57 protein-coding genes (2 of these 57 cut by a window edge) are annotated in these 57,671 nt (G+C 43.6%); 49 read left to right on the forward strand and 8 right to left on the reverse strand.

From position 1 onward, the window contains the following. The 12 genes from dnaE to rpoS all read left to right on the forward strand — a co-directional run. Positions 1-1,430: the 3' portion of a DNA polymerase III subunit alpha gene (gene dnaE, locus ABXT42_RS01790; protein WP_443628673.1), read on the forward strand. Its footprint begins 2,095 nt before the window's first position; 1,430 of the gene's 3,525 nt are visible here — the last part of the coding sequence; its start codon lies off the left edge, out of view; the stop codon is at positions 1,428-1,430. Positions 1,431-1,495: 65 nt separating this feature from the next. Continuing rightward, positions 1,496-2,449 (forward strand): acetyl-CoA carboxylase carboxyltransferase subunit alpha, encoded by a 954-nt coding sequence (locus ABXT42_RS01795; RefSeq protein WP_443628674.1) that lies wholly within the window; start codon positions 1,496-1,498, stop codon positions 2,447-2,449. Positions 2,450-2,482: 33 nt separating this feature from the next. After that, a complete protein-coding gene (gene tilS / locus ABXT42_RS01800) occupies positions 2,483-3,841 on the forward strand; it encodes a tRNA lysidine(34) synthetase TilS (RefSeq protein WP_443628675.1) in 1,359 nt (452 codons plus the stop codon). Positions 3,842-4,086: 245 nt separating this feature from the next. Continuing rightward, on the forward strand, positions 4,087-5,712 hold the full coding sequence (locus tag ABXT42_RS01805; protein WP_443628676.1) for a CTP synthase: 1,626 nt from the start codon (positions 4,087-4,089) through the stop codon (positions 5,710-5,712). A gap of 51 nt (positions 5,713-5,763) precedes the next feature. Beyond that, positions 5,764-7,059 (forward strand): phosphopyruvate hydratase, encoded by a 1,296-nt coding sequence (gene eno, locus ABXT42_RS01810; protein WP_443628677.1) that lies wholly within the window; start codon positions 5,764-5,766, stop codon positions 7,057-7,059. 76 nt (positions 7,060-7,135) lie between these two features. Then, positions 7,136-7,408: a cell division protein FtsB gene (gene ftsB, locus ABXT42_RS01815; protein WP_443628678.1), complete on the forward strand. Its 273-nt coding sequence runs from the start codon at positions 7,136-7,138 to the stop codon at positions 7,406-7,408. Beyond that, positions 7,408-8,472, forward strand: coding sequence for a tRNA pseudouridine(13) synthase TruD (gene truD / locus ABXT42_RS01820; protein ID WP_443628679.1), 1,065 nt, complete (start codon positions 7,408-7,410; stop codon positions 8,470-8,472). The genes ftsB and truD overlap by 1 nt, the downstream gene beginning before the upstream one ends. Positions 8,473-8,512: 40 nt before the next feature. Beyond that, on the forward strand, positions 8,513-9,256 hold the full coding sequence (gene surE / locus ABXT42_RS01825; RefSeq protein ID WP_443628680.1) for a 5'/3'-nucleotidase SurE: 744 nt from the start codon (positions 8,513-8,515) through the stop codon (positions 9,254-9,256). Then, the gene (locus ABXT42_RS01830) at positions 9,256-9,942 is read left to right on the forward strand and encodes a protein-L-isoaspartate(D-aspartate) O-methyltransferase (RefSeq protein WP_443628681.1); all 687 of its coding nucleotides are present in this window, start codon (positions 9,256-9,258) and stop codon (positions 9,940-9,942) included. The genes surE and ABXT42_RS01830 overlap by 1 nt, the downstream gene beginning before the upstream one ends. A 2-nt stretch (positions 9,943-9,944) precedes the next feature. Next, entirely contained in the window at positions 9,945-10,898 is a 954-nt protein-coding gene (locus ABXT42_RS01835; RefSeq protein ID WP_443628682.1) for a DUF368 domain-containing protein, read from the forward strand. Between the two features lie 194 nt (positions 10,899-11,092). After that, a complete protein-coding gene (locus tag ABXT42_RS01840; RefSeq protein WP_443628683.1) occupies positions 11,093-11,728 on the forward strand; it encodes a peptidoglycan DD-metalloendopeptidase family protein in 636 nt (211 codons plus the stop codon). A gap of 64 nt (positions 11,729-11,792) precedes the next feature. Further along, entirely contained in the window at positions 11,793-12,734 is a 942-nt protein-coding gene (gene rpoS, locus ABXT42_RS01845; protein WP_443628684.1) for an RNA polymerase sigma factor RpoS, read from the forward strand. Between the two features lie 46 nt (positions 12,735-12,780). Here the strand turns inward: rpoS and mutS are convergent, their stop codons facing one another. After that, positions 12,781-15,354: a DNA mismatch repair protein MutS gene (mutS, locus tag ABXT42_RS01850; RefSeq protein ID WP_443628685.1), complete on the reverse strand. Its 2,574-nt coding sequence runs from the start codon at positions 15,352-15,354 to the stop codon at positions 12,781-12,783. A 179-nt stretch (positions 15,355-15,533) separates the two neighbouring features. On the opposite strand from mutS, the gene ABXT42_RS01855 reads away from it, so the two are divergent. From ABXT42_RS01855 to csrA, 6 genes are all read left to right on the forward strand, one after another. Beyond that, positions 15,534-16,070 (forward strand): CinA family protein, encoded by a 537-nt coding sequence (locus ABXT42_RS01855; RefSeq protein ID WP_443628686.1) that lies wholly within the window; start codon positions 15,534-15,536, stop codon positions 16,068-16,070. A gap of 132 nt (positions 16,071-16,202) precedes the next feature. Continuing rightward, positions 16,203-17,237, forward strand: coding sequence for a recombinase RecA (recA, locus tag ABXT42_RS01860; RefSeq protein WP_443628687.1), 1,035 nt, complete (start codon positions 16,203-16,205; stop codon positions 17,235-17,237). A gap of 24 nt (positions 17,238-17,261) precedes the next feature. Beyond that, on the forward strand, positions 17,262-17,759 hold the full coding sequence (locus ABXT42_RS01865) for a regulatory protein RecX (RefSeq protein ID WP_443628688.1): 498 nt from the start codon (positions 17,262-17,264) through the stop codon (positions 17,757-17,759). A 127-nt stretch (positions 17,760-17,886) separates the two neighbouring features. After that, positions 17,887-20,523: an alanine--tRNA ligase gene (gene alaS, locus ABXT42_RS01870; RefSeq protein ID WP_443628689.1), complete on the forward strand. Its 2,637-nt coding sequence runs from the start codon at positions 17,887-17,889 to the stop codon at positions 20,521-20,523. 63 nt (positions 20,524-20,586) lie between these two features. Further along, a complete protein-coding gene (locus tag ABXT42_RS01875) occupies positions 20,587-21,822 on the forward strand; it encodes an aspartate kinase (protein ID WP_443628690.1) in 1,236 nt (411 codons plus the stop codon). Between the two features lie 148 nt (positions 21,823-21,970). Continuing rightward, positions 21,971-22,183, forward strand: coding sequence for a carbon storage regulator CsrA (gene csrA / locus ABXT42_RS01880; RefSeq protein ID WP_443629424.1), 213 nt, complete (start codon positions 21,971-21,973; stop codon positions 22,181-22,183). 5 nt (positions 22,184-22,188) lie between these two features. Here csrA and ABXT42_RS01885 read toward each other — a convergent pair whose 3' ends face one another. Continuing rightward, positions 22,189-22,389 carry a hypothetical protein gene (locus ABXT42_RS01885; protein ID WP_443628691.1) on the reverse strand — a complete coding sequence of 67 codons (201 nt, stop codon included), beginning with the start codon at positions 22,387-22,389 and terminating at the stop codon, positions 22,189-22,191. A 668-nt stretch (positions 22,390-23,057) separates the two neighbouring features. Here ABXT42_RS01885 and bioB point away from each other — a divergent pair. From bioB to ABXT42_RS01915, 6 genes are all read left to right on the forward strand, one after another. Next, positions 23,058-24,131, forward strand: a complete 1,074-nt coding sequence (gene bioB, locus ABXT42_RS01890; RefSeq protein WP_443629425.1) for a biotin synthase BioB — start codon at positions 23,058-23,060, stop codon at positions 24,129-24,131. Further along, positions 24,131-25,321 (forward strand): 8-amino-7-oxononanoate synthase, encoded by a 1,191-nt coding sequence (gene bioF, locus ABXT42_RS01895; RefSeq protein WP_443628692.1) that lies wholly within the window; start codon positions 24,131-24,133, stop codon positions 25,319-25,321. Before bioB ends, bioF begins: the two co-directional genes overlap by 1 nt. A gap of 17 nt (positions 25,322-25,338) precedes the next feature. Beyond that, positions 25,339-26,094, forward strand: a complete 756-nt coding sequence (locus tag ABXT42_RS01900) for an alpha/beta fold hydrolase (RefSeq protein WP_443628693.1) — start codon at positions 25,339-25,341, stop codon at positions 26,092-26,094. Next, on the forward strand, positions 26,091-26,909 hold the full coding sequence (gene bioC, locus ABXT42_RS01905) for a malonyl-ACP O-methyltransferase BioC (protein ID WP_443628694.1): 819 nt from the start codon (positions 26,091-26,093) through the stop codon (positions 26,907-26,909). The genes ABXT42_RS01900 and bioC overlap by 4 nt, the downstream gene beginning before the upstream one ends. After that, entirely contained in the window at positions 26,906-27,613 is a 708-nt protein-coding gene (gene bioD / locus ABXT42_RS01910) for a dethiobiotin synthase (protein ID WP_443628695.1), read from the forward strand. Before bioC ends, bioD begins: the two co-directional genes overlap by 4 nt. Positions 27,614-27,769: 156 nt before the next feature. After that, positions 27,770-29,569, forward strand: a complete 1,800-nt coding sequence (locus tag ABXT42_RS01915; protein WP_443628696.1) for an acyl-CoA dehydrogenase C-terminal domain-containing protein — start codon at positions 27,770-27,772, stop codon at positions 29,567-29,569. Between the two features lie 56 nt (positions 29,570-29,625). On the opposite strand, the gene ABXT42_RS01920 is transcribed toward ABXT42_RS01915, so the two are convergent. Next, positions 29,626-29,901: a diacylglycerol kinase gene (locus tag ABXT42_RS01920; protein WP_443628697.1), complete on the reverse strand. Its 276-nt coding sequence runs from the start codon at positions 29,899-29,901 to the stop codon at positions 29,626-29,628. 287 nt (positions 29,902-30,188) lie between these two features. Here ABXT42_RS01920 and ABXT42_RS01925 point away from each other — a divergent pair, with 287 nt between their 5' ends. From ABXT42_RS01925 to ABXT42_RS01955, 7 genes are all read left to right on the forward strand, one after another. Beyond that, positions 30,189-31,193: an adenosine deaminase gene (locus ABXT42_RS01925; RefSeq protein WP_443628698.1), complete on the forward strand. Its 1,005-nt coding sequence runs from the start codon at positions 30,189-30,191 to the stop codon at positions 31,191-31,193. 3 nt (positions 31,194-31,196) lie between these two features. Further along, positions 31,197-32,096: a dTDP-4-dehydrorhamnose reductase gene (gene rfbD / locus ABXT42_RS01930; protein WP_443628699.1), complete on the forward strand. Its 900-nt coding sequence runs from the start codon at positions 31,197-31,199 to the stop codon at positions 32,094-32,096. Between the two features lie 138 nt (positions 32,097-32,234). Further along, on the forward strand, positions 32,235-33,227 hold the full coding sequence (gene moaA / locus ABXT42_RS01935; protein ID WP_443628700.1) for a GTP 3',8-cyclase MoaA: 993 nt from the start codon (positions 32,235-32,237) through the stop codon (positions 33,225-33,227). Between the two features lie 15 nt (positions 33,228-33,242). After that, the gene (locus ABXT42_RS01940) at positions 33,243-34,370 is read left to right on the forward strand and encodes a 1-acyl-sn-glycerol-3-phosphate acyltransferase (RefSeq protein ID WP_443628701.1); all 1,128 of its coding nucleotides are present in this window, start codon (positions 33,243-33,245) and stop codon (positions 34,368-34,370) included. Positions 34,371-34,383: 13 nt separating this feature from the next. After that, positions 34,384-34,881 carry a cyclic pyranopterin monophosphate synthase MoaC gene (gene moaC / locus ABXT42_RS01945; protein ID WP_443628702.1) on the forward strand — a complete coding sequence of 166 codons (498 nt, stop codon included), beginning with the start codon at positions 34,384-34,386 and terminating at the stop codon, positions 34,879-34,881. Then, the gene (locus tag ABXT42_RS01950; protein WP_443628703.1) at positions 34,878-35,126 is read left to right on the forward strand and encodes a MoaD/ThiS family protein; all 249 of its coding nucleotides are present in this window, start codon (positions 34,878-34,880) and stop codon (positions 35,124-35,126) included. Before moaC ends, ABXT42_RS01950 begins: the two co-directional genes overlap by 4 nt. A gap of 34 nt (positions 35,127-35,160) precedes the next feature. Next, entirely contained in the window at positions 35,161-35,838 is a 678-nt protein-coding gene (locus ABXT42_RS01955) for a lysophospholipid acyltransferase family protein (protein ID WP_443628704.1), read from the forward strand. Positions 35,839-35,884: 46 nt separating this feature from the next. Here ABXT42_RS01955 and fabB read toward each other — a convergent pair whose 3' ends face one another. The 3 genes from fabB to ABXT42_RS01970 all read right to left on the reverse strand — a co-directional run bounded on the left by fabB (position 35,885) and on the right by ABXT42_RS01970 (position 38,716). After that, entirely contained in the window at positions 35,885-37,102 is a 1,218-nt protein-coding gene (fabB, locus tag ABXT42_RS01960; protein ID WP_443628705.1) for a beta-ketoacyl-ACP synthase I, read from the reverse strand. Positions 37,103-37,167: 65 nt separating this feature from the next. Then, complete coding sequence (fabA, locus tag ABXT42_RS01965) at positions 37,168-37,683, reverse strand: 3-hydroxyacyl-[acyl-carrier-protein] dehydratase FabA (RefSeq protein ID WP_443628706.1); 516 nt, start codon at positions 37,681-37,683, stop codon at positions 37,168-37,170. 64 nt (positions 37,684-37,747) lie between these two features. After that, on the reverse strand, positions 37,748-38,716 hold the full coding sequence (locus ABXT42_RS01970; RefSeq protein WP_443628707.1) for a polyprenyl synthetase family protein: 969 nt from the start codon (positions 38,714-38,716) through the stop codon (positions 37,748-37,750). Positions 38,717-39,041: 325 nt separating this feature from the next. Between ABXT42_RS01970 and rplU the strand changes: the two genes are divergently transcribed. From rplU to proB, 4 genes are all read left to right on the forward strand, one after another. Next, positions 39,042-39,353 (forward strand): 50S ribosomal protein L21, encoded by a 312-nt coding sequence (rplU, locus tag ABXT42_RS01975; RefSeq protein WP_443628708.1) that lies wholly within the window; start codon positions 39,042-39,044, stop codon positions 39,351-39,353. 17 nt (positions 39,354-39,370) lie between these two features. Then, on the forward strand, positions 39,371-39,628 hold the full coding sequence (rpmA, locus tag ABXT42_RS01980; RefSeq protein ID WP_046484350.1) for a 50S ribosomal protein L27: 258 nt from the start codon (positions 39,371-39,373) through the stop codon (positions 39,626-39,628). A gap of 178 nt (positions 39,629-39,806) precedes the next feature. Beyond that, a complete protein-coding gene (gene cgtA, locus ABXT42_RS01985; RefSeq protein ID WP_443628709.1) occupies positions 39,807-41,015 on the forward strand; it encodes an Obg family GTPase CgtA in 1,209 nt (402 codons plus the stop codon). Further along, a complete protein-coding gene (proB, locus tag ABXT42_RS01990; protein ID WP_443628710.1) occupies positions 41,008-42,132 on the forward strand; it encodes a glutamate 5-kinase in 1,125 nt (374 codons plus the stop codon). The genes cgtA and proB overlap by 8 nt, the downstream gene beginning before the upstream one ends. A 67-nt stretch (positions 42,133-42,199) precedes the next feature. On the opposite strand, the gene rpsT is transcribed toward proB, so the two are convergent. Then, on the reverse strand, positions 42,200-42,460 hold the full coding sequence (gene rpsT, locus ABXT42_RS01995; protein WP_443628711.1) for a 30S ribosomal protein S20: 261 nt from the start codon (positions 42,458-42,460) through the stop codon (positions 42,200-42,202). Positions 42,461-42,706: 246 nt separating this feature from the next. Between rpsT and murJ the strand changes: the two genes are divergently transcribed. The 11 genes from murJ to nadE all read left to right on the forward strand — a co-directional run bounded on the left by murJ (position 42,707) and on the right by nadE (position 52,381). Continuing rightward, a complete protein-coding gene (gene murJ / locus ABXT42_RS02000) occupies positions 42,707-44,293 on the forward strand; it encodes a murein biosynthesis integral membrane protein MurJ (RefSeq protein ID WP_443628712.1) in 1,587 nt (528 codons plus the stop codon). A gap of 115 nt (positions 44,294-44,408) precedes the next feature. Next, a complete protein-coding gene (gene ribF, locus ABXT42_RS02005) occupies positions 44,409-45,344 on the forward strand; it encodes a bifunctional riboflavin kinase/FAD synthetase (RefSeq protein ID WP_443628713.1) in 936 nt (311 codons plus the stop codon). A gap of 36 nt (positions 45,345-45,380) precedes the next feature. Then, positions 45,381-48,173: an isoleucine--tRNA ligase gene (gene ileS, locus ABXT42_RS02010; RefSeq protein WP_443628714.1), complete on the forward strand. Its 2,793-nt coding sequence runs from the start codon at positions 45,381-45,383 to the stop codon at positions 48,171-48,173. Further along, entirely contained in the window at positions 48,151-48,687 is a 537-nt protein-coding gene (lspA, locus tag ABXT42_RS02015) for a signal peptidase II (RefSeq protein WP_443628715.1), read from the forward strand. Before ileS ends, lspA begins: the two co-directional genes overlap by 23 nt. Then, positions 48,671-49,102, forward strand: coding sequence for an FKBP-type peptidyl-prolyl cis-trans isomerase (locus tag ABXT42_RS02020; RefSeq protein WP_443628716.1), 432 nt, complete (start codon positions 48,671-48,673; stop codon positions 49,100-49,102). The genes lspA and ABXT42_RS02020 overlap by 17 nt, the downstream gene beginning before the upstream one ends. Before the next feature lie 96 nt (positions 49,103-49,198). Further along, the gene (locus tag ABXT42_RS02025; protein WP_443628717.1) at positions 49,199-49,723 is read left to right on the forward strand and encodes a GspH/FimT family protein; all 525 of its coding nucleotides are present in this window, start codon (positions 49,199-49,201) and stop codon (positions 49,721-49,723) included. Then, positions 49,714-50,220, forward strand: coding sequence for a type IV pilus modification PilV family protein (locus tag ABXT42_RS02030; RefSeq protein ID WP_443628718.1), 507 nt, complete (start codon positions 49,714-49,716; stop codon positions 50,218-50,220). Before ABXT42_RS02025 ends, ABXT42_RS02030 begins: the two co-directional genes overlap by 10 nt. Further along, on the forward strand, positions 50,193-50,822 hold the full coding sequence (locus ABXT42_RS02035) for a PulJ/GspJ family protein (protein ID WP_443628719.1): 630 nt from the start codon (positions 50,193-50,195) through the stop codon (positions 50,820-50,822). The genes ABXT42_RS02030 and ABXT42_RS02035 overlap by 28 nt, the downstream gene beginning before the upstream one ends. A gap of 7 nt (positions 50,823-50,829) precedes the next feature. Next, on the forward strand, positions 50,830-51,066 hold the full coding sequence (locus tag ABXT42_RS02040; RefSeq protein ID WP_443628720.1) for a hypothetical protein: 237 nt from the start codon (positions 50,830-50,832) through the stop codon (positions 51,064-51,066). After that, positions 51,056-51,475 carry a prepilin-type N-terminal cleavage/methylation domain-containing protein gene (locus ABXT42_RS02045; RefSeq protein WP_443628721.1) on the forward strand — a complete coding sequence of 140 codons (420 nt, stop codon included), beginning with the start codon at positions 51,056-51,058 and terminating at the stop codon, positions 51,473-51,475. The genes ABXT42_RS02040 and ABXT42_RS02045 overlap by 11 nt, the downstream gene beginning before the upstream one ends. Positions 51,476-51,535: 60 nt before the next feature. Beyond that, positions 51,536-52,381 carry an ammonia-dependent NAD(+) synthetase gene (gene nadE / locus ABXT42_RS02050; protein WP_443628722.1) on the forward strand — a complete coding sequence of 282 codons (846 nt, stop codon included), beginning with the start codon at positions 51,536-51,538 and terminating at the stop codon, positions 52,379-52,381. A 7-nt stretch (positions 52,382-52,388) separates the two neighbouring features. Here nadE and ABXT42_RS02055 read toward each other — a convergent pair whose 3' ends face one another. Continuing rightward, positions 52,389-53,234, reverse strand: coding sequence for an outer membrane protein assembly factor BamD (locus tag ABXT42_RS02055; protein WP_443628723.1), 846 nt, complete (start codon positions 53,232-53,234; stop codon positions 52,389-52,391). 142 nt (positions 53,235-53,376) lie between these two features. On the opposite strand from ABXT42_RS02055, the gene rluD reads away from it, so the two are divergent. The 3 genes from rluD to clpB form a co-directional block, all read left to right on the forward strand. After that, positions 53,377-54,348, forward strand: coding sequence for a 23S rRNA pseudouridine(1911/1915/1917) synthase RluD (rluD, locus tag ABXT42_RS02060; protein WP_443628724.1), 972 nt, complete (start codon positions 53,377-53,379; stop codon positions 54,346-54,348). Further along, complete coding sequence (pgeF, locus tag ABXT42_RS02065) at positions 54,348-55,106, forward strand: peptidoglycan editing factor PgeF (protein ID WP_443628725.1); 759 nt, start codon at positions 54,348-54,350, stop codon at positions 55,104-55,106. Before rluD ends, pgeF begins: the two co-directional genes overlap by 1 nt. 131 nt (positions 55,107-55,237) lie before the next feature. Continuing rightward, positions 55,238-57,671: the 5' portion of an ATP-dependent chaperone ClpB gene (clpB, locus tag ABXT42_RS02070; RefSeq protein ID WP_443628726.1), read on the forward strand. 152 nt of this gene lie beyond the right edge of the window; the window shows 2,434 of its 2,586 coding nt (coding positions 1-2,434); its start codon is at positions 55,238-55,240; its stop codon lies off the right edge, out of view.

Here is a 57,671-nt window from a genome sequence, read left to right on the forward strand (position 1 = left end):
AGGTGATGGCTGGTTATAGTCTTGGTGAGGCAGACATGCTGCGCCGGGCAATGGGCAAGAAAAAACCAGAAGAAATGGAAAAGCAGCGAGCAGGCTTTTTGGCAGGCAGTGTTGCTAATGGCATTGACGAAGGCTTAGCAGGTAATATTTTTGATCTAGTAGAAAAATTTGCGGGCTATGGCTTCAACAAGTCACACTCTGCGGCTTATGCATTGGTGGCCTACCAGACGGCTTGGCTTAAACACCACTACCCTGCAGAATTTATGGCTGCTGTGTTGTCAGCAGATATGCAAAATATTGATAAAATCGTTATTTTTGTTGAAGAGTGTCGGCGCATGGAACTGCCGATCAATCTACCTGATGTGAATGCTAGCCATTATAAATTTACAGTTAATGCCGAAAACGAAGTGGTGTATGGTCTGGGTGCCGTGAAAGGCGTTGGTGAAGGTCCTGTCGAGGCCATCATAGAGGCTAGACAAAGCGGTGGTGATTTTATAAATCTGTTTGATTTTTGTAAGCGGGTGGGCAGTAAGAAGCTCAATAAGCGCGTGTTAGAGGCTTTAGTTGCTAGTGGCGCCTTGGATAATATAGTGCCTAATAAAGAGCGATCTGTCCTATACAGCGCCATCGGTGACGCTGTTCAATCTGCGGATCAAAGTGAGCGTAATGCGGATGCGGGGATGGCTGATTTATTCGGTGATATAGTGGCCCCAATAAATGAAACAGGCATGGCATTTGTCTATGATCGCCACTTAGATGCTCGGCCTCTTACATTAAAACAACGCTTAAAAGGTGAAAAAGATACCTTAGGGCTCTATGTCACTGGACACCCTATTGATAGTTACGATCATGAACTTGGACGTTTTTTACGATGTCGCTTAGATCAGCTTTTTGCTAAAAAAGAAAAACAATGGATTGCAGGCCTAGTGGTGGCAAGTCGGACCATGAAAACCAAGCGTGGAAAAACGATTGCTTTTTTAACAATTGATGATCGAAGGGCTAGGGTAGATGTAGCCCTGTTTGGCGATAGCTATGACAAGTACCGTGACATGTTACAAAATGATCGCTTGCTGATTATTGAAGGAGAGGTGTCTGAAGATGATTATTCGGGCGGACTTAAAGTCAGTGCCCAGCAAATCCTCACTATGCCTCAAGCCCGAAGTGTATTCTCTAAAGGATTACGACTATCTGTGGCGCCTGACTTTGCGCAAGGCAAGGGATTGCAGCAGCTGCTTAGTATTCTCACACCTCATCAGGTGCGTGGTGATGCACCCGCTGCAAAGCTTGAGCTACAGTATGAAAATAGCATGGGTAGAGGCGTTATACGTTGCGCCACGCCGTGGCGTTTAGAAATAGAAGATGACATGCTTCAAGAACTTTCATACCTGTTAGGTGAAAATGCAGTTAAAATGCGCTATCGCAAATTATAATATGTGCAAAATATAGGTTATAATAAATTTAATATTTGTCAGTTACACTTTTAAAGTTAGGCCCTATGAATCCAAATTATCTCGACTTTGAACAACCTATCGCTGATCTAGAAGCAAAAATTGAAGCCTTGCGCCTAGTGGGCAATGACAACGACCTTAATATCAGTGAGGAAATCGCTAAGCTGTCTGATAAAAGTGTGAGCTTAACTGAGTCCATTTTTTCTAACTTAAGTGCGGCTCAAGTATCTAAGGTGTCTCGTCACCCTCAAAGACCTCATACAATAGATTATATTGCTAGTTTATTTGACGATTTTGATGAGCTGCATGGTGATCGACATTTTGGTGATGATCAAGCGATGGTATGCGGTATTGCTCGCCTTGCAGGTAAAGCTGTTATGGTTATGGGGCAGGAAAAGGGCCGCTCTACAAAGGAAAAAGTAGCGCGTAATTTTGGCATGCCTCGTCCTGAAGGCTATCGTAAAGCCCTGCGTATGATGCAGATGGCTGAGCGTTTTAAAATGCCAATCCTTACCTTTATTGATACCCCAGGTGCTTATCCGGGTATTGATGCTGAAGAGCGCGGGCAAAGTGAAGCTATAGCGTTTAACCTTGCTCAGATGTCTGGCCTTAAAACACCTATTATTGCCACTGTTATTGGCGAAGGTGGCTCTGGTGGTGCTTTGGCTATTGGTGTGTGCGACCAACTTAATATGTTGCAATATTCTACTTACTCAGTTATCTCACCAGAAGGCTGTGCCTCCATTCTTTGGAAAAGCGCTGACTATGCCGCTGATGCTGCTAATGCTATGGGTATTACATCAGGCCGGTTGCATGATTTAGGTTTAGTGGATCATGTCATTCAAGAGCCTTTAGGTGGCGCGCATCGGGATGCTGGATTAATTTCAGCAAATCTTAAGTCTACACTCATTAAGCAGCTAGAAGAGCTTGAATTGTTTGATACTGAGGCGCTACTTGATCGCAGGTATAAGCGCTTAATGTCATACGGCCTAAGTTCTTAGGCCGTTTATTAGGGCCTAATATCCCGCTTCCCCATGGCATTTTCTCATCAGCAGTTACTCACTCACCCAAGTGGTTTGAAAAACCACCTTCAAGCTGCAAGTTGGGTGGTTGCTGTGAGTGGTGGGTTAGACTCTATGTGTTTGTTGCATTCTATCGTGCAGCTTTCACAGCACTGTCCTTGCCCGCCACTGCGCGTGCTGCATGTTAATCATGACTTACATTTAAAAGCTGACCAATGGCAGCAGGAAGTTGAAGCTCAGTGCCTGCGTTATGGAGTGACCTGTATAAGTCAAAAGGTTCATCTTTGCCCTATTATGCAGCGCGAGCAAGGCTTAGAGGCTGCGGCACGGAGCGCTCGATACAGTGTTTTTGAGCAGCAGCTGCAGGCAGGCGATGTATTACTTTTAGGGCAACATGCTGATGACCAAACTGAAACTTTATTTTTACGATTATTGCGTGGGGCTGGAGTCTCAGGATTAAGGGCTATACCTTGGCAAAGAGCCTTAGGGTTGGGTTTGCTTGTAAGGCCACTGCTAAATTTAAGCCAAGCTCATCTCTACGATTATGCTAGCAAGTATCAGCTAACCTGGTGTGAAGACCCTAGTAATCAAAACACGCATTTTGATCGTAATTACTTGCGGCATAAAGTAATGCCATCCCTACGTGGCCGCTGGCCTGCCTTGGATCAACGAGTGGCAACAACAGCTGCTGTGATGGCTGATACGCAAATTTTATTAGATGAAGTGGCGTCGCATGATCTTGCATTCTTAGCAAAGAATGAACAAGTGATTCAGTGCTTGCCATTAAAAAACCTTAAAGCCCTTAGTCGGGCAAGGCGACATAATTTATTGCGCTATTGGTTTGATCAAAATCACGTCCCCACATTAGACTATGCAGCGATGCAAAGGCTTGATAAAGATTTTCTTTACAGTGAAGTAGACGCCCAGCCCTACTTAAAGCTTGGTGATTGGTGTTTGCGCAGGCATCAAGGCCATTTACATCTTATGCCGGCTCCTAAGAAGCAAAGTAGTGTGCTTGAGCCATGGGTTTGTCTGATACAAAGCCAAATGCTTTTAAGTGGATCAATTGCTTTGACAGATGGATTTCTATGCAGCCAAAAAAACCAATCCATAGGTATGCTGTTAGCCCCAGGGGATGTCTTAAAGCAATGCTTTAGAGTCGGTGGTGAGCGCTTTAAGCCTTCTGGACGAAAGCACAGTCAAAGCCTTAAAAAGCTACTACAAGAGGCCAAAGTTCCTGTGTGGGAACGCGATCATCTGCCTTTGTTTTATGTAAATGGGGAGCTTGCGATGGTGGCAGACTTGTGGGTAGTATCAGGCTTTGAAACCGAAGTAGGAACCCCTGCCTGGTGCTGGCAAAAAGCAACTTAATGTGAAGCTTTTCATTGTCCCGATTGAGCTCTTCTGGTATCCTACACTCCCATCTAAGTCGAAAAATAAAACCTGAAAACAGGGCTTATTTTTTGAGTCGAAATATTTATAAACGTTAGACAACCTATCCACTTATTTAATTAGTGGGCATATATTCGCCATATTTTTGGTATTTTTTTGTGTTTGTCTATCGTGTTTTGGTTCACACCGGCGTTTATTTCGCCAAATAAAAAATAGGGCATTTCATGACTCGTTTCATCTTCGTTACTGGCGGTGTTGTATCTTCTTTGGGCAAAGGTATCGCTTCGGCATCTTTAGCTGCCATTCTTGAGGCGCGAGGCCTCAAAGTAACTATGTTGAAATTAGATCCGTATATCAATGTGGATCCAGGCACCATGAGTCCGTTCCAGCACGGAGAAGTGTTTGTAACAGAAGATGGCGCAGAAACAGATTTAGACCTAGGTCATTATGAGCGTTTCATCGATACCAAAATGTCTAAGCGCAATAACTTTACTGCAGGACGCGTATATGAGCACGTGTTACGTAAAGAGCGTCGAGGAGATTACTTAGGGGGTACGGTACAAATCATTCCCCATATTACAGATGAAATTAAGCGCCGTGTATATAAAGGCTCTGAAGGCGCTGAAATAGCTTTGGTTGAAATTGGTGGAACCGTAGGTGATATCGAATCACAACCCTTTCTAGAAGCCATTCGCCAAATGAAATTTGAGCTAGGATCCAATAGGGCGTTGTTTATGCACCTTACTTTGGTGCCTTATATCGCTACAGCTGGTGAAACTAAAACTAAGCCCACACAACATTCAGTAAAAGAGCTGCGCTCTATTGGTATCCAGCCAGACATTTTAGTATGCCGATCTGAAGTGGCTATTGAAGCACCAGAAAGAAGCAAGATTGCTCTTTTCACCAACGTTGAGCAGCGCGCAGTTATTTCATTACCCGATGCAGAAAGTATTTATACAATCCCAAGCTTATTACAATCTCAAGGCTTAGATTCCATTGTGACTGAACGTTTTGGTTTGACGTGTAATGAAGCCGATTTGACCGAGTGGGATGCAGTGGCACAAGCAAAGCTAAATCCTAAGCGCGAAGTGACAATAGCTATGGTTGGCAAGTATATGGAGTTGCTTGATGCATACAAATCTTTGATTGAAGCGATTAGTCATGCTGGTATTAAGTCACATACCAAAGTGAATACACGCTACATCGATGCTGAAGATATTGAGACACAGGGTGTTTCACTATTAGCAGGTGTTGATGCCATACTGGTGCCAGGTGGGTTTGGTGAGCGAGGTACTGAAGGTAAAATAAAAACCGTTCAGTATGCTCGTGAAAATAAAATACCTTACCTAGGTATTTGCCTTGGTATGCAGGTCGCGGTGATTGAGTTTGCCCGCAATGTTGCAGGCTGGAGTGATGCTAACAGTAGCGAGTTTGACGCATCGTCTAAGCACTGTGTAGTGGGCTTGATCACTGAATGGAAAGATGAATCTGGGCAGGTTGAGCAGCGCTCACAAGATTCAGATTTGGGTGGCACAATGCGTTTAGGTGCGCAGCAATGCCAATTAATTCCTGGTTCTTTAGCACATAAATCATACCAAAAAGATGTTATTACAGAACGCCATCGCCATCGCTATGAAGTGAATAACTCGTTCATAGGGACATTGGAGAGCGCTGGCTTAAAGGTCTCTGGACGATCTATGGATGGTAGCTTAGTTGAGATTGTAGAGATAGAAGATCATCCATGGTTTGTAGCTTGTCAATTTCACCCAGAATTCACCTCAACACCTCGTGGCGGTCATGGCCTATTTGAGGGGTTTGTTGGCGCAGCCATTGTTCAGGCTAAAAAGTAAAATTATTAAATTAGTATAATTATCAATTACTTACCATAACAGGAGTATATTTTGGACCAACTGATTGCGGACATCCAGGCCAGAGAAGTATTGGACTCTCGGGGCAACCCTACTATCGAAGCTGACGTGTTATTGGCAGGTGGAGCTTTTGGTACAGCATGCGCTCCTTCAGGTGCTTCTACAGGCTCAAGAGAAGCTTTGGAGCTTAGAGATGGCGATAAGTCTCGTTACTTAGGTAAAGGTGTATTGAATGCAATTGCTGGCATTCATGGCCCTATAGCTCAGCGCTTAAAGGGAATGGATGCAACTGATCAAAAAGGCTTAGATGAAGCCATGATTGAATTAGATGGCACTGAAAACAAGGAAGTGCTGGGTGCTAATGCAATTCTTGCAGTGTCTTTGGCAGCAGCTAAAGCCGCAGCGGTATATAAAGGCGTGCCTCTATATGCCCATATTGCGCAGCTAAATGGTACGGCAGGCCAGTACAGCATGCCTGTACCAATGATGAATATTATTAACGGTGGTGAGCACGCTGATAATAATGTGGATATTCAAGAGTTTATGGTTCAGCCAGTTAACGCGACTAGTTTTGCTGAAGCTTTGCGCTGCGGTGCGGAAATTTTCCATGCGCTTAAGAAAGTATTAAGCCAGCGTGGTTTAAGCACGGCAGTGGGTGATGAAGGTGGCTTTGCACCTAACCTGCCTTCAAATGAAGCTGCACTGGATGTCATTGCTGAGGCAGTAGCTCATGCTGGTTATGAGCTTGGTACAGATGTTACATTGGCGTTAGATTGTGCGGCATCGGAATTCTATGAAAATGGTACATACAATCTAAGTGGTGAAGGTAAGTCTTTTGACGCGGCAGGCTTTGCCGACTACCTTACGGCGCTAACCCACAAACATCCTATTATATCTATAGAAGACGGTATGGATGAAAGCGATTGGGATGGTTGGCAAGACCTTACCCAAAAGTGTGGTGATCGTGTGCAACTTGTAGGTGACGACTTATTTGTGACTAATACGAAAATATTGAGCCGTGGTATTGAGCAAGGTATTGGTAACTCGATATTGATTAAGTTTAATCAAATTGGAACCCTCACAGAAACGTTATCTGCCATTCGAATGGCTCAAAAAGCTGGTTTTAGTGTAGTTATTTCCCATCGTTCAGGTGAAACAGAAGACACCACTATCGCTGACTTGGCTGTAGCCACAGCGGCAGGCCAAATTAAAACAGGTTCACTTTGTCGTTCGGATCGAGTGGCTAAATATAACCGCTTGCTCCGAATTGAGCAGGAACTTGGTGCCGACGCTCCTTATCGTGGACGTCAGGAAATTAAAGGCCAATAAGTATTGTTGACCTTGTCTAGGGAGCTTGCGTTGGCCAAATTAGTCAAAGTTAGCTCCCTTTTTTGTTGGTATAAATATGAAATGGTTAGTTGGGTTAATTTTAGTCGCTGTGATTGCTATGCAATATAGTCTATGGTTTGGACAAGCTGGATTGTTTGAGGTTGCAAGCTTACAGGAGAAGATCACAGCACAAGAGGCGGTGAACGCAAGTTTATTGCAGCGTAATCAGCAACTTCATGCAGAGGTTTTAGACCTGAAGCAGGGTATCGCTGCAATTGAGGAGCGTGCACGTCACGATCTTGGTATGGTTAAGCCTAATGAAACCTTTTACCAATTGGTGGAAGATTGATGAGCACCGCATTATTGCAACCTCTTCAATGGCCAGTTGAGTGGGCCTACGCATCAGGTGTGCCAACGTCAAATGCACATCTCAAAACCTATTGTAGTGATTTTTTAGTCACAGAAGATTTAGGCTATGAGCCTTGTGGCGAAGGCGAGCACGTGTATCTGGACATCACTAAAACTGATACTAATACTGACTTTTTAGCCCGTAATATTGCAAAGTTTGCGGGTGTGCCTGTTAGACAGGTGAATTACTCTGGCCTGAAAGATCGCAGAGGTGTAACTAGGCAATGGTTTGGAGTGCACTTACCAGGAAAATCAGAAGTTGTAGACCCTGATTGGCAATTGCTTCAAAGTTCAGAACTTCATTTGCATCAAGTAGTTAGGCATCAGCGAAAATTAAAGACAGGGGTACATCAAGGTAATTTTTTTGCCATTCGTTTGCGTAATATCACCCAAAGTGAAGCATTAGAAAAAAAGCTTGAGTTGATTTCACGACAAGGTGCGCCAAATTATTTTGGTGACCAACGGTTTGGTCGACAAGGTGGTAATCTAGCCCTTGCTTTGTCGATGATGCAGGGCAAGCGCATCAAGGATCGTTTTAAGCGAGGTATGGCGTTGTCATCAACACGCTCTTACTTATTTAACCAGCTTTTGAGTGAGAGAGTTAGTGATGAGTCGTGGCTCAAAGCGTCAGTGGGAGAGCGTTGCATGTTTAGCGACGGCTTCAGTCAATTTGATGCTGTTGCTTTAAGCGATTTGGAAAGTGTGCAGCAACGTATTAACAGTGGCGACTTAGCTCCCACTGGGGTCATGGCTGGGCGTGCTGGCAACCCTCCTCCCACTCCAGCAAGTATTTATGAAGCAAGCGTCTTAGCACCTTGGCAGCCTTGGATAGACGCTTTGATTGAGCAAGATATGACTGCTCAAAGGCGTAGTTTGCGCTTATGGCCCAAAGACTTCGCCTGGCGTTGGTGTGAAAATAATATATTAGAGCTCAATTTTCATTTAATGCGAGGCAGTTATGCTACGGCATTAATACGAGAATTAGCCCAGGCGCAAACGCCTTAGTAATGATTGAAGATTACACAGACAAACAAGGAATGACACAATGCAATTACTAATATCTAATGATGACGGCGTGCATGCTTTAGGGTTGTCTCATCTGGTAAAGCAACTTGAAAAAGATCACCAAGTCACAGTCGTTGCACCTGATCGAGATTTGAGTGGGGCCAGTAACTCGTTAACTTTATCTCGCCCAGTCAGAGTGACACCGCACGAAAATGGCTTTTTTAGTATCGATGGGACACCTGCAGATTGTGTGCACCTTGGTATCAATGGGGCTCTTGATATCGCCCCAGAGATGGTCGTCTCTGGCATAAATCACGGTGCCAATCTTGGTGATGATGTGCTCTATTCGGGCACTGTCGCGGCAGCAATGGAAGGTCGTTATCTTGCCCACCATTGCGTTGCTGTTTCTTTAGTAGGTAATGTTAATTTTTTAAGCGCTGCAAAAGTAGCTAGGCAGTTAGTGAAAATAATTCATCAGCTAGATTTGCCGCCACGCTGCATCATTAATGTTAATGTACCAGATCTACCTTTTGACCAAATTAAAGGTGTTAAAGTGACCCGATTAGGCAGCCGAGAGCAAGGAGGGTGTGTGATCGATGCCCAAGACCCAAGAGGTCATAAATGCTACTGGATTGGTCCAGCAGGAAAGGTTAAGGATGCAAGTGAAGGAACCGACTTTCATGCAGTACAACATGGATACGTGTCAGTGACACCTTTATCCCCAGACATGGCTTGCCATAAATCTTTTGATACTGTGATTGATTGGTTACAGGGTATGTCTTAATGCGCTACAGTGTTACTGATCCCAAACGCACAGCTGCCAATAAGCAAGGGATTGGTATGACATCTCAGCGTACTCGAGAGCGATTGGTGGATACGCTAAAAAGCCTTGGAGTAGCTGATGCTCGAGTGCTGGAGGTGATGCGATCAACACCTAGGCACTTATTTTTAGATGAAGCTTTAGCCCATCGTGCTTATGAAGATAAATCGTTACCCATTGGCCATAATCAGACACTATCAAGACCTTATACAGTGGCACGTATGAGTGAGCTTTTGCTTGAATCATGCGCGGCTAAGAAAGTATTAGAAATAGGCACAGGCTCCGGTTATCAAACCTGCATATTGGCTCAGCTAGTACCTAAGTTATTTTCTATGGAGCGTATTGAGCCTTTACTGAACCGAGCTAAGCAGCGTTTGGCACTTATGGACATTCACAATGTTGTCTATCAACATGGAGATGGTTATGAAGGATGGCCAGCTCGTGAACCTTTTGACGGTATTATGGTTACAGCCGCACCATCTCAGGTGCCTAAAGCACTTCAATGGCAGCTTGCCGAAGGGGGGTGTATGATCATTCCTGTAGGTGGAAATGAGCAATATTTGTTGAAAATCACGCGCTCAGGTAATCACTTTAGCAAACAAAAAGTAGAAGCGGCTAATTTTGTGCCCTTAATTAATGGATTAATATAGCGATGGTTAAAAACACGTTAATACAATGGAGAACATTCTTCACAGGCCTACTCATGGGCGCAGCAGATCTAGTGCCTGGGATATCTGGAGGTACTGTAGCTTTGTTAGGTGGCATCTATGGGCGCCTGCTGGCTGCAATTAGTCGCTTTGATATGCATTTATTGAAACTTGTGCGGGTGAGAGAAATTCGCAAGGCCTGGAATTATGTAGACGGCTTATTTTTGACAAACTTAGCGATTGGAATAATTTCCTCTATCCTATTGTTGTCCCAGGTGATCGCTTGGTTACTTTATGCCCAGCCTTTGATCATGTGGAGTTTGTTTTTGGGTCTGATTATGGTTGCTAGCGCCTTGCTACTAAGAGAGTTATACGTCCAAAGCCAGTTGCGCAAATACTGGCTTTTTGTAGGGCTCTTAGTAAGCGTATCCTTAGCCAATCTGCCTATATTGCAGAGCGTTGAAGGATTCTCCGGGCTGGGTTACCTATGGTTGATGGCAGCAGGAGCTGTGGCCATAAGCGCTATGATACTACCTGGCATTTCAGGTAGTTTTATCTTATTGATGTTGGGTATCTATCCTTTTTTGATTGCCCGTTTAGCTGCCTTAGATTTCCAAGTGATTGCTGTATTTGCTTTAGGTTGTGGCTTTGGGTTGTTGGTTTTTAGCCGGTTAATCAGCTATTTATTAAAGCGCCATACAGCAGCTGTAATGAGTTTGTTAGCTGGATTAATGATGGGCTCTGCTGTTAAGTTATGGCCATGGAAGTATACACTCTCATATCGTCTTAATAGTGCGGGATTAGAAGTGCCACTCGAGCAAGAAAACTTAATGCCTTGGACCTATAGCCAGATCACCGGTGCTGATAATCAGCTCATGTGGTGTCTTGTAGTTTGCATTCTAGCAGGGCTGGTTGTTGCCAAATTTGGCCGTATTCAGCTGCAAGATTTGGCAGCCTAGATATGTGCTTAGATACAGGTGTTTTATCGTTAATTAAATATTTTATTATAGGTGTGTTTGTTTGGTTACTAGTAGGCTGTAGCACCAGTCAATACGCACCTGTGCAGGAGCTTAGCTACAGCAATGGCCTAATATCTTCGGCTAATCGTGTTCAAAGTGTTCCTAAGTCCTATCAAGTCAAGTCTGGCGATACCATGTTTGCTATTGGATGGCGCTTTGGCTGGGATTATAAAACATTAGCTAAAGTTAATAATATACCTTCTCCGTACACTATTTATGTAGGCCAAATACTCTATTTTAATGATACAGATAATAGTAATTCAATTAGTCATTCGTCTGCAAAGAAGTTGATAAAAAAGCCAGTTGTTAGTGACAATGCTGTGGTCAATAAACCCGCCTCTTCAGCACCCGTAAATAACTCCAATACCGTTACTGAAAAAGCTTATAAAGGCCCATTATCTGTTCAGTGGAATTGGCCATTACAAGGTAGGGTAATCAAGTCTTTTTCAAGCAAGGGTAGTGTTTTTCACGGGATCGACTTATCTTCTTCGCTGGGAAATTCGGTAAAAGCAGCATCTAGCGGAATAATAGTATATGCTGGCAGTGGGATTCAGGGGTACGGAAAACTAGTTGTAATAAAGCACAATAATACCTTTCTTAGTGCCTATGCATATAATAGTAGGATTGTCGTTAAGGAAGGTGACACTGTCAAGGCAGGGCAGGTGATAGCCAAAGTAGGTAAGGGGCCGCAGTTGGACCCGAGGCTACATTTTGAAATCCGTAAAAACGGCAAACCTGTTAACCCATTGAGCTATTTACCAAAACTGTAAATTGTCCCTAACAGAATACCAATGTCTTTTTTAGTAAGGTTGTTGGCTATATTAGGTGAGTTAAATGATGCGAAAATTATCAGTAGATGAAGCTCATAAGCAGCGCAGTAAGATAGAGTATGAAAAGTATAAATCTACTGGCACTTATTCTAATAGAGTAAGCGAAGTTAAAGATGCAACCAGCCTATACTTAAATGAAATTGGTTTTTGCGCTTTGCTAACAGCTGAAGAAGAAAAGTACTTTTCTCGTTTGGCTCTAAAAGGTGATGAGCAAGCTCGTCATCGTATGATTGAAAGCAACTTAAGGTTGGTCGTTAAAATTGCCCGTCGCTATGTATATCGTGGCTTAACACTTCTGGATTTGATCGAAGAAGGGAATCTTGGCTTAATTAGAGCGGTGTCAAAGTTTGACCCTGAAAGAGGGTATCGCTTTTCAACGTATGGGATTTGGTGGATTCGCCAAACGATAGAGCGCGCCATTATGAATCAATCCCGCACTATTCGGTTACCAATACATGTAGCTAAAGAGTTAAATGTGCAGCTTAAAGCTACTAAAGAGCTTACACAAAAATTAGACCATGAACCTACCTTGGAAGAAATTTCCGAATATCTTGGCAAGCCAGTTCAGCGTGTTAGTGCACTTCTTAATCTAAGCCAAAAAGTGGGGTCGATAGACCATTCGTTAAGTACTAATAGTGATGCTACGCTGTTAGAAACGATACCTGATCAGAACAATCAAGGGCCCGAAAAAATTGTATTAGACGCTAACTTGATGAGCAATATGGAGCAGTGGGTAGATCGACTATCTGATATTCAAAAAAAAGTTATATGCCGTCGATTTGGTTTGCGAGGCCATACTGCCGGCACACTAGAGAATGTGGGTCAAGAAGTTGGCTTAACCCGAGAAAATGTACGCCAGGTTCAAGTTGCCGCACTAAGGAGCTTGCGCAATATCATAGAAATTGGGGGTCTTAATGGCTCAGACTTATTGGATTCTGATCTATAATAAAGCGCAGTTCTAATTCAAGCATAAGTCATGCAATGTTGAGCCATTATCGCTCTATCAGTTTTTGCATTTGGTAAATGAGATCAAGTGCTTGTCGAGGAGTGAGTTCATCTGCTTTAGTCTCCTCTAAAAGTAGCTCTACGGGGTGAGACAAACTGCTAAAAAGCTCTGTTTGAAGTGGCGCTTCAGTCACATTTTTGGGTATGTTTTGCTGCTCACTTTGCTCTAAGTGCAGCAGCTTTTGTTTGGCCTCACTAATCACCTGTTGGGGCACCCCAGCCAATTTTGCAACTTGTAGTCCATAACTCTTATTTGCAGGCCCAGGTAATACTTTGTGCATGAAAATGATGTTGTCGTCATGTTCTGTGGCGTCTAAATGAACATTTTTCACTTGTGTTAATTGATGTGATAGCTGTGTCATTTCAAAATAGTGAGTGGCAAAAAGGGTTAAAGCGCCTATGTCTTTAGCCAAGTTTAAGGCGCAGGACCAAGCCAAAGATAAGCCATCAAACGTACTCGTCCCACGTCCCACTTCATCCATCAAAACAAGACTTTTAGCGCTTGCATTATTGAGTATGTTAGCTGTTTCTGTCATCTCAACCATAAAGGTTGAGCGGCCTCCAGAAAGATCGTCACTGCTGCCCATACGTGTAAATACTCTATCAACAATACCGATGGTAGCAGAAGACGCAGGTACGTAAGAGCCTATTTGGGCCATGATGACAATAAGTGCTACCTGTCTCATATAAGTAGATTTACCGCCCATATTTGGGCCTGTGATCATCATCATGCTGGCGTCACTTTTAAGCATAGTGTCATTAGCTACAAACGGGTTTGTGATCAGTTGCTCAACGACTAGATGACGGCCTTGACTAATATCAATTCCAGGTTCAGAAACTAGTTTAGGCTTGCTAAGATCCAAAGTAAGTGCCCGCTCACTTAGGCAACACAGCACGTCAAATTCACTAATGCCATCTGCTGCGCACTGCAGTTTTGTCAGGTGCGTAGCTAGTTTTTCAATGAGGGCTTCATAAAGTTCTTTTTCTCTAGCTAAGCTGCGGCTCTTACTACTTAAAGCTTTGTCTTCAAACGCCTTAAGCTCTGGTGTGATAAATCTCTCGGCATTTTTTAAAGTTTGCCGACGCAGATACTCTGTAGGAGCTTGGTCAGATTGTAATCTGCTTATTTCAATATAATATCCATGTACCCGGTTGTAACCCACTTTTAAGGTGGATAAGCCAGTTCTTTGCCGCTCTTGGATTTCCAAATCAAGTAAAAATTGTCCTGCATTTTGACTAAGTCCACGTAACTCATCCAGTTGTTCATCATAACCGTCTGCAATAACGCCACCGTCTCTTATAATGACAGGTGGGTTCTGGGTAATAGCTTCAGTTAATAAGCTAACAATATCTGGAAAGTCATTAATGTTAGCTGCTAATGAAAGTGCTTTTTGAGTGTCCAGCGTGCTTAGCAAAACTTGTATGCTAGGCAAAGTACTAAGGCTGACACAAAGACGCGATAAATCCCTTGGGCGTGCTGATCTTAGAGCAACACGAGATAGAATACGCTCCATATCACCTATGGGTTTGAGGCATTGTTGAAACTCTTCTGGGTTATTATGTGCCATTACTTGGCTGATAAACTCTTGTCTTTGCTCAAGTATAGTAATGTCACGTAAGGGATTGTTGAGCCACCGGCGTAAAAGCCTTCCTCCCATAGGTGTAGCTGTTGTATCCAAAGAGGCTGCCAAAGTAAATTGATCACCACCTTGTATATTGTGATCAATTTCCAAATTCTTTCTACTGGGGCCATCCAAAATCAGAGTATCTTGTGGCAGCTCTACTTGCAAATTTCGCAGATGGGGTAAGTCACCCTTTTGAGATTCCTTAGCATAATTTAATAAGCATCCAGCAGCACAAATAGCCGCGTTCATAGAGTCGCATCCAAAACCACTTAAATCTCGGGTGTTGAACTGGCTACAAAGTAACCTTAAGGCAGTGTCGTAAGCGAAATGCCAACTAGGTTGTGACTTGCGACAGCTCCATTCTTGAATGTGGTCACAAACGTTGCTAGTTTCTTCAAAAAGCAGCTCCACTGGCCTTAACCGCTGGAGTTGTGTCTGTAGTTGCTCAGGTGTATTGGCTTCTACCAAGGTAAAGCGACCGCTACTCATGTCTAAACTAGCCACCCCGTATGTGCCTTGTAATTGGCATACTGCACTGAGTAAGTGATCACGAGAAGAGTCCATTAATGCTTCGTCTGTAAGTGTGCCGGGCGTGACCAAACGGACCACTTGCCTATCTACAGGGCCTTTGCTTGTTGCAGGGTCTCCAATTTGTTCAGCCACTGCAACACAGCGACCAGCATTAACAATTTTGGCGATATAACCTTCAGCTGCATGATAAGGGATGCCACACATGGGTATCGGCTGACCTGCAGATTGTCCTCTTGAGGTTAAAGAAATATCAAGTAGCTGTGATGCCTCTTTAGCATCCTCATAGAACATTTCGTAAAAATCGCCCATGCGATAAAATACTAGATCATTAGGATGGTCTTGCTTAATACCCAAATACTGCTGCATCATAGGCGTGTGGTTGCTATATTTGCTAGTGACTGCCATGAAAAATATCCTGCGGGTAAAAAGCTCGGTTAAGCAGCTATATTACTAGAAGCAGGCCAACACGGGCAATTTAAACTTACGTTTACTTGAGCCTAAATGCTTAGAGTGTCTGAGTAATTTGAAATGCGGCCTGCATTGGCAATGGTCAATGCGTTAGTTGTTTAAATGGTAATCTAATCATGCAAAATAAGTCAGCTCAAGCTACGATGCACAATGTCGATCTAGAGCTTAAACAAGACAAAAAATTAGCCTCTGAAGTGGCAGAGCTCTTAGTTGCTAAAGGCATGACCTTAGCTACAGCTGAGTCATGTACAGGTGGCGCAATAGGAGCCCTTTTGACCTCTTTAGCAGGAAGCTCAAGTTGGTTTAATGGGGGCATCATTAGTTATACCAATGATGCCAAAATAAACTTGTTGGGTGTGCCACCAGGAATCATCAATAAATATGGAGCGGTTAGCCAAGAGGTAGTTGAATATATGGCTACTGGCGGTTGTGAAGCTTTGAGCTCATCCATGTGCGTTGCTGTGAGTGGTGTTGCAGGTCCAGGTGGTGGAACTCCTTCCAAACCCGTAGGCACAGTTTGGATCGCTTGGTGTGCTAATGGGGTTGTGGCGAATAGCCAATTATATCAACTCTCTGGTAACCGGAATAAAGTTCAAAATACTGCGGTACGTATGGCTCTAAAAGGAATTATAAGCTGCTTTTTAGAGGATTGATGTATTAAGCCTTGCACTTTTTCTCAGGTGTGGTTTAATACTGTACATACAGACAGTTACTGTATGTAATTACAGTATTTAAAAAAGACGAAAGGCGTAGGCTTTTAAGCCTCAAAAAACAAGGTGAACCCCATGGATGCAAACAAACAAAAAGCCCTCGATGCAGCGCTAGGTCAAATCGAACGTCAATTTGGTAAGGGTGCAGTAATGCGCATGGGTGATCAACCACGTGAAGCTATACCTTCAGTGTCCACAGGTTCTCTTGGGCTAGATATTGCTTTGGGCATAGGTGGCTTACCGTTTGGTCGCATATGTGAAATCTATGGTCCTGAATCTTCTGGTAAAACTACGCTTACACTACAAGTGATTGCTGAAGCTCAAAAAATTGGTAAAACCTGTGCTTTTGTTGATGCGGAGCACGCGCTAGATCCTAGCTATGCAGAAAAATTAGGCGTTAATGTAGATGATTTATTAGTGAGTCAGCCAGACACTGGCGAGCAAGCTCTTGAAATTACAGACATGCTAGTGCGCTCTAATGCGGTTGATGTGATTATTATTGATTCGGTAGCTGCCCTGACACCCAAGGCAGAAATCGAAGGCGAAATGGGCGATCACCACGTAGGATTGCAAGCGCGTTTATTGTCTCAAGCAATGCGCAAGATCACAGGTAATATTAAAAATGCTAATTGCTTGGTCATCTTCATTAACCAAATTCGTATGAAAATTGGTGTTATGTTTGGTAGCCCAGAAACCACCACTGGAGGCAATGCATTAAAATTCTATTCTTCGGTGCGTTTGGATATTCGTCGTATAGGTGCAGTAAAAAGTGGCGACGAAATCGTCGGCAATGAAACACGAGTTAAGGTTGTAAAAAATAAAGTAGCATCTCCCTTTAAACAGGCCGAATTTCAAATCATATACGGTAAGGGTATTTTCCGTATGGGTGAAATCATCGACCTAGGTGTTAAGCAAGGTTTAGTTGATAAAGCCGGCGCTTGGTATGCATACAAAGGCGATAAAATAGGGCAAGGTAAAGCTAATGCGTCACAGTATTTATTAGACCATCCAGAGATTGGTCAAGAAATCGAGTTGCAGATCAGAGAGGCTCTTTTGAGCATTCCTAAAGCTGAAGAAGCAAGTGATGTGGTTACTCCACTTACATTCTAAATTTATGCGCTAGTTTTATTGGTTATGAGAAAGCCGGTTTTGGTTGGAGGGGTCGAAAAACAAACTGCAGCTTTGCGTTATAAAGCTATCGGGTTGTTGGCTCGACGTGAACAGTCAAGAAATGAGCTGCAGCGAAAGTTGCACATCAAGGCATTAGAAAATGGCTGGCAGGTTGATATAGATAGCTTGCTTGATGATCTTTACCGATTGGGTTTGCAATCTGATCAACGTTTTGCTGAAGTGTTAGTGCGATCAAAAGCTAATGCAGGTTATGGTCCCTCTCGTGTATACCAGTGGGGCCTTCAATATGGTTTAAATCGTGAGCTTATTCACCAACAATTACTTGAAAAAAACTTTGACTGGTTCGAAAAAGCGTTACAACAAAAACGTAAACATTATGGACAAGTGCTAGCATCAGATCTAAAAGAGCGTGCAAAACAAGCAAAATATTTATATCAACGTGGCTTTGCCCAAGAACAAATTTATTATGCTTTAGACGCTCACCCAGACGAACATTTGTAAGTCTGTTCAATTATCTGCAAAAAATTCTAATAATAGCCCCATTTAAGGGGTAAATTTCCAGCAATACTCGAAAGCCATTAGTGGTTCAGTATATACTTACACTTTTGTGTTAACAGTGAGACTGACCATGAAGATCGCCGCTATCCGTCAGGCATTTCTTAAGTATTATCAAGACTTAGATCACCAAATTGTGCCAAGTAGTTCTTTGGTTCCAGGTAATGATGCCACCTTATTATTTACCAATGCAGGAATGGTTCAATTTAAAGATCTTTTTCTAGGTGACGAAGAGCGTTCTTATAAGCGTGCTGTCTCATCCCAGCGCTGTGTGCGCGCTGGTGGTAAACACAACGATTTAGAAAATGTGGGTTATACGGCGCGTCATCATACATTCTTTGAAATGTTGGGTAATTTCAGTTTTGGCGATTATTTTAAGCAAGACGCGATAAGGTTTGCTTGGAATTTTTTAACTGTAGAGCTTGGGCTTCCTGAAGAAAAGTTATGGGTCACCGTGCACCATAGTGACGCTGAAGCTGAAAAAATTTGGTTTGAAGAAATCGGGATCAACCAAGAACGTTTTTCCCGCTTAGACGAAGACAATTTTTGGTCTATGGGTGATACAGGCCCCTGTGGCCCTTGTTCTGAAATATTTTATGACCATGGTGAAGACATCTGGGGTGGCCCTCCAGGAACTCCTGAAGAAGATGGCGACCGTTATATAGAAATTTGGAACATGGTGTTTATGCAGTTTAACCGTGATTCAAGCGGGGCGATGACGCCTTTACCAAAACAATCAATCGATACAGGTATGGGCCTTGAGCGTATTGCTGCGATCCTTCAAAACGTACATTCAAACTACGAAATTGACTTATTCCAGCATTTGTTAAAGGCAACTGCACAGGTGATTGGTACAGATGATATGGAAAGCAAGTCACTGCGTGTGATTGTGGATCATATTCGCTCTGTGTCTTTCTTGATTTTGGATGGTGTGATGCCCTCTAACGAGGGCAGAGGCTACGTATTACGTCGCATCATGCGACGTGCAATAAGGCATGGCAATAAGCTTGGTGCTCAAGGAAGTTTTTTCAATAAGTTAGTTGCGCCATTAGTAATAGAGATGGGAGAAGCCTATCCAGATCTAGCAGCTGCGCAATCGACCATTGAAAAAGTCATCGCCAAAGAAGAAATCCAATTTGTTAAAACCTTGGATCAGGGGATGCGCATTCTAGAGCAAGACCTAAATAAATTAAGTGGGAAAACTATCCCCGGTGAAACCATTTTCAAACTTTATGATACGTTCGGCTTTCCTGTAGACCTTACGGGAGATATTGCTCGTGAACGCAATTTAGAAATGGATATTAGTGGTTTTGAAAATGCTATGGAGCAACAGCGCATGCGGGCTCGTTCAGCCAGTAGCTTTTCTGTGGACTACAGTCATAAACTTGATATACCTGGTCAGACCCAATTTGAAGGTTACGATAAGCTAAATCATACGGGCAAAATTGTTGCAATTATTACTGATGGTCAACTAAGTGAAAATATATCTAAACCAGGTAATGTGCAATTAGTCTTGGACAGTACCTCGTTTTATGCTGAGTCAGGCGGGCAAGCTGGGGACCATGGTGTTATTGAATGGAGCGGTGGATGCTTTGAAGTTAGTGATACACTCAAACAAGGCAATCATTTTGTTCATCATGGAAAATTGACGTCAGGTAGCCTAACAGTGGGTGATGAAGTTGAAACCCTAGTGAGTCCAAACTTGCGCAGTAATTCTGCAAAAAACCACTCAGCAACACATTTACTCCACGAAGCTATGCGTCGTGTATTAGGTGACCATGTTATACAAAAAGGTTCTTTAGTTGACCCACAAAGATTAAGGTTTGACTTTTCACACCCAGAGCCTGTTTCCACAGATCAGTTGGCTATGATTGAGTCAATGGTCAATAAAGAAATTCGTGACAATACCTTGGTGGCTGTGGAAAACATGGCAATAGACAAAGCTAAAGCTGCTGGTGCGATGGCGCTTTTTGGCGAAAAATACGGAGAGCAAGTACGAGTGGTGACCATGGGTAGTGTCGCTGCACACGGACAAGAAACCCTCATTTCGCAAATCGATGTTTTTTCTTTGGAGCTTTGTGGTGGCACCCATGTTGAGCGTACTGGAGACATAGGTGCGTTTATCATTACTTCAGAATCAGGCGTAGCATCTGGTGTAAGGAGGGTAGAGGCTCTCACTGGCGCTGCAGCGAGCCAATGGCTAGCATCGACTTGCATGATGCTCTCCACGGTATCTGGGTTGGTGAAAGCTAATCGTGAGCAAGTGACCGACAAGGTGCAAAGTATTATTGAAAAAAATCGTCTTTTAGAGCGTGAGTTAGATCAGCTTAAAGCTAAGATGGCTGCATCCCAAGGGTCAGATCTGCTTTCTCAAGTACAAGAGATTAACGGCATAAAGGTATTGATTACCCAGTTAGAAGGCGTAGAGCCAAAGTCATTGCGTGATGCAATGGATCAGTTACGCAACCAGCTTGGTTCAGGTGTGGTTATGCTTGCAGTAACACAAGATGATAAGGCAAGTATTGTAGCTGGTGTGACCAAGGATTTAACCGGTAAGGTTAAAGCTGGTGATTTAATTCGTCACACGGCATCTAGCATGTCGGGTAAAGGTGGAGGTCGGCCTGATATGGCCCAAGGCGGTGGTCAAGCTGACCAGTTAACAGGGGCTTTAGAAAGTGCTAAGACATGGATACAAGATCAGCTTAGTTAACACTAACTTGAGTTGCTGTAAGGTCAAGGCGTAAAATATTTAGATTGATATTAGGGAATGAAGATGGCGTTGTATGTACAAAAATTTGGTGGCACTTCTGTTGGTTCTGTAGAACGAATTCAACAAGTGGCGCAAAAAGTAAAAGGCTTCAAAGATCAAGGTCATGACATTGTTGTTGTTGTCTCGGCTATGAGTGGCGAAACCAATCGCCTTATAGGTATGGCCAATGAGATTCAGGCCAACCCTTCAGTTAGGGAGATGGATGTTCTTGTCTCTACGGGAGAGCAAGTAACTATCGCTTTGTTATGCATGGCCTTAACTGAACTTAATTGCCCAGCTCGATCATACACAGGCGCTCAGGTTAAGATCCAAACTGATTCTTCACATACTAAAGCTCGCATTCAAAATATTGATGTAGATAGTATCCGTAATGATTTAGTTAAAGGTCGGGTTGTAGTTGTCGCTGGCTTTCAGGGCGTAGATGATATGGGTAATATTACTACCCTTGGTCGCGGTGGCTCGGACACGACAGGTGTAGCGCTGGCAGCGGCTCTAAAAGCTGATGAGTGTCAGATATACACAGATGTGGATGGCGTGTATACCACTGACCCAAGAGTGGTAGATAGTGCCCAACGTCTTGCAGAAATCACCTTTGAAGAAATGTTGGAAATGGCCAGCTTAGGGTCAAAGGTTTTACAGATACGTGCAGTCGAATTTGCGGGCAAATATAATGTACCACTTCGTGTGCTACATAGTTTTAAAGAAGGCCCAGGAACATTGATTACAACTGAGAGTGAAAATACTATGGAACAACCTGTTATCTCTGGCATCGCCTTTAACCGCGATGAAGCTAAGCTTACTGTTACAGGTGTGCCTGATGTGCCTGGTGTGGCATCCAAAATATTAGGCCCCATTAGTGATGCGAACGTAGAAGTGGATATGATATTGCAAAATGTGAGCGCTGAAGGCCTCACAGACTTTACTTTTACCGTTCATCGGAACGACTATGATCTAGCATTGACTACGTTGAAAACTATTGCCCAAAGCCTTAATGCATCAGGTGCTGTTGGTAGCCAAAAGATTGCCAAAGTTTCTATTGTAGGGGTAGGGATGCGATCCCATGCTGGCGTTGCAAGCCGGATGTTTGATAGTTTGGCTAAAGAAAATATTAATATTCAGATGATTTCAACCTCAGAAATCAAAGTATCAGTGGTTATTGATGAAAAATATTTAGAGCTAGCGGTACGCGCCCTCCATTCTACTTTTGAAATGGATAAGCCACAAACTATTGAAGAATAGTAGATTTACAATTATGATCGTTGGGTAATGATTTACTGTATTAGTAAGTTATCATTATATATATCGCTAGAAAGCAAGTTGTGCAGGAATAATTAAGGTGTCGGAAACTGATGGTTGGTTTATCGGCCCAATAAAATGGAGCTTTTGTATGTTAATTTTGACTCGACGTGTCGGTGAAACGTTAATGGTGGGTGATGATGTTACAGTCACCGTACTAGGTGTAAAAGGTAATCAAGTGCGAATTGGGGTTAATGCTCCTCGTGACGTAGCGGTCCATCGCGAAGAAATCTACCAGCGGATTCAAGATGAAAAATCCACCGGTGAAGGGTCTTCTGAGCAAGAACCGATTGAGCAGGAATAGAAACCTCACCAATCAAGTCTGATGTTTTGAGGTTGTGCTCTAACAACACACCAAACTTGAATATCTAAAGGTCCACCCCAAGAGTTAAGTATATCCGTGCTTAATGCTTGGGCCGTGGCTCCTGTAGTCATCACGTCATCAATAATGGCGATACGACTAATCCTTTGGTCTGCTTTTTTAGGGGTAACCTTAAAAATGCCTTTCATTTGCTCTAATCTTTGCTTGCGAGTTTACCCTTGTTGGGGTGATTGGTACTCAGGCCGATGGCATACAACTGTATTCATCCTCACGTTTAGTGATTGACTTGAACCTGTAGCGATAAATTGTGCTTGGTTAAATCCTCGTTGTCTTAATCTGCGTTTATGTAAGGGTACGGGTATAAGTAATTGCGGCATCATCGCTTTATCTTTTAGCGCTACCTTAGTAATAGTTTTGCTTAGGCACGATGTGAGTAGGCGGCCAGCGGCAAGGTTACGTTGATGCTTGAATTGATTGAGCAGTCCACTAATAGGGGCAAAATAATCAAAAGCGCATATTGTTTTGGTATATGGCGGCGGTTCTTGCAAGCAGTCAAGACAAATTTGATTGCTATCTAGTTTGTTATAACTCAAAAACGTGGCACACACATCACAGGAGTTTTTGCTCTATGGTATGTCTAAGCGACACGCCGTGCATAGATTATCTTGTTGGTGTGGGTGTGCACCGCAAACCATGCAAGATGGTTGAATGACCTGCTTGAATTGATTAATTAATGACCAGATGTAAACCTCCTTGAGCTAATTAGTTGACTAAAAATGCCTAGCTTTTAATATGCTTGCTGAACTCCTAAGCTGGCAATTCCATGACATCAACGAACACTTCCACTGACACTTCTATGAATACAGACACTAAGTCTAGTTCACTTTTGAAAATTGACCAGCGACATGATTGGGGTGTTAATGAAATCACTCAATTGTTCTCTTTGCCAATGAATGACCTCCTCTTTAAGGCTCAAACAATTCATCGCAAGCATTTTGACCCCAATGAAGTACAGGTCAGCACATTATTGTCTATAAAAACGGGGGCTTGCCCTGAAGATTGTAAATATTGTCCACAAAGTGTTCATAATGATACTGGTCTAGAAGTTGAGCGCTTAATGAAAGTCAAAGAAGTGATCATAGAGGCTGAGGCTGCGAAAGCCACAGGGGCAACTCGTTTTTGTATGGGAGCTGCTTGGAAAAATCCCCGTGCTAAAGATATGCCATACGTATTAGAGATGGTTAAAGAAGTAAAAGCTATGGGCCTTGAGACATGCATGACTTTAGGCATGTTAGCGCCAGAGCAAGCCCAAGAATTATCTGAAGCGGGGTTAGATTATTACAATCATAACCTTGACACTTCACCAGAATTTTATGGGTCTATTATCACTACCAGAACCTATCAAGATCGCTTGAATACCTTAACCAATGTGCGTGATTCTGGCATGAAAGTGTGTGCTGGTGGGATCGTAGGAATGGGAGAAGACTTAAGGGATCGCGTGGGGTTGTTACAACAGTTAGTTAATATGCCACAGCATCCAGAAAGCGTGCCTATCAACATGTTAGTAAAAGTTGAAGGCACTCCTTTAGATCAAATTGAAGACCTTGAACCATTCGATTTTATACGCACTATAGCTGTTGCGCGTATATTAATGCCCCAATCTCATGTGCGTTTGTCTGCGGGAAGGGAGCAAATGAATGAGCAAATGCAAGCGATGTGTTTCTTTGCCGGTGCTAATTCAATATTTTATGGTGAGCGATTGCTGACTACCGAAAACCCAGCTGCACAAAAAGACAGAGCATTATTTTCTAAGTTAGGCATTCGTCCTGAAAAAGGCCAAGATGTTTCTGATGAGGCACACCAAGGTGCCATCGAACAGGCGATTAATCATGCACGCTCGGAGCACATGTTTGTTGACGCTAGTCTCTAATGCACAGTTTAGACCACATTTTTGATGAGCAACTTAAGCGACGCCAAGCTGATGATTTGTATCGCAGCCGAACTTCACATTCAGGGCCACAAGCCCCAGAACTAAAGGTAAATGGGCAGGCTCTACTGGCTTTTTGTAGTAATGATTACTTAGGTTTAGCTAACCATCCGCAGCTGATCAGTGCTGCGAAAAAAGCCTGTGTTGATTACGGATTAGGCAGTGGGGCATCACATCTGGTCGTAGGTCACACTGATCTGCATCATGAGCTAGAAGAATCATTAGCTAAAGCTACGCAACGTCCCAGAGCATTGTTATTTTCTAGTGGCTATATGGCCAATATGGGGGTGATCAGCAGCCTGCTAGAGCGCCAAGATGCCATCTACCAAGACCGTTTGAATCATGCATCTCTATTGGATGGTGGGCTACTAAGTGCAGCTAAATTTAAGCGCTATCGTCACAATGACAGCCTTGATTTACAGCAACAACTAAAAAATACTCAAGCAAGACGACGTTTGGTCGCCACTGATGCCGTATTTAGTATGGATGGTGACAGTGCCGCGCTAAAGCCACTAAGCCAGGTTTGTAATGAGCAAAGGGCTTGGCTGATGATTGATGATGCCCATGGTTTTGGTGTGCTTGGCCCCAACGGTGAAGGTAGTGCTATAGCACAAGGTCTTACAGTTAAAGAGTGCCCCATTTATATGGCCACTTTAGGTAAGGCTTTGGGTAGTTATGGTGCTTTTGTAGCAGGTAGTGATACGCTGATCGAAAGTCTTATACAGTTTTCTCGTAACTATATTTACACCACCGCTCTTCCACCATCAATAGCTGCTGCAAGCCTTGCTGCGGTTAATTTGTTGACAGATGAACCTTGGCGACAGCAGCATCTTAAACACTTGATTGATGTTTTTAAGAAGCGAGCCAAAGAGCTAGGCCTGCCTTTGATGCCCAGTGATACGGCTATTCAGCCCATCATGTTAGGATCATCAACTGTGGCACTAAGAGTAAGCAGCGCACTTAAGGACATGGGTTTGTTAGTTACAGCCATTCGCCCACCAACGGTGCCAAAAGACACTGCGCGCTTAAGAATTACTTTATCTGCGGCGCATACAGAGAGCCATTTACAAAAGTTGCTTGAGGCCTTAGCCGTGCTGCAAAAGCAAGGCTTGTTGCCGTCGGTGAAAGAGTAAATGGAGACCTCAAAACTTTGTCTACGATAACTGAAAAACCTAAGCTTGTTTTACTTCATGGTTGGGGTTATGACAATAACTGTTGGTCTGATGTGATGCTGAACGACTTGCAGGGTCAATATGAACTGATACTACTGGATTTGCCAGGGCACGGGAAGGATGCCTTTATTGCTGGCAAACGTAATAATATTTCACAGCTTGATGAGTGGATTGCTAGCACCAAGCAATTTCTTCCAAACCAATACCATATTTTAGGTTGGTCATTAGGTGCGCAAATAGCGATTCGCATGGCCCATAACGATACACGCATTCAAAGCGTCACACTAATAGCAGTGAACCCTAAATTTACCAGTGGGGCTAATTGGCCAAGTGCCATGTTACCAAATTTGTTGGCACAATTTCAGCAAGGCTATGAGGCTTTGGCAAGCAAAACCTTACGACGTTTTGCAAGTCTGCAAGCCAAAGGGTCAGTAGCTCCTAAGATTTTGGTAGAGCAAATGCTTGAACTTATGCAGGTGCAGGTGAGCAAAGCTTTTGGTCTTAAGTTATTGCAAGAATTAGATGAGCGAGTGCACCTTTGTCAGCTCACCCAGTCCTGCTATATAGAGCTGGCTACTCATGATGCATTGGTACCATTTGAATGGGTGAGCCAGTTACAGTTGCCTACTAGCGTGCAAGTGAATTATGTGGAAGGCGCTCACGGTTATTTACTGGAACATTGTGGAGTCACGAGACAGATGGCCAATTTTCTTCACCTTGAGGTGCCCTTGTGATATCTAATACAAATTTTTTACCTGATGTGCAAGATGTGGCTCACTCATTTAGTCAAGCAGCTAAAAATTATGATCAAGTTGCAGGCTTGCAGCGCCTCGTGGCGGACCAACTAATCACTAAGGGTGCAGGTCTTCACCAAGGTCGTGTGTTGGACATTGGCAGTGGAACAGGATATGTCAGCGCTAAGTTGGCTAATCTTGAAGCTGTGACTAAGGTTACGGGTTTAGATATTGCACAAGGTATGATTGACTACGCTCAATCGTGTCACCATAACAGCAAACTCAACTGGCAATTAGGTGACGCGCAACAAATTCCCTTGGCCTTGCCAGGCCACGCCCGTACATATGACTTAGTGACTTCCTCTTTAGCTATTCAGTGGTGCAAAAACCTTGATGCTGTATTTTCTGGTGTAGCCCACTGTTTGACAGAAGATGGCTTTTTTCACTGTGCTACATTAGGCCCACAAACCTTACATCAACTTAAGTGGGCGTGGGGCCAAGTGGATAATTATCAGCACGTTAATGAGTTTGTGCCGTTAGAGGTTTTACGTAAGGCTCTTAAAAACCACTTCGTAGAAGTAAGCGTTGAGTGCAGACTAATCGAACTTAAATATAAATCTGTGCAGCAACTCACTAAGGATTTAAAGCAACTGGGTGCAAGTAATCATAATGCTTATGCAGCACAGGGTTTGATGGGAGTTGGACGTTTGCGTAAAATGGTGCAGGCATATGAGTCTTTGCGAGATGAGAAAGGCCAGCTGCCAGTCACCTATGAGGTTTATTATATTAAAGCTAAAACCAAGGTAGTTGTATGAAGAGTATAAAAAAACGCTACTTCATAGCTGGCACAGACACTGATGTTGGAAAAACTATGATCGCTTGTGCGCTTTTAGCTCAGGCACGCAGCCAAGGTTTGACTACAGCTGCAGTTAAGCCTGTGGCCGCTGGCTGTATCGAAACTAAAGATGGTTTAAGAAATGATGATGCCCAACAACTTTTAGCACAATGCACACTGCCTTTATATTATGAGCAGGTTAATCCAGTGGCTTTTATTGATCCTATTGCCCCCCATATCGCAGCCCAAAAAGAAGGGCAGCGTATGCAAGTAGATCGCCTTGTTGGTTACACTAGTGGTGTGATAATGCAGGGGGCAGATTTAACTTTAGTAGAAGGTGCTGGTGGTTGGCGGGTGCCTGTTAATGAGCGTGAAACTTTGGCCGATCTTGCCATAGGCTTATCTATACCTGTTGTGTTGGTAGTGGGTATGCGCCTGGGATGTATTAATCATGCGCTATTAACCGTCGAGGCGATTACCAGGGACGGCTTAACGCTGGCAGGTTGGGTTGCTAACTGTGTTGATCCTGAAATGATTGAGCTGGATGCTAATATTGCTACTTTAAAAGATCGCATACCAGCTCCTATGCTGGGTTTGGTTCCTAACCTTGTCAGTGTAGATTCTCCCTTGGCAAGGATTGAAGCTTGCCAAACTTATCTGAAATTGAACCTATTGCTTAAGTAGCGTTTTGGCTAGTTGAATCTTGAGTGCTCTTCCCACGCCTTTATTGCTTTATTTGATGACTATGAAGTCTCACAATTGACCTAGCAATAGGAAACAAGGTATTTTCAAACGACTGTTTGAAAATACCCCCTTATGCTGTAAAAAAATGGAGCCATCATGCCTAGTTACCGAGCCCCACAACGCGACATTCAATTTGTAATGCACGAAGTGTTAGCCATGTCTGACCACTACAAAACATTACAAGGAAATGAGGATATTGATGTACAAACAATTGATGCTATCCTTGAGGAAGCGTCAAAGTTTGCTGAAAACGTGCTAGCTCCTATTAACGCTTCTGGCGATGAGCAGGGGTGTACGTGGGATGATGGTCATGTAACGACGCCCGCTGGGTTTAAAGAAGCCTATGCGCGTTATGTAGAGGGCGGCTGGCCCTCTATTTCACATAGTCCATCTGTTGGAGGGCAAGGGTTGCCTGAGTCTTTAGGCACAATGATTAACGAGTTAAGTGGCACGTCCAACTGGTCTTGGAGTATGTATCCGGGGCTAAGCCATGGTGCGATGAATACTATAGAAACTCATGGTACTGATGCACAGAAGACACTGTATCTATTACCTCTTGTCGAGGGGCGCTGGACTGGCACAATGTGTTTAACCGAGTCTCATTGTGGAACAGACTTAGGCTTATTACGCACCAAAGCCGAACCTCAAGCAGATGGTGGCTATGCCATTACGGGAACAAAAATATTTATATCTGCTGGTGAGCATGACATGGTGGATAACATTGTGCACATCGTACTTGCTCGTTTACCTGGTGCGCCTGAGGGTACTAAAGGCATTTCATTGTTTATCGTACCTAAGGTTAATGTTAATCCAGATGGTAGCCTTGGTGAGCGTAATCAAGTGAAATGCGGTTCGTTAGAGAACAAAATGGGCATTCATGGTAATGCGACTTGTGTAATGAACTTTGATGGCGCCAAAGGTTACCTTATTGGCCCAGCAAATAAAGGTTTAAGTTGCATGTTCACCTTTATGAACATTGCGCGTATAGGTACTGCAGTGCAGGGGTTATGTTCAGCTGAAGGCGCCTTTCAGGGTGCTTTAGAATACAGCAAAGAGCGTTTGCAAATGCGCTCTCTTGCTGGTCCAGTTGAGCCAGAAAAGCCCGCAGATCCAATCATTGTTCATCCAGATGTTCGTAGGATGCTGTTAACAGCTAAAGCCTTTGCTGAAGGCGGACGTATGTTAGTTTATTATTTGTCTCAATTAAATGACACTGTCACACATAATGGCACCACAGATGAAGCCAAAGAAGCTGAAGTTCTATTGTCGTTATTGACACCTATTGCTAAAGCATTCATGACTGAAACGGGCTTAGAGTCTGCCAATTTGGGTATGCAATGCTTTGGTGGGCATGGATACATTCGTGAATATGGTATGGAGCAAATTGTTCGCGATGCACGCATTTCGACTATTTATGAAGGCACTACTGGTATCCAAGCATTGGATCTTTTAGGGCGTAAAGTGCTCATGACGCAGGGCCAAAGCCTTAAAGCTTTTACTAAGAAAATCCATCTTTTCTGCAAAGCTGAAGCTGGAAATGAAGTGATGGCTGAATTTATTGAGCCACTAATGGCGCTTAACAAAGAATGGGGTGATCTGACCATGAAAGTGGGTATGGCAGCCTTGAAAGATCGCAATGAGGTGGGTGCAGCTTCGGTGGATTATTTAATGTATTCAGGCTATGTAACCCAAGCATACCTTTTTGCTCGAGCGGCAAAGGTCTCTCAAGATGCTTTGGCGAAAGGTGCTGGTGATATTGATTTCTACCAAGCGAAGTTGTTTACAGCACAATTTTTCTTCTCACGTTTGTTGCCTAGAACCCAGACCCACGCCACTACAATGCTAGCTGGAGCGGGCACGCTACAAGGCTTAGACCAAGAGCATTTTAGGTTTTAGATTCGGTGCTAAAGCTATAAAAGGCCTGCCTAGGCGGGCTTTTTAATAAGAGTAGATTAACTAAAATGACGGTAAATAAACTCACCCCAAACATAAACAAAAAATAAAGCGGCAACAAAAACAGAGGCTGACCCCATATCCTTTGCTGCCCCCGTAAGGTCATGGTGTGCCAAACTAATGCGATCTAATGTGGTTTCTATAGCAGAGTTAAGGTACTCCATGAGTATCACTAATAAACCAGCCCCTAGCATGAGGATGCGCTCTACAGGTGATTCTCCAAGGTAGATGGTGAAAGGGATACTTGCTAAAAATATCATAGTATATTCACGCATACCTGCCTCATTTTTAAAGCAATAAAGCATGCCCTTAAGGGAGAAGGATGTTGCGTGATACATTCTTTTCCATCCACTGTTTTTAGGGTAGCTGCGTAGGTCAGGTTTGGCTGAGTGCATAAGGTTTTTTACTGCCTGTTATTATAGTTTCTGCTGCTTACTTACCTTTGTTAGTCTAATCAATTTATGATCAACTGAGAAGTGATCATAAAACCGACCAAGCTCCTTGAGCTAAGTAATTAATGATAGAATAACGTTTATTATGTCAGGCTAATGGGAATGCTATTTTGTATCAATTTATTGCGGGTTTGCCAAAAGTAGAATTGCATTTACACATTGAAGGAAGTTTAGAGCCCGAGCTTATGTTTGAGCTAGCGCAGCGCAATGGTATAGATATTCCATTCTCCAACCCAGAGGAAGTGCGTGGTGCTTATGATTTCTCTAATTTACAGTCATTTTTGGATATTTATTACCAGGGAGCTCAAGTACTGATCAGTAAAAGAGATTTTTATGACTTAACTTGGGCTTATATGTTGCGCTGTAAAGCCGATAATGTGCTTCATACAGAGTTATTTTTTGATCCACAAACTCACACAGACAGGGGTATAAGCTTTGACACAGTGATGGAAGGCCTAACCCAAGCACTGCTTCAGGCTGAGCTCGAATTGGGTATTACCAGCCAACTGATATTATGTTTTTTGCGTCACTTAGATGAAGCGAGCGCCTTTGAAACGCTGCAGCAAGCCAAACCATGGAAACAAGAAATTGTTGCAGTAGGTCTAGATTCATCAGAAATAGGTCACCCTCCAGAAAAGTTTGCTAGGGTCTTTGCAGAGGCAGTCAAACAGGGCTACCTAACGGTTGCACATGCAGGCGAAGAGGGCCCATCAAGCAATATTACCGACGCGTTAGATATTCTTAAGGTGAGTCGCATTGACCATGGAGTGCGTTGTGTCGATGACCCTCAACTAGTATCTCGCCTTATAGAACAACAAATACACTTAACTGTTTGTCCCCTTTCTAATACCAAGCTAAAGGTGTTTCAGTCTATGGAGCAGCACAGTATTGTAGATTTACTGCGCCAAGGAGTCAGTGTGGGTATTAATTCTGATGATCCTGCTTATTTTGGTGGATACATGAATGATAACTTTGCAGCTGTTGCCTCCTCTTTTCACACAAGTCATCTTGAGTTAGCTAAATTTACAGCTAATGCTATCGATGCTAGCTTTTGTAGCATAGCGCGTAAGGCTGAGTTACATCAAAATCTACAACACTATGTGGATAGCCAGTAACTCATGTCATCAATAAAAATTTTAGTCGTAGGAGCATCTAGCCAAGTGGGCTCTGCGTTGTGTGCAAGAGCGCTAAGTGTGGAAATGTCAGTAGTTTCGTTTAATGATCATGCGCAAGATATTTTATCTTTTGATTCTCTTACAGAGATTGTTGCTAAACACCAGCCCAATTATGTAGTAAATGTTACAGGTTCCTCTAGTGTTGATTGTGCGCAGGATCAGCTTGATGAAAAGAGCCTTGCTGAACATGAAGCTGTATTACTATTAGCTAAAGTATGTAATGCATTAAGTATACCCTTATTGCACCTATCTACTGATTATGTATTTGACGGACAGCAGCATGCGCCTTACAAAGAAGAAGCCTATACCGCTCCAGTGAATCGCTATGGTGAAGCTAAGCTTGCTTTTGAAAAACTCATAAAACAACACTGCCATCAACATATTATTCTTCGTGTGGGCTGGATATTCAGTGCTCAAGGCAATAATTTTGTATTGAGAACTTTGCGACAATTACAGCAGCATGATTCCGTAAAGGCTGTGTCTGATCAACAAGGGTGTCCTACCTATGCTAATGATGTCGCAGGAGTGATGATTGCTATAATTAATCAGCTAGAATGTGATATTGAGGTTTGGGGTACCTATCACTATAGCGGTGCTGAAGTGACTACTTGGAAAGGTTTTGCTGAAGCTATACTTGCTGCAGCAAAAAAACATGGCGCTACACAGGCGCAAACGATTGAGGCTGTGACAAGTTTAGAGTGGCCAGCTAATGCGCCTCGACCTGCTTATAGTGTACTAGATTGTAGTAAAATACTTTCCACTTTTGGCATACGTCAAAGACCATGGCGCTCGGGCCTTGTTAAGGTCATCGATCAGGTTTTTAAACCGGTATCAATAGACTGATTAACACTGTTTAATCATCAACTATTCAAGTTAAATCGCCTAACACCTAATGTAAAATAGAAGAGATGGCTAAGGGCGGGTATAATACATGGTAATTAAACTATTAAGCGGTCATCTAGTGAGGCTGTGAGTGAGCTTATGCAACATCAGTTGATAGACGACTTTGGACGACAGGTCGATTATGTACGTATTTCTGTAACAGATCGGTGTGATTTTCGCTGTGTGTATTGCATGGCAGAAGAAATGACATTTTTGCCTCGACATAGCATCATGAGTATTGAGGAAATTGAGCTTGTTGCCAAAGCATTTGTAGAATTAGGTGTAACTCGCATCCGTCTTACGGGAGGTGAGCCTTTAGTGCGCAGAGGTTTAGTTGAAAATCTGCATAAAATAGGCAAGCTAAAAGGTCTCAATGAACTGCTGATTACGACCAATGGTTCACAACTAGTGCGACATGCGAAAGCCCTCAAAGAAGCAGGGGTCAAGCGTTTAAATGTAAGTTTAGATTCATTGGATGAGGCTAAGTTTAAAGCGATGACCCGCACTGGAAAATTACCTCAGGTTTTACAAGGTATTAATGCTGCGATTGAAGAAGGTTTTGAGCGTATAAAAATTAATGCAGTAGTGATGCGTGGAAGCAACGATGATGAGGTGCTTGACTTAGTTGACTTTGCCCGTGATAAAGGAATAGATATCGCTTTTATCGAAGAAATGCCTTTAGGTAATATCGAAAGTCATGATCGTGCACTGACATACTGCTCTAGTGATGATGTGCGTGAAATTATTGAGCAACACTATCCATTAACTCATAATCCACAAAAAACTGCTGGCCCATCTCGTTATTACAGCATGCCTAACCACAAAACTCGGATTGGTTTTATTTCTCCGCACAGTCATAATTTCTGTAGTGACTGTAATCGTGTCAGAGTCACAGTAGAGGGACGCTTATTGTTGTGTTTAGGTAATGAACACAGTCTTGATCTTATGCCCATATTACGGGCCCAACCAGGGCAAATTGAGCCCATAAAAGAAGCGATTATTGCTTCTATGGCACTAAAGCCAGAAAAGCATCATTTTGATTTGCATGAAAAGCCGCAAATTCTCCGATTCATGAACGCCACTGGCGGATAATAAGAACAATTAAACATGACTAATAATATTGATCCATTTCAGGATATTAGGCCTTATAGCGATGAAGAAGTTAGGCCGGTAATCGATGCTCTTTTAAACAACAAAGAGCTGCTGGATGTTTTAGGGCGTTTCAAATATCCTCGTTTAAAGTCACTCTTAGGGCCTGCTTTAAATCTTCCTATACAGTGGGTGCTTAGGCGAGAATTTGAGCATGTGAAAGATGTATCCTCATGGCAAAAAATCATTTCTAAATATATGGGGAAAATGCTCAAACGTACGGTTTCCCAATTGACCTATAGTGGTTTGGAGAAGCTAAAGCCTGATACAGGGTACCTATTTATTTCTAACCACCGCGACATTACTATGGACCCTGCTTTAGTGAGTTATGGTTTAGACCAACAAGGTTTAGAAACAGCTCGTGTTGCAATTGGAGACAACCTGTTACAAAAGCCATATGTTAGCGACATCATGCGACTTAATAAAAGCTTTGTAGTTAAGCGCTCCGCCACTGGAGTTCGTGAAAAAATGAAAGCTTATATGCAATTGTCCAGTTATATTGATCACTCAGTGCATACAGGCCATAACATCTGGATTGCCCAAAGAGAAGGCAGAGCTAAAGATGGTATTGATACTACTGATGTGGCAGTTATGAAAATGTTATACATGAGTAAGAAAAAATCTGGCCAAAGCTATGCTGATTACATTAATAGCTTGCACATAGTTCCTGTGTCTATCGCTTATGAATTTGACCCATGTGACAAAGCAAAAGCGTGTGAGTTAGCGGCTTTAGAAACTAGTGGTGAGTATACTAAAGCTAAATTTGAAGATATGAAAAGTATTGTTAAAGGCATTGTTGGTAACAAGGGCAAGGTTCATGTTGCCTTTGGGGAGCCTTTAAAAGGTCAGTTTGAAACGCCAGAAGACATCGCCCTTGCTATCGATTCAAGCATTGCTAAAAACTACCAGCTGCAAGCTACTAATATGGCTGCCCATGCTATTCGTCAAGGGCAGTCCCATGAGGAAGCAGATGCATTACAACAACGCTTTGCAGGGCTCACCTCTAGGCAGCAAGAACATGCGTTAGCCATGTATGTTAATCCAGTGTTGCGACAGCAACAATTTAATGTCGTAGTTGTAGACTAAGGATTCCCGCGTTATGTCACAATTGACCCATATAGATAATCAAGGCCATGCCCATATGGTGGATGTGTCTGAGAAGGATGTCACCACCCGTGTAGCACGTGCGGAGGCGTTCGTAGAAATGCTACCGTCCACTTTGGAATTAATTACCGGAGGTGGTCACAAAAAAGGTGACGTGCTGGCTGTGGCTCGTATTGCAGGCATCCAAGCAGCAAAAAAATGCAGTGACCTGATTCCTTTGTGTCACCCTCTGATGTTGTCTAAGGTTAGCGTAGATTTGATCCCAGATGTGGCTAATAATCGTGTTTGTATCCAGACTATGTGTAAGCTAAATGGTCGTACAGGGGTAGAAATGGAGGCACTATGTGCGGCATCTACTGCAGCTCTAACGCTCTATGACATGTGTAAAGCTGTGGATCGTGGCATGATTATAAGTGGCTTGCGGGTGGTAGAAAAGCAAGGTGGTAAAAGTGGTCATTGGGTGATTGATACTACTTTAGGAGAGCGAGCGTGATCAAAGTGCTTTTTTTCGGACAGCTTAAAGAACAGCTAGGCGTTACGGGTATTGAGGTTTTGGTAGATGTTGACATTAACGTTTCGCAACTTATTGATAACATCATAAAAACCCACCCAAAATGGGCTCAAGATATTAACCATGAAACAGTGCTGGTTGCAGTTGATCAAATTATGGCAAAGGCAGGCACACTAGTGCCAGTGTCTTGTGAGGTCGCTTTTTTCCCACCAGTAACAGGAGGCTAAGCCCATTTTACTTGTTAGAACAGTCTTTTTTTATATGGGTTTATCTATTATCTCCATAATTGCGTCAACTTTATTGGTGACCACTTCTCCTGTGGTTAAGCGTCGCTTTAGGTTTAAGTTTGTGAGTTATTGTAATCGTGCAGTTTTGCAATGGATGAAGATAACTTGTGGAGTAACGTTTGAAATAAACGGCCTGCACCATATACCTAAAAATCAGCCTTTGGTAGTGGCTTGCAACCATCAAAGTGATTGGGAAACATTTTTTTTGCTCACCATTGGGTTGCCTGTGAGTACAGTGCTTAAAAGGGAGTTGCTGTACATTCCATTTTTTGGATGGGCTTTAGCGATGCTTAACCCAATAGCCATAGATCGTAAGCGCAAAACAAACGCACTAAAGCAGCTTTCTCAGCAAGGCTGTGAACGGTTGAATGCGGGCATTTCTGTAGTGATATTTCCAGAAGGTACGCGTTGCCCTCCTGGTGCATTGGGCCCATGTACAAAAGGGGCTGCAATGCTGGCTCACCAAGCTGGCGTACCCATTTTGCCTATAGTGCAAAACAGTGGCCACTTGTCTTCTCCACGCAAATGGCTAAAACCTGCTGGTAAGATAGAGGTAAGAATTGGACAGCCTATCAGTGCTGATGTGCCAACTAAAGAAATGCATGCACAGATGGTTTCTTGGATGACGGAAAACCTTTCTAAGATATCCTAGATTAATTGTAGTCAATTGCCACCATTGGGTGACAATTGACTAAGTCTTAAGCTACGTATTTAGTGAATACTAAGCTTGCATTAGTGCCACCAAAGCCAAAGCTGTTAGACATCACTGTGGTTAATTCCACATTGTCTTTCTTTTGAGTGATCACGGGCATTCCATCAGCACCTTCATCTAATTGATCAATGTTGGCTGAGGCAGCGATAAAGCTATTGGCTTGCATTAAAAGGCTGTAAATAGCTTCTTGCACTCCAGCAGCGCCCAAAGAGTGACCGGTAAGTGACTTGGTAGAGGTGATTGGTGGGCATTGATCACCAAATACAGACTTCACTGCTTTAAGTTCCTGGATGTCACCAGCAGGTGTGCTAGTACCGTGGGCGTTAATGTAATCGATAGGTTTGTCGATAGTGCTCATCGCCTGTTGCATGCAGCGCATAGCACCTTCACCAGAGGGTGAAACCATATCATAACCATCAGAAGTGGCACCATATCCTACTAGTTCAGCATAAATTTTTGCTCCACGAGCTTTTGCATGCTCGAGCTCTTCTAGTACTAACATGCCACCACCGCCTGCAATCACAAAGCCATCTCTATTCTCATCGTAAGCGCGTGAAGCTTGTGTTGGGGTGTCGTTGTACTTACTAGATAGTGCGCCCATTGCATCAAATAAAACACTCTGGCTCCAATGCAACTCCTCACCACCACCAGCAAAAACAACATCTTGCTTATTCAGTTGAATCTGTTCCATAGCGTTGCCAATGCAGTGGGCGCTAGTAGAACAAGCAGAGGTAATGGAGTAGTTACACCCTTTGATTTTAAACGGTGTGGCTAGGCACGCTGATACTGTGCTTGCCATAGTGCGGGTAACACGATAAGGGCCTACGCGGCGTAGACCTTTTTCGCGCATGCCATCAGCAGCTTCAATAACGTTGCCATTAGATGCCCCACCAGAACCTGCAATCAATCCTGTGCGAGGGTTGGAAACTTGTTCGTCTGTTAGGCCAGAATCATCGATAGCTTGCTGCATAGATAAGTATGCATAGGCAGCAGCATCACCCATAAAACGCATTAATTTACGGTCTATCAAGCTAGCAAAGTCTATGTCTACACTGCCTGCAATGTGACTTTTGAATCCCATTTCTTGGTACTCAGGCTGAAAACTAATGCCTGACTTGCCTGCGTTTAAGGACGCTAAAACTTCTTCTTGATTGTGTCCTATGCAGGATACAATCCCTAATCCGGTAACGACAACACGTCGCATAATAGACCTCATTAATGTGCAGTTAAATAATGTACTTTAAATTTACCTTAGACGTCTCTAGTAGATTAAAAGTCGTCTGTGCTGGTAAATAGTCCAACGCGTAAATCTTTTGCAGTGTAAATCTCCCTGCCATCTACTTCCATACTGGCGTTGGCAATGCCCATGACCAGTTTGCGTTCAATGCAGCGAGTAATATCAATTTTGTAAGTTACTTTTTTAGCAGTAGGAAGTACTTGCCCAAAAAATTTAACTTCGCCAGAGCCTAGAGCACGACCGCGACCTTTATTACCTTTCCATCCAAGATAAAAGCCAACAATCTGCCACATAGCATCTAAGCCTAAACAGCCTGGCATAACAGGGTCAGTAGGAAAGTGGCAGTCAAAAAACCATAGATCTGGACTAATATCCAATTCAGCAATAATCTGACCTTTATCATGGCTACCGCCAGTTTCAGAAATATGGACTATACGATCCATCATCAGCATATTGCCTACAGGTAAGCGGGCGTTGCCAAGGCCGAACATGTCGCCATTGCCGCAAGATAATAGTTCGTCACGGTTAAAGGAAGAAGGTCTGCTCATTAATATGTTTTCCGTATGGTGGTAACTAAGTGTAATAACTGATCAATGTATTATTGTAGCACTATTAGTTTTGTCGGGCTAAAGCTAGGGTACATAAATTAGCCAAAGAGCTTTTATAGTGCGAATCCTCTATTAAATCAAGGCAGTTCAATGCATGTTGTGTTTCTTGTGAAGCTCTAGCTCGAGTGTAATCTAGCGAGCCGCAGCGATTTAAAATTGATTGTATTTGATCGATGTGTTCGCAGCTACCCTGCCTGATGGCACTACGAATTAGTGTGCGCTCCTCTTGAGTTGCGTACTGCATCGCATGAATCAAAGGTAAAGTGGGCTTCCCTTCAGCTAAATCATCACCTACTTCTTTGCCCATAGTCGCCGGGTCACCAGTATAGTCCATAAGGTCATCTATAAGCTGAAATGCAATGCCTAGGTGGCGCCCAAAGCGCCTTAAGGCGTCAGTTTTTATTGGGTCAGCTTTAGCTAATTGAGCGCCTGTGTGGCTAGCGGCTTCAAATAACATAGCTGTTTTGCCAAGAATAACATGAAGGTAGCTCTGTTCACTCACATCTGGGTTCTTGGCGTTAAGCATTTGTAACACTTCACCTTCAGCGATAACGTTAGTGGCACTGGACAAAGTGCCCATAATATTTACTTGGCCTATTTCTACTAGCATCTGAAATGCGCGAGAATATAAAAAATCACCCACAAGAACGCTAGAGGAGTTGCCCCATTTATTATTAGCAGTGGGTTTTCCGCGTCGCAGATCAGATGTATCTACTACGTCATCATGCAACAAAGTGGCGGTATGAATGAACTCAACAACTGCAGCAAGGGTTATATGTTTAAAGCCTTGGTACCCGCAAGCTTGGGCTGACAATAATACCAATAGTGGGCGTAAGCGTTTGCCGCCACTTTCTATAATATATTGGCCGATTTTCTCCACTAATGGAACGTTTGAGCTAAGGTGCTGGATAATAGAGGCATCAACAGCTGCGAAGTCGTCTTTTACTGATGAGTATAGGTCGGTAGCCTGCATAACTGATGCGGAATCGATGTGAGAAATTGAGTTGTTAATGCTAGTTAGCTAGAGCCCAAGTGTCAAGGAAACTGCTATCAGCGAAGGATTATTTGACTAACATTGGTTGCCAATTAAGTGATTCAGAGGTCAGCACTAAAAACCTTAAGATACTGTGTTCATATGCTTGTGAATAATGGGAAGTTAGCGTAAAATTACGCCCCCTGTGACTGGTCCAACTTGCTCCCTGTCATATGGCACTTTAAAGAACTATTTTTAGCCCTTTAAATGCTATTAGCAGCAGGCCTTTTTTTAGTAGCCGGATCAGCACATATTGGAGAAGTGTATGTACGCAGTAATTGTAAGCGGTGGCAAGCAGCACCGTATAGAAGAGGGTGAAACCCTCAAGCTAGAAAAACTGAACCTTGAAGTTGGCGCTAGCGTTGATTTTGATCGTGTGCTTTTAGTTGTTAATGGTGAAGATGTGAAGATCGGTGCTCCTGTTGTTGAAGGCGCTAAGGTTTCTGCAGAGATCGTGTCTCACGGTCGTGGCAAGAAAGTTCGCATCATGAAGTTTAAGCGCCGTAAGCACCACATGAAGCAGATGGGTCATCGTCAGTGGTTTACCGAAGTTAAGATTACTGGCATTAGTGCCTAATCGTAAGGAGATAACCCATGGCTCATAAGAAAGCAGGTGGTAGTACTAATAACGGTCGCGATTCAGAGTCTAAACGCTTAGGTGTTAAGCGCTTTGGTGGTCAGGCCGTTGCAGCGGGTAATATTCTAGTTCGTCAGCGTGGAACTCACTTCCATGCTGGTACAAACGTAGGTTGTGGTAAAGATCACACTTTGTTTGCTACAGTAACTGGTACTGTTAAGTTCGTTGTTAAAGGTCCTAAAAACCGCAAGTTCGTTACTATCGTACCGGCTTAAGGTTAAGAACCTAAAAAGGCCTTAGGGGTCTTTAAAAAAAAGCCCCGCCTAGCGGGGCTTTTTTGTGCTCAATATGAGCGAAACGCCACAGCGTGATATGTTAGACACGTGGCGATTTAATTATTACTGATCAAGGCGCGGAGCCTTTATCTTGCAGCCTTTGCTGCACGGAGAATGTATGAAATTTGTTGACGAAAGTAACGTCATTGTGGAAGCAGGTAAAGGCGGGAACGGTTGCTTAAGCTTTCGACGTGAGAAGTACATTCCTCGTGGTGGCCCAGATGGCGGTGATGGTGGAGATGGTGGGAGTATTTACGTAGAAGCAGATGAGACGCTAAATACTTTGGTTGATTATCGTTTTCAACCTCGCTATCAAGCTCAATCTGGTGAATCAGGTAAAGGCGCTGATTGCACAGGTGGTTCTGGCGAAGACATGACTTTAACAGTGCCTGTAGGTACGACTATTGTCGATCGTGATACTGATGAAGTGCTAGGTGACTTAGCAGAGGCAGGCCAAATTATAAAGGTGGCTCAAGGTGGTTTCCACGGCTTAGGTAATACGCGATTTAAATCTAGCGTTAACCGCGCTCCTCGCCAAACTTCAAATGGATCCCCAGGTGAAAAGCGTAACCTTCGTTTTGAGCTAAAAGTATTAGCAGATGTAGGGTTGTTAGGCATGCCCAATGCGGGTAAATCGACCTTTATTCGAGCGGTGTCTGCAGCTAAGCCTAAAGTGGCTAATTATCCGTTTACTACACTTACCCCCAATCTTGGTGTTGTGAGTCTGCAGCGCCATCGTAGTTTTGTTATCGCCGATATTCCAGGGCTCATTGAAGGCGCAGCTGAAGGTGCAGGGCTTGGTATTCAATTTCTTAAGCATTTGTCTCGTACAAGTGTGTTGTTGCACTTGGTGGATATGGCGCCTTGGGACGATGTTACACCTGCTGAAACAGCTAAGATAATAGTGCGTGAGCTGGAGAAGTTTAGCCCGGCTCTAGCGGATCGTGAGCGTTGGTTGGTGCTTAATAAGCTTGATTTAGTGCCAGAAGATGAGCGCAAAGAACGCTGCCAGTCTGTTGTTGACGCGCTTAATTGGAAAGGCCCAGTGTATGAAATTGCGGCAATTAATAAGCAAGGCACACTAAAGCTTGCTGGCGACATCATGGACTTCATCGAAGAGCGCAATGAGCGCGCGCTAGCAGATCCAGAATACGCTGCTGAAGAAGAGGAGTTGAAGCTACGCCTAGAGCAAGAAGCTCGTGAACGTGTGCAGCAGTTTAAGCTTGCTCGTCATCAACAGCGCCTGGCAGCCAAAGGCAATGATGATCTAGACGATGATTATGACGACGATGACTACGATGTTGAAGTCGAGTACACCTATGACTAGCCATCAGGCTGCTGTTAGTGGCCAGCGCTGGGTAGTTAAAATCGGCAGCGCATTGCTAACCGATGATGGTAAAGGCCTCGATAAAGAGGCCATTTCTGGTTGGGTCGATCAATTAGCAAAACTACGCCAGCAAGGTGTAGAGATCGTATTAGTCTCGTCAGGTTCAATTGCCCAAGGTATGGTGCTTTTGGGCTGGACTCAAAGACCAAAAGAAATTCATAATCTTCAAGCTGCTGCAGCTGTAGGCCAGATGGGCTTGGTGCAGTGCTATGAAGAAAGTTTTTCGCGACATGATATGCGTACCGCGCAAATTCTTCTTACCCATGACGATTTAACTCACCGTGAGCGTTATCTCAATGCTCGTGGCACTTTGCGTGCTTTAGTTAGTCACAACGTTATCCCTGTAGTAAATGAAAACGATACAGTCGTTACGGATGAAATTCGTTTTGGTGATAACGATACTTTAGGTGCTTTGGTGGCTAATCTAGTTGAAGCAGACTTGTTGGTGATTCTTACGGATCAAGATGGTTTGTGCGACAAAGACCCAAGGCATCATAAAGATGCAAAGCTGTTATCACAGGTGCACGCGAGTGACCCTTCACTCATTCCAATGGCTAGTGGTTCGCCAGGCAGTTTAGGTAGTGGTGGCATGCTCACCAAAATACAGGCTGCAAAACTAGCTGCTCGTTCAGGCGCTAATACTATTATCGCGAATGGGCGCACTGTGGATGTTTTGCGCCGCTTGCGCGAAGGTGAGGCTTTAGGCACTCTATTTATTCCCGATCAAGAGCCTTTGCTAGCCCGTAAGCAGTGGCTTGCAGGGCACCTTAAGGCTAAAGGTGAGCTGCATTTAGACGCTGGAGCTGTGAAAGTGCTTACTCGGCAGGGAAAGAGTTTGCTATGCGTCGGAGTCACTAGGGTTCAAGGGGAGTTCACTCGCGGTGATATGGTGTTGGTGCTTGATCCACATGGAGACGCCATTGCTCGGGGTTTGGTTAACTACTCATCTGATGAGGCGTTGAAAATTATTGGCTTGGCTAGTGGGTCAATTGAATCTACTTTGGGCTATGTCGCAGAGTCTGAGCTCATGCATCGGGATAATCTTGTGTTATTGTAGTGAAGTACTTGAAAATGCAGACACAAAAAAACCGGCCTTGGCCGGTTTTTATATGCGCTATAATAAATTATAGGGCTTTAATTTTTGCACTTAAACGGCTCTTATGACGAGCAGCTTTGTTCATAGTAAAGATGCCTTTAGAGACACTTTTATCCATAATAGTCATTGCAGTTGTGTACGCAGCTTGGGCAGCATCTTTGTCACCAGCTTCAATAGCAGCGATAACTTTCTTTAAGTATGTGCGTGCCATGGAGCGCAGACTTGCGTTATGACTGCGACGTTTTTCTGCCTGGCGAGCGCGTTTCTTTGATCCAGCGGAATTGGCCACGATCTGGCTCCTATATAAATATAATAAAAAAGCTTTAAATAAAGTGCTAAACACAATATTTACAGCAGGGTGTTTATGAGGTGCGAAATTATTCCCGTTTGGGCGCCTATTGTCAACTTAGATTGAGCCTTTTTGTTATAAATATCAGCTCATTTCAATGTTTTTGCGTTAACATGGGATAAATCGTCAAATAAGAGGGTGAGAATCGTGTTTTTTGCCACCTTAATAAATGCTTTATAGGGATTTATGAGTTCTTCTTCGTCACTTAAATCATCTTTGCCCAACACACCTAAGGGGGTAAAAGGGTTGCTGGCTTCTAGCCTCATTGTTGCTAGCATGACAATGTTGTCCCGGATTTTAGGTTTGGCGCGCGATGTAGTCATTGCTACTTTGTTTGGTGCAGGCTCTCAAGCGGATGCGTTTTTTGTGGCATTTAAAATCCCCAACTTTCTACGTAGGTTATTTGCTGAAGGTGCTTTTAATCAGGCATTTGTGCCTGTGTTGGCAGAAATAAGTGAGCAGGACAACCAACAACTGCTCAAGCTCATGATCAGCAAGGTAGCGGGAAGTTTGTTGCTAGTATTAACCATCATCACCGTTATTGCTGTGGTAGCTGCACCTGTGTTGGCACTAGTGTTTGCTCCAGGCTTTGCGGGAGATAGCGATAAGCTAGGCTTAACGGCCGATATGCTGCGTATCACCTTCCCTTATTTGCTGCTTATATCCATGACAGGGTTTTTTGGTAGTTTGTTAAACTATTCAAAACGTTTTGCTATTCCAGCACTCACGCCCGTGTTACTTAACCTTAGCTTAATCGCTGCAGCCCTTTGGGTAGCACCTCAAATGACGGTCCCAGTAATGGCTTTAGCCTGGGGTGTGCTGGCGGCAGGTATTTTGCAACTAGCCTTGCAGCTGCCCTTTGTGGCTCAGTTGGGGCTATTGGTGCGCCCACGTGTTGGTTTTAGCGATGCACGGGTGAAGCAAGTAATGAAGTTGATGCTGCCTGCTTTATTTGGAGTGTCAGTGGCGCAGATTAATTTGCTGTTAGATACGGTCCTTGCTTCGTTATTACAAAGTGGTAGTGTGTCTTGGTTATATTATTCAGATCGGTTGATGGAATTGCCCTTAGGTGTGTTTGGTATCGCTATTGCTACCGTTATTTTGCCAGGACTATCTCAGCGTCATGCGTCTAAATCGCCCCAAGCCTTTAGTAATACTCTAGATTGGGCGCTGCGAATGGTTATACTTATTGGCGTGCCTGCGGCAATCGCTTTAGGGCTGCTGGCAGAACCATTAATAGCTACATTATTTCATTATGGTGCTATGGGCGATAGAGATGTGTTGTTCAGTGCGGCTAGTTTGCGCGCTTATGCTTTTGGATTATTATTTTTTATGCTAATTAAAGTGCTGGCGCCAGGTTATTTTGCGCGACACGATATAAAAACCCCAGTGAGAATTGGCATTTGGGCGATGGCCAGTAATATGCTGTTAAACTTATTGTTAGTTTGGCAGTTTGCCCACGTGGGTTTAGCTATGGCAACATCTTTGTCTGCTTTGCTAAACGCTGCGTTGCTGGGAATTGGTTTGTATCGTAAAAAAATATGGCAGCCTCAGTCCGGATGGTTGGTTTTTTCATTACGTGTCCTGATTTCAAACATAGCTTTAATTGGGGTGATTTATATTACTTTTGAACCTGCACAAACATGGCTCATGTGGGGCATGTGGCAACGCATAGAACAATTAGCCATAGTGGTTGTTTTAGGGGCTTTAGCCTATAGCTGTGGGCTTTTCTTGTCAGGTCTTCGGCCCAAGCATATACAGGGTCCAAAATAGCCCCAAATATCAATTACTAATAAGCGTGTTGTTAGTCGCAAAATGCGTCGCGTCTAGTATATAATGCAAGGCTTACTTTTGCTGATGCCATTGGCTTCAATTTTGACGAGTGTTTATGGAATTTATTCGTGGTCTTTATAACCTCAAGCCTGAGCATCGCGGCTGTGTGGCGACCATTGGAAATTTCGACGGCGTCCACCTTGGCCATCAAAGGGTGTTGCGCCAAGTCAAGCTAAAGGCGCTAATGCAGGGGTTACCTGCTGTGGTTGTATTGTTTGAGCCACAGCCTTTAGAATATTTTGCTAAGGATCAGGCGCCACGCAGAATCACGCGGCTGCGAGAAAAACTACTTTTACTTGAGCAGCATGGCATTGATCGTGTTTTGTGTCTGCGTTTTGATGCTAAGTTGTTAAGTCTTAGTCCTCATGACTTCATTCAGCAATTATTGGTGAGTGGGCTGGCGGTGAGTCATTTTGTAGTAGGGGATGATTTTCGTTTCGGTAAAGGCCGCATGGGTAACTATGGGTTGTTACAGTCTGAGGGCTTGATCCATGGTTTTGATGTTGAAAATACTCAAACTTGTGAGCTTGATGGTGAGCGCGTTTCAAGTACACGCATTCGCAACGCGCTTGAAGTACATGACTTAGCAGCAGTTAGGCGCTTTATAGGCCGGCCGTTTATAGTGACAGGTAAAGTAGCTTACGGGCAGCAATTAGGCCGCAAGTTAGGTGTGCCTACAGCGAATATACGCTTGCAAAAACCACGTCCAGCCCTTCAAGGCGTATACGCTACATTAGTTCACGGGCTCTTAGATAAGCCTATTGCCAGTGTTGCTAATATTGGCTATCGCCCAACACTCGTCGGTGTTCAGCCTCAATTAGAGGTGCACCTCTTTGATTTCAGTGATGATTTCTATGGCAAGACGATAAGTGTAGAAATTTGCCAATTTATTCGTAGTGAAAAAAAGTTTGAGGGCCTCACTCAGCTACAAACACAGATAAAATTAGACATGCAAACAGCCAAAGATTTTTTTGCTGTGGCATCCCAATAGATTTAATTGATTATTATTTAAGAAGCGAACATAAGTATGAGCGACCATAAATCCACTTTGAACTTACCTCAAACAGACTTTCCCATGCGTGGTAATTTAGCCCAGCGTGAGCCTAAAATACTCAAGAAGTGGCAGCAAATGGATCTTTACAACAAACTGCGCGAAGCAGGAAAGGGTAAAGAACAATTTATATTGCATGATGGGCCTCCATACGCCAATGGTGATATTCATATTGGCCATGCAGTAAATAAAATACTCAAAGATATTATTGTTAAGTCTAAGACTTTAAGTGGTTTTGATGCGCCTTACGTGCCCGGTTGGGATTGCCACGGTCTGCCGATTGAACATAAGGTAGAGCAAAAAATTGGTAAAGCTGGCAACAAAGTGACCCATGCTGTGTTTCGTGAAAAGTGTCGCGTTTATGCGGAAAAGCAAGTTGCAGGGCAAATGGCAGACTTTGTTCGTTTAGGCATTATAGGTGACTGGGAAAACCCATATAAAACTATGCGCTTTGAAACAGAAGCTAATATCATCCGCTCATTGGGTAAGATAGTTGAAAATGGCCACTTGGTAAAAGGCTATAAGCCGGTTTACTGGAGTGTCGTGGGTGCGTCAGCTTTGGCTGAGGCTGAAGTTGAATATCAAGATAAAGTGTCTTTGTCCATTGATGTGCGTTACCAAGTGTTGGACCAACAAGCATGGAATCAAGCGTTTGGTGTAGTCACTGATTTGCCAACTTCTGTGGTTATTTGGACTACAACTCCTTGGACCTTGCCGTCAAGCCAAGCAGTAAGTATGCATGGCGAATTTGACTATGTGCTAGTTCAAGTCAATGATGAGTGTCAAGTATTTGCGAAAGACCTCGTTGAAAGTGCAATGGAACGATATGGCATTGATGACTTTAAGATCTTAGGCGAAGCTAAGGGACAAGTATTAGAAAATCTATCTCTACAGCATCCATTCTACGATGAGCGTCAAGTGCCAGTAATACTTGGAGATCATGTTACTACCGAAGCAGGTACAGGCAGTGTGCATACATCGCCAGATCACGGAGTAGATGACTTTAATGTTGGCCGTGCTTACGGCATAGGCACGCTTAACCTTGTTGATGATAATGGTGTTTTTGTAGATGCGGCTGGTGAATTTTCAGGTGCGCATGTTTATAAAGTAGACGACCAAGTGGTTGCTGCCTTAGAAGACCATGGCACTCTAGTGCATCAAGCTAAAATCACTCACAGTTATGCCCATTGCTGGCGTACCAAAACACCACTCATTTACCGTGCGACGCCTCAGTGGTTTATTTCTATGTCAGAAAATGGCTTGCTAGAAAAGGCCCTTGACGCTGTAAAAAATGTAGCTTGGCACCCCGAGTGGGGTGCAGCTCGTATTTCTGGTATGTTGTCTTCTAGCCCAGACTGGTGTGTTTCACGCCAGCGTACTTGGGGCGTTCCTATTACTTTGTTTGTTAACCGACAAACCCAACAATTACATCCTCGCACTGCTGAGTTATTTGAAGAGGTAGCCCAAAGAGTAGCTGAAAATGGTATCGACGCTTGGTTTGAGCTAGATGCTGCAGAGCTTTTAGGTGAAGAAGCTTGTGATTATCAAAAAGTTACAGATACTATGGACGTGTGGTTTGATTCTGGCACTACGCATTACTCGGTATTAGAGCAACGCCCTGAGTTGCGTTTTCCAGCAGATCTTTATTTAGAAGGCTCAGACCAGCACCGTGGTTGGTTTCAGTCGTCTTTAAAAACCTCTATTGCGATGCATGGTGTAGCTCCGTATAAAGGTGTATTGACTCACGGGTTTACCGTAGATGGCCAAGGCAGAAAAATGTCTAAGTCTATTGGTAATGTGATGTCACCTCAAAAAGTGTGCAACACTTTAGGTGCTGATATTATCCGACTTTGGGTGGCTTCGTCGGACTTTAGTGCAGAGATGGCAGTGTCTGATGAAATTCTTAATCGTACTGCGGACGCCTATCGCCGGATCCGCAATACAGCGCGTTTCTTACTCTCCAACCTTAATGGTTTTGAGCCTGCTGATAATCTGGTTAAAGTGGATGACATGCTGGCTTTAGACCAGTGGGTGCTTGGACGAGCTGCAACACTACAAACAGAAATCGAAGCTGCTTACCATAGCTATAACTTCCACGCAGTGTATCAAAAAATAACCCACTTTTGCTCACAAGACTTGGGTGGCTTTTATTTGGATATTATTAAAGATCGTCAATATACCTGCGCCGCAGACAGCCTTTCACGCCGCTCGGCACAAACAGCAATGTATCATTTAATCGAAACAATGACCCGTTGGATTGCGCCTATATTAAGCTTCACTGCTGATGAGTTGTGGGAACATATTCCAGGTAAACGTGCCGAATCTGTGCAGTTGGACGCTTGGTACGACATCCCTGAAGCTAACGCTACCAGCATGACTGCCGATTACTGGACGCAAATCATGGAAGTAAAGCAAGCGGTTAATAAAAACCTAGAAACACAACGCAGCCAAGGTGTCATTGGCGGTTCTTTAAGTGCTGAAATTATCTTATACGCAGTGCCAAAGCTCCATGCTCAACTAGAGCAACTAGGGGACGAGTTGAGATTTGTACTATTAACCTCAAAAGCATCTTTAGTGGCTGGCCAAGAGGGTGGAATTGAGACAGACTTTGAAGGCTTGCGACTAGACATTCAAGCTTCCAAACATACAAAGTGCGAGAGGTGTTGGCATCATCGTGAAGATGTGGGGGTTTCTGCACAAGAGCCAGAGCTGTGTGGTCGTTGTGTAGATAATGTCAGTGGTGCTGGTGAGACTCGACAGTTTGCCTAGTCGCTTTATTGGTCACTTCAAAACCTCAGCCTTGCGACGATATTTTTTGCTTGTGCTGGTGTTGTGGGCGCTGGATTTGTTGATCAAGTGGGGCATCACGCAAAGCTTTGATTATGCTCAAAGATTTAATGTGATGCCTTTTTTTGATCTCATCCTTGTGCACAACAAGGGAGCAGCGTTTAGTTTTTTAGCATCACAGTCAGGTTGGCAGCGGTGGTTTTTTTCGTTCATAGCCCTAGCTATCAGTATTTACCTAATAGTGTGGTTAAGAAATACTCCTCGCACACAGACTCTTTTAGGTTTAAGTTTAAGCTTATTATTGTCTGGAGCGCTGGGTAATTTGGTTGATCGAGTTGTAAACGGCTATGTAGTGGATTACTTACTTGTATATTACCCTCCTTATTATTTCCCAGCTTTTAATCTGGCCGATAGCTTGATTTTTATTGGTGTAGTGGGGTTATTAATAGATTTTTGGCAAACAGAAAAGGCAACAAAGCGTGACACAAAGCATTAATACATCTTCTCATGTGAAGCTAAACTTCGCCCTACATCATGCTAGCGGGCAAACCATAGACAGCACCTTTGATAAAGGCGCTGTAGAGCTCACCATAGGTGATGGCAACTTGTTGGAGGGGTTTGAATCGTGCCTTATTGGTTTGGTTACTGGCGACCATCAAACATTTATGGTTCCTCCACAAGAGGCCTTTGGCCAGCATAACCCGGCTAATTTACAAACCATAAAGCGCCACCAGTTTGGCCCTGACATGGTGCTGGAGCAGGGCTTGGTGGTGAGTTTTTCTGATGCTGCTAATACTGAGCTTCCAGGGGTAGTAAAAACCATTGACGGGGATAACGTAGTCGTGGATTTCAACCATCCTTTAGCAGGTGTCGAACTTAAATTTGAAGTAGAAATTTTAGAGGTTAGTTAACCGCTAGTCACCTTGGGTTAGCTTTCGCAGCCCTGTTGTTAATCACAACTTATAAAACTAAGCTACACTTAGACAGCAGCCAATAAGGATGTTGTCATGCGTTTATTAAATCACCGCCTACATGTGTTCTTTGTAACCTCTGGTTGGAGTTTGCTTGAGCTACTCATTGTCTTAGCCCTTGTGGCTATTATCGCTTCCTTAGCTGCGCCTGCGTTTTATGTGACCTGGCAGCTTCAGATCTTACATGACGAAAGGCAAAAGTTTGCTCAGCAAATTCGTTATGCGCGTCTCACCAGTTTACAAAAAAAATCTACAGTAAATCTTTGTTGGTCGCAAAGCTGTGGTATTACATCTGGGTTTGCAATTTATCTAGATACGGATCAAGACGGCCATTGGCAAGCTAAAGAAATGCTACTGTCTCATTGGCAACCTAATAAAGGAGTTTCTTTTAGCTTTAATCGTGGCGTTCAAATTAGCTTTAACTATGCTGGTAATACAGCACACTCTGGCACCATGGTTTTTTGTCCATTTTCAAACAAAGTTATTGATGAAAGCTTAGGCTTCGCTCTGGTCTTGTCATCAACTGGCCGCTTGCGAGAGACAAAATTATCATGTCTCTAGTTAGGGTGGTGGGTACTCATCAGATGTATCAAAAAATGCATCAACAAGGCTTATCTTTAATAGAAGTGCTATTAAGCTTAGGGTTATCCAGTGTGATGTTTTTGGTGCTATTTACAGCCCAAACTCATAGTCAAAAAGTGTTGGTGTATTCTCACCAATTACACTATGCCAATGGCCTTTTGGGTCAGCTCGCAGCTCAAGTTTGGGCTTACCCTCATCATTATCAAAATTTAATAAATACCTCATTAACGTTAGACCTTGGCTGCCTAGAAGGCAATCAATGCAATGGCGCGGATATGACACAAGCTTGGGCAACACATTGGCAACGAAGCTTACTTCATAATCTGCCAGGCGGTGAGTTTAATCTGCAATGTAATGGGGCATGCACACAAGGTAATAGGTTAACCATTGGTTTGACCTGGACTCAAAAGTTAGCTGTAGCCGATGATAAGTGTGAAAAGGGGGTAGCATGTATCCATTTAGATATCGCACTCTAAACGGCGCAAACCATAAAAATGGCTTTACCTTATTAGAGCTGGTGCTCAGTACAGGTCTTGCGGGGCTTATGATGGTTGCCATCACTACAAGTTTCTTACAGTTTAATCAACATAAATTACTATCTCAAACCTTGCTTCAAATGCAAGCCCAAAGCCAGTTAGTAGTTGCTCAAGTGCTCACTGATTGGTCCAATATCTGCGGTGCTGGAGTGAAATCAGGCACAGCCGCCACTATTAGTTTAATGCGCAAGTATCAGGGAAACTGTATGCAATATGACTATGGGCACAACGCCCAGAGCCACAATCTCACAAGACGAAGGTTTGGTGGGCGAAACAGCAGTTTTATTGCAAGAGTAGAGTCTATGGATCTCTATTTTGGTGTGGATAATGATCATGATTGCCGTATTGATCAGTGGCGAAGGAGCTATCAAGCCAGTGCAGTGTTAAACCTGCATCAAGTAAAGGTCGATTTAGAGCTTATGACTGCCTCTAGTGGGCAGTTGAGATCAGGTGGTGGCGATCTATGGTTATGGCGCCAAAGTGGTGAGTTTGTTATACACCCTGTTAGTTTTATCTGGCGGCTACCTAATGTGTGCAGCTAGGCTGTCTTTGCCACCTTTAATTTTGGGTTTAACATCAGGCTTGCATCCAAGAAGGGAACAAAAAGGCTGGCTGCTTTTAGCGGTCATTGTGATGCTTATGCTCATTTCTGTAGGTGTGGTTATGTTGATGTCACAAGCTCAATTAAGTTTAAGAGGTGTTGCGCAAGAACATCAAGCGATGCAGGAAAAAATCAACCAATGGCAACCTTTGTTAGAGCATAAGGCAGCACTTGATGCGCTCTAATCAGAGGGCCTTTAGCCTGATGGAGTTGTTGCTGGTGTTGGCCTTAGTGGGAGTGATGTTAGGTTTGGCGATACCCACTTGGCGTCAGCATCAATTATCTGTAGGCAGGCAGCAAGCATGGTTGCAATTGCATCGGATAGGTTTGCAGCAAGAAATGTGGCATTTGCAGCATGGACGATATTTTGAAGACATCAGCCTAGCGTCTATTGAAAGCGACCATTCGTATGAGCAAAAGCAAGGTAGTTATTATTATCAAGTAAAATTATTAGAAACGGGGTTTCTTTTGTCAGCTACGGTAAATAACAATGGACCCCAAAGCCTCGATACACTTTGTTGGTATTTAACGTTATCTGATGCTGGTGAAATGAAAAGTCTTGGTAAAGCTGGGGAGTCCAACTTGTGCAAATAAGCACTTTGCTGCCAATATGGGTTAAAATAAGTCATCTCCACTAGGCCTTGGAATAAAATCATGATTACCTCGCAACAACACAAAATTATTGCATCACTTAATACGTTACCTACTATTGATGTAGCCATAGAAGTGTCTAAAAGAGTAGAATTTCTTAAGCATAGTCTAATGACAGCTGGGGCGAAGTCATTAGTGTTAGGTTTGTCAGGGGGCGTCGATTCAACTACTGCGGGTAAGTTGGCACAAATGGCATGTGACCAATTAAACTTACAATATCAAACTAATGACTACCAATTTATTGCCGTGCGCTTGCCATACGGAGTGCAAGCTGATGAAAGTGATGCCCAGTTAGCTTTGGATTTTATTCAGCCTAATCAGCGTCTAGAGATAAATATAGACGCCATGGTTAAAGGCCTGGATTTGGCTGCCAAAGAGTTAGTGGCACTTGCTGAACCCAATTCCCATCAGTTGGATTTTTCACGCGGTAATAATAAAGCTCGCGCTAGAATGAGTGCGCAATATTATGTAGCAAGCTTGCTTAATGGTTTGGTAATTGGTACCGATCATGGCGCAGAAGCGATTACTGGGTTTTTTACAAAACACGGAGATGGTGCGTGTGATATTGCGCCATTATTCGGGCTCAATAAGCGTCAGGTGAGAAGTTTGGTAGCCTATTTAGGAGCGCCTGATAATTTGGTGAATAAAACACCTACAGCAGATTTAGAAGAACATAACCCCCAGCAGGCCGATGAGGATTCATTGGGTATTACTTACGATCAAATAGATGATTATCTAGAAGGCAAAGATATCTCTAGCGACGCCCAACTGCAGTTAGAGCAGCGCTATCGCCAAACTGAACATAAGCGCCAAGGCCCAGTTACACTATACTGTAGCTGGGATGTTTAGCGCATTGTTAGTCAAATAAATTAAATGTTAGTCGGTTCAGCCACGTTTGAACAGCTGGTTGCTCCTGCTGTTTAGGGTCTTCACTGCTGGCGTTGTTGTCGCCAAAATTAGCCTCTAATACCTGCTGAGCATTATTGGCATTATCTAGTAAGCCTAGTTTGGTATAGGCCTTTACCATAATGCCTAATGCAAGCTCTACCGATGGAGTGAGCTGGTAATTTTCCACCACATACTTTGCCCTGTTTGCTGCAGCAAGCCAGGCGTTAATTGAAATGTAGTGATTGGCGACGTGAATTTCATGCTCAGCTAATAAATTCCTAAGATAGACCATTCTTATGCGAGCATCTGCAGCGTATTCACTATTTGGAAAGCGCAGTAGCAGTGTTGAAAAATCGTCAAAGGAGTCGCGCGCTGCACTGGAATCTTTTTTTGCTTTATCTATACCAAGGTATTGATCAAACGCGCCTTTATTCTCTTCAAAAGCTGTTAACCCCTTCAAGTAATAAGCGTAATCCACATGTTCATGATCTGGGTATAAGCGTATAAAACGAGTCGCTGAAGCTTTTGCAGCGGCAGGTTGGTTAAGCCGGTAGTAGGCGTAAATAAGTTCAAGCTGAGCTTGCTTAGAATAGCGACCGTAAGGATAACGAGCTTCCATGGCTTCTAAATCTTCAATAGCCAGGCGATAATCTCCCCCTTCTAGTTTCACAACGGCACTTGCATAAAGTTCTTTTTCTGGTTGTATGTCCTCAATCACAGGCCCTGAGTCTGTATTAGCACAAGCGCCAAGCAATAAGCTGATGAACAATATTCCAGAAAGATGAAGTAAGCGGTTTGAAGTATTAAGTCGCATAGTGTGTAAGTTGCCCGTTGCTGCCTGATTGCATAAAGTGTTGAGTATATCATTGTTATTGAACAGCGTAATTGTCCTAAATACTGTACAATGGCCCCTAGTTTAATATGCTAGCTTAACTAGCGCCAACGAAAGTCTTATCATGCACGAAACTATTTCCCTCCAAGCGCAAGTCGACCCAGAATGGGCAGGCATGCGTGTTGATCAAATTGCTGCTGTAGTATTCTCAGATTACTCTCGTTCACGCTTGAAAAAGTGGATCGAAGAAGGTGATATTCTCGTCAATGGCGTTCAGCTTAGGCCCAGAGAAAAACTATACGGCGGTGAAAAGATCACCTTAGAATGCCAGATAGAAATTCAAGAGCGGTGGCAGCCAGAACCTATCGATATTGATATTGTTTATGAAGATGATTATATATTAATCATCAATAAAGCGGCTGGGTTAGTGGTTCATCCAGCTGCAGGCCATCATGGCGGCACCTTGTTGAATGCGTTGCTCCATCATTGCCCTCAGCTTAATGGTGTGCCTCGTGCAGGTATTGTGCATCGCTTAGACAAAGACACTACAGGTTTGATGGTAGTGGCGAAAACTATTCCGGCACAAACTGCATTGGTCGCTCAGCTGCAAGATCGTAGTATGGGGCGTGAATATGAAGCTGTTGTGCAAGGCGTGCTAACAGGTGGCGGTACAGTAGACGAACCCATGGGACGACACAGTCGGAACCGTTTGAAAATGGCTGTTTCAGCTGTTGGTAAAGAAGCGATAACGCACTTTCGAGTCTTGCGTCGTTTCCGCGCCCACACTCATATTCGCTTAAAGTTAGAAACAGGGCGTACGCACCAGATCCGTGTGCATATGACCCATGTCAATTATCCAATACAAGGTGATCCCCTTTATGGTGGCCGTCAGCGCTTGCCTAAAGGGTGTGATGAAGAGTTTTTGGACAGTTTGCGAGGTTTTAAGCGTCAAGCGTTGCATGCTAAGCGTCTAGAGCTAATGCACCCTATTACCCATGAAGATATGGAATGGGAAGTGGATTTACCTGAAGATATGTCTGAATTACTTAAGCATATGCTCATTGACACTAAACTTAATCCTCATTCGAGGTTGTAATGCAGGATGTGGGCCATACTTCGCGCTACTTAACGCTAGATTGGCCCGCGCCAGCTAATGTGCGAGCAATAACGACTTGTCGTGGGTTAAACACGGATGAGCCGCTGATTGGCTTGGCTGGTTTTAATCTTGCACGGCATGTGCAAGACAGGCCTGATCGTGTATTGCATCACCGCGCCCAGTTACAGCAAGACCTTAATCTAGAACGACAACCCTTTTGGCTTAATCAAACCCACTCTACTCAACTATTAAGCTTGCCCGCGCAAGCTGGCGTGTACGACTGTGACGGCAGCTACACGCAAGCTAAGCATTGGCCTTGTGTAGTGATGACGGCAGATTGTTTGCCGGTGCTATTATGTGATACTTCAGGCACTCAGGTTGCTGCTGTTCATGCTGGATGGCAAGGGTTAGCTGGTGGGATACTTAGCCAAGCAGTGGCGCAATTTTCAGACCCTAGACAAGTGATGGTATGGCTTGGCCCTGCAATTGGCCCAGGCGCCTTTGAAGTAGGTATCGATGTACTGCGAGCCTTTGATGTGGACCCTTTATCTAAGTGTGAAGAGTTTGTGGCTATAAAGTCAAAATCAAACAAGTGGTTAGGCAATTTGTACGCCTTAGCTCGTAAAGAGCTTGCGCAGCTTGGAGTTACGCTGGTCTTTGGTGGCAATGACTGTACTTTTTCAGATGAAAAACGATTTTATTCACACCGGCGTGACCCATCAAGTGGACGCATGGCCAGTTTGATTTGGATGGTTTAGCTTTATCTAATGTGTAATTGATTCTACTTGAATTCAACTCTTGATCGCCCCATATATAAACCATAATAATATGTAAGTCACATTAATCAGGCTTTTGTGTATAGGCTGATAGATATATTCGAGGTTTTATTATGCGTTTTGAAAAACTCACTAATCGCTTACAAGAAGCCATAGGTGAAGCCCAAACACTTGCCCTGTCATTAGATCATCAATTTATTGAATCTGAGCACATGCTTAGTGCTTTGCTGCAACAGCAAGGTGGATCATCACAATCTTTGTTAGTTCAAGCCGGTGCCGATATGCCTATGGTGCAAACAAAGCTAAGTCAGCGTTTAAGTCATATGGCAAAAATAGGCAACGATAGTGGCGATGTACATATAGGCAATAGCTTGTCTCGTTTGTTTAACTTAGCTGAAAAGGCTACTAGTAAGTCAGGTGACCAATTCATCTCCAGTGAGCAACTGGTTATGGTTATGGTAAAAGAAAAAGCTAGTGTTGGAGATTTGTTAATAAAAGCAGGGGTTAGTGCTATTAAGTTAGCTCAACTTATAGAAAAATTGCGCGGCGGCGACAAAGTAAATACCCAAGGTGCCGAAGAAGAGTGGCAAGCGTTAGATAAATTCACTATCAACCTTACACAAAGAGCAGAAGCAGGTAAGTTGGACCCAGTCATTGGTCGGGACGATGAAATTCGTCGTGCTATTCAAGTTTTGCAGCGGCGCACTAAAAATAACCCAGTCTTAATTGGTGAGCCTGGTGTTGGAAAAACAGCCATTGTTGAAGGCTTGGCTCAGCGCATTATTAATGGGGAAGTGCCAGAAGGTTTGCTTGGCAAGCAAGTTTTATCTTTAGACATGGGCGCGCTTATTGCTGGTGCGAAATTCCGTGGGGAGTTTGAAGAGCGTCTAAAGAGTGTGCTTAGTGAATTGAGTAAGCAAGATGGCAATATCATTTTATTTATTGATGAAATTCATACTATGGTAGGCGCGGGTAAAGGCGAGGGTGCTATGGATGCGGGTAATATGCTCAAACCAGCCCTGGCTCGTGGTGAATTGCACTGTTTGGGGGCCACCACTTTAGATGAATACCGCAAGTATGTTGAAAAAGATGCAGCGTTAGAGCGCCGCTTCCAAAAGGTCTATGTAGGTGAGCCAACTGAGCAAGCCACCATTGCCATATTACGTGGTTTAAAGGAGCGTTATGAGCTTCATCACGGTGTAGATATTACTGATTCAGCTATTATAGCCGCCGCACGACTATCTTCGCGTTATATTACAGATAGACAATTACCTGATAAAGCCATCGATTTGATAGATGAAGCTGGAAGTCGTATTCGTATGGAAATGGACTCCAAGCCTGAAATAATGGATAAACTTGAGCGGCATATCATTCAGTTAAAAATTGAGCGTGAAGCCCTGAGAAAGGAAAAGGACAGGGCTGCTGCTGCGCGGTTAAAAATATTAGAGAATGAGCTAGCGCAACAAGAAAAAGAATTTGCCGATTTGCTTGAAATTTGGAATGCGGAGAAGACCTCTGTATACGGCGTACAAAAAGTTAAAGAGCGTTTAGAGATCGCCCGTCAGGAATTAGAAGTGGCTCGTCGAAGTAGCGACTTGGGTCGCATGTCTGAATTACAATATGGCACTATTCCAGATTTAGAAAAGCAACTAGTAGCAGCTCACGAGGCTGAAGTGGTCGAAACTACTTTGCTACGTAGCAAAGTAGGAGAGGAAGAAATTGCTGAAGTGGTAAGCATGTGGACAGGGATTCCTGTGAGTCGAATGCTTGCAGGCGAAAAAGAAAAGCTCTTGAATATGGAAGGCGTGCTGCATCGGCAAGTGATTGGGCAAGATGAGGCTGTATCCAGTGTTTCTAATGCAGTGAGGCGGTCACGTTCTGGTTTAGCCGACCCCAACCGACCTAATGGGTCTTTCTTGTTTCTAGGGCCTACAGGAGTAGGTAAGACTGAGTTATGTAAATCGTTGGCCACCTTTTTGTTTGATACACAAGAAGCTATGGTGCGTATCGATATGTCTGAGTTTATGGAAAAGCACTCTGTGGCTAGGCTTATTGGGGCTCCCCCCGGATATGTAGGATATGAGGAAGGGGGTTATTTAACAGAAGCGGTTCGACGTAGGCCATACTCTGTGTTGTTACTAGATGAAGTGGAGAAGGCGCACCCTGATGTGTTCAATATTTTATTACAGGTGTTAGATGATGGCAGGCTTACAGATGGACAGGGGCGAACGGTAGATTTTCGTAATACTGTCATCGTGATGACCTCAAACATGGGCTCAGATATTATTCAAAATATGACTGATGAAAGTCAGTACGAACAGATGCGCAAAGGCGTCCTGGATGCAGTGAGTGTGCATTTTAGACCAGAATTGCTCAATCGTATTGACGAGCTGGTGGTGTTTCATTCTTTAAATAAGGAACATGTAAGAAAAATTGCTGATGTTCAGCTATTACGTCTTCATAATCGTCTGCAAGAACACAGTTTAAGTTTGCAACTCACTGATGCTGCAAAAGACTTAGTTGTTGAAGAAGGGTTTGATCCTGTCT

Origin of the sequence: Candidatus Njordibacter sp. Uisw_002 (assembly GCF_047730155.1) — a bacterium.
GTDB lineage: Bacteria > Pseudomonadota > Gammaproteobacteria > Pseudomonadales > Balneatricaceae > Njordibacter.

Bases quoted from the DNA above. Each gene is read 5' to 3' on its own strand.
- ABXT42_RS01795 (WP_443628674.1), top strand. From the start codon at position 1,496: ATGAATCCAAATTATCTCGACTTTGAACAACCTATCGCTGATCTAGAA.
- tilS (WP_443628675.1), top strand. From the start codon at position 2,483: ATGGCATTTTCTCATCAGCAGTTACTCACTCACCCAAGTGGTTTGAAA.
- ABXT42_RS01805 (WP_443628676.1), top strand. From the start codon at position 4,087: ATGACTCGTTTCATCTTCGTTACTGGCGGTGTTGTATCTTCTTTGGGC.
- ftsB (WP_443628678.1), top strand. From the start codon at position 7,136: ATGAAATGGTTAGTTGGGTTAATTTTAGTCGCTGTGATTGCTATGCAA.
- truD (WP_443628679.1), top strand. From the start codon at position 7,408: ATGAGCACCGCATTATTGCAACCTCTTCAATGGCCAGTTGAGTGGGCC.
- surE (WP_443628680.1), top strand. From the start codon at position 8,513: ATGCAATTACTAATATCTAATGATGACGGCGTGCATGCTTTAGGGTTG.
- ABXT42_RS01830 (WP_443628681.1), top strand. From the start codon at position 9,256: ATGCGCTACAGTGTTACTGATCCCAAACGCACAGCTGCCAATAAGCAA.
- ABXT42_RS01835 (WP_443628682.1), top strand. From the start codon at position 9,945: ATGGTTAAAAACACGTTAATACAATGGAGAACATTCTTCACAGGCCTA.
- ABXT42_RS01840 (WP_443628683.1), top strand. From the start codon at position 11,093: ATGTTTGCTATTGGATGGCGCTTTGGCTGGGATTATAAAACATTAGCT.
- rpoS (WP_443628684.1), top strand. From the start codon at position 11,793: ATGATGCGAAAATTATCAGTAGATGAAGCTCATAAGCAGCGCAGTAAG.
- mutS (WP_443628685.1), bottom strand. From the start codon at position 15,354: ATGGCAGTCACTAGCAAATATAGCAACCACACGCCTATGATGCAGCAG.
- ABXT42_RS01855 (WP_443628686.1), top strand. From the start codon at position 15,534: ATGCAAAATAAGTCAGCTCAAGCTACGATGCACAATGTCGATCTAGAG.
- recA (WP_443628687.1), top strand. From the start codon at position 16,203: ATGGATGCAAACAAACAAAAAGCCCTCGATGCAGCGCTAGGTCAAATC.
- ABXT42_RS01865 (WP_443628688.1), top strand. From the start codon at position 17,262: ATGAGAAAGCCGGTTTTGGTTGGAGGGGTCGAAAAACAAACTGCAGCT.
- alaS (WP_443628689.1), top strand. From the start codon at position 17,887: ATGAAGATCGCCGCTATCCGTCAGGCATTTCTTAAGTATTATCAAGAC.
- ABXT42_RS01875 (WP_443628690.1), top strand. From the start codon at position 20,587: ATGGCGTTGTATGTACAAAAATTTGGTGGCACTTCTGTTGGTTCTGTA.
- csrA (WP_443629424.1), top strand. From the start codon at position 21,971: ATGTTAATTTTGACTCGACGTGTCGGTGAAACGTTAATGGTGGGTGAT.
- ABXT42_RS01885 (WP_443628691.1), bottom strand. From the start codon at position 22,389: ATGAAAGGCATTTTTAAGGTTACCCCTAAAAAAGCAGACCAAAGGATT.
- bioB (WP_443629425.1), top strand. From the start codon at position 23,058: ATGAATACAGACACTAAGTCTAGTTCACTTTTGAAAATTGACCAGCGA.
- bioF (WP_443628692.1), top strand. From the start codon at position 24,131: ATGCACAGTTTAGACCACATTTTTGATGAGCAACTTAAGCGACGCCAA.
- bioD (WP_443628695.1), top strand. From the start codon at position 26,906: ATGAAGAGTATAAAAAAACGCTACTTCATAGCTGGCACAGACACTGAT.
- ABXT42_RS01915 (WP_443628696.1), top strand. From the start codon at position 27,770: ATGCCTAGTTACCGAGCCCCACAACGCGACATTCAATTTGTAATGCAC.
- ABXT42_RS01920 (WP_443628697.1), bottom strand. From the start codon at position 29,901: ATGCGTGAATATACTATGATATTTTTAGCAAGTATCCCTTTCACCATC.
- rfbD (WP_443628699.1), top strand. From the start codon at position 31,197: ATGTCATCAATAAAAATTTTAGTCGTAGGAGCATCTAGCCAAGTGGGC.
- moaA (WP_443628700.1), top strand. From the start codon at position 32,235: ATGCAACATCAGTTGATAGACGACTTTGGACGACAGGTCGATTATGTA.
- ABXT42_RS01940 (WP_443628701.1), top strand. From the start codon at position 33,243: ATGACTAATAATATTGATCCATTTCAGGATATTAGGCCTTATAGCGAT.
- moaC (WP_443628702.1), top strand. From the start codon at position 34,384: ATGTCACAATTGACCCATATAGATAATCAAGGCCATGCCCATATGGTG.
- ABXT42_RS01955 (WP_443628704.1), top strand. From the start codon at position 35,161: ATGGGTTTATCTATTATCTCCATAATTGCGTCAACTTTATTGGTGACC.
- fabB (WP_443628705.1), bottom strand. From the start codon at position 37,102: ATGCGACGTGTTGTCGTTACCGGATTAGGGATTGTATCCTGCATAGGA.
- fabA (WP_443628706.1), bottom strand. From the start codon at position 37,683: ATGAGCAGACCTTCTTCCTTTAACCGTGACGAACTATTATCTTGCGGC.
- ABXT42_RS01970 (WP_443628707.1), bottom strand. From the start codon at position 38,716: ATGCAGGCTACCGACCTATACTCATCAGTAAAAGACGACTTCGCAGCT.
- rplU (WP_443628708.1), top strand. From the start codon at position 39,042: ATGTACGCAGTAATTGTAAGCGGTGGCAAGCAGCACCGTATAGAAGAG.
- rpmA (WP_046484350.1), top strand. From the start codon at position 39,371: ATGGCTCATAAGAAAGCAGGTGGTAGTACTAATAACGGTCGCGATTCA.
- cgtA (WP_443628709.1), top strand. From the start codon at position 39,807: ATGAAATTTGTTGACGAAAGTAACGTCATTGTGGAAGCAGGTAAAGGC.
- proB (WP_443628710.1), top strand. From the start codon at position 41,008: ATGACTAGCCATCAGGCTGCTGTTAGTGGCCAGCGCTGGGTAGTTAAA.
- murJ (WP_443628712.1), top strand. From the start codon at position 42,707: ATGAGTTCTTCTTCGTCACTTAAATCATCTTTGCCCAACACACCTAAG.
- ribF (WP_443628713.1), top strand. From the start codon at position 44,409: ATGGAATTTATTCGTGGTCTTTATAACCTCAAGCCTGAGCATCGCGGC.
- ileS (WP_443628714.1), top strand. From the start codon at position 45,381: ATGAGCGACCATAAATCCACTTTGAACTTACCTCAAACAGACTTTCCC.
- ABXT42_RS02025 (WP_443628717.1), top strand. From the start codon at position 49,199: ATGCGTTTATTAAATCACCGCCTACATGTGTTCTTTGTAACCTCTGGT.
- ABXT42_RS02030 (WP_443628718.1), top strand. From the start codon at position 49,714: ATGTCTCTAGTTAGGGTGGTGGGTACTCATCAGATGTATCAAAAAATG.
- ABXT42_RS02035 (WP_443628719.1), top strand. From the start codon at position 50,193: ATGTATCCATTTAGATATCGCACTCTAAACGGCGCAAACCATAAAAAT.
- ABXT42_RS02045 (WP_443628721.1), top strand. From the start codon at position 51,056: ATGCGCTCTAATCAGAGGGCCTTTAGCCTGATGGAGTTGTTGCTGGTG.
- nadE (WP_443628722.1), top strand. From the start codon at position 51,536: ATGATTACCTCGCAACAACACAAAATTATTGCATCACTTAATACGTTA.
- ABXT42_RS02055 (WP_443628723.1), bottom strand. From the start codon at position 53,234: ATGCGACTTAATACTTCAAACCGCTTACTTCATCTTTCTGGAATATTG.
- rluD (WP_443628724.1), top strand. From the start codon at position 53,377: ATGCACGAAACTATTTCCCTCCAAGCGCAAGTCGACCCAGAATGGGCA.
- pgeF (WP_443628725.1), top strand. From the start codon at position 54,348: ATGCAGGATGTGGGCCATACTTCGCGCTACTTAACGCTAGATTGGCCC.